Annotated in this window: 41 protein-coding genes (2 of these 41 running past the window's edge); 21 read left to right on the top strand and 20 right to left on the bottom strand. The window is 70.1% G+C overall.

Translation table 11 applies throughout. The features are described from left to right. Positions 1-792: the 5' portion of a DesA family fatty acid desaturase gene (locus N792_RS00455; protein WP_036191430.1), read on the bottom strand. Its footprint begins 393 nt before the window's first position; the window shows 792 of its 1,185 coding nt (coding positions 1-792); the start codon lies at positions 790-792; its stop codon lies beyond the left edge, outside the window. 219 nt (positions 793-1,011) lie between these two features. On the opposite strand from N792_RS00455, the gene mutM reads away from it, so the two are divergent. Beyond that, positions 1,012-1,824 carry a bifunctional DNA-formamidopyrimidine glycosylase/DNA-(apurinic or apyrimidinic site) lyase gene (mutM, locus tag N792_RS00450; protein ID WP_036191427.1) on the top strand — a complete coding sequence of 271 codons (813 nt, stop codon included), beginning with the start codon at positions 1,012-1,014 and terminating at the stop codon, positions 1,822-1,824. A gap of 45 nt (positions 1,825-1,869) precedes the next feature. Here the strand turns inward: mutM and N792_RS00445 are convergent, their stop codons facing one another. Then, positions 1,870-3,849 carry a UvrD-helicase domain-containing protein gene (locus N792_RS00445; protein ID WP_036191424.1) on the bottom strand — a complete coding sequence of 660 codons (1,980 nt, stop codon included), beginning with the start codon at positions 3,847-3,849 and terminating at the stop codon, positions 1,870-1,872. A 111-nt stretch (positions 3,850-3,960) separates the two neighbouring features. Between N792_RS00445 and N792_RS00440 the strand changes: the two genes are divergently transcribed. Continuing rightward, positions 3,961-4,731 (top strand): SEL1-like repeat protein, encoded by a 771-nt coding sequence (locus N792_RS00440; RefSeq protein WP_156969245.1) that lies wholly within the window; start codon positions 3,961-3,963, stop codon positions 4,729-4,731. A 145-nt stretch (positions 4,732-4,876) separates the two neighbouring features. Continuing rightward, positions 4,877-5,515: a thymidine kinase gene (locus tag N792_RS00435; RefSeq protein WP_036191421.1), complete on the top strand. Its 639-nt coding sequence runs from the start codon at positions 4,877-4,879 to the stop codon at positions 5,513-5,515. A 63-nt stretch (positions 5,516-5,578) separates the two neighbouring features. Here N792_RS00435 and N792_RS00430 read toward each other — a convergent pair whose 3' ends face one another. Beyond that, on the bottom strand, positions 5,579-8,434 hold the full coding sequence (locus tag N792_RS00430; protein ID WP_036191418.1) for a serine/threonine-protein kinase: 2,856 nt from the start codon (positions 8,432-8,434) through the stop codon (positions 5,579-5,581). An 85-nt stretch (positions 8,435-8,519) separates the two neighbouring features. Then, positions 8,520-9,092 carry an ECF-type sigma factor gene (locus N792_RS00425; protein WP_036191415.1) on the bottom strand — a complete coding sequence of 191 codons (573 nt, stop codon included), beginning with the start codon at positions 9,090-9,092 and terminating at the stop codon, positions 8,520-8,522. A 725-nt stretch (positions 9,093-9,817) separates the two neighbouring features. On the opposite strand from N792_RS00425, the gene N792_RS13910 reads away from it, so the two are divergent. The 6 genes from N792_RS13910 (at position 9,818) to cfa (ending at position 25,123) form a co-directional block, all read left to right on the top strand. Further along, a complete protein-coding gene (locus N792_RS13910) occupies positions 9,818-16,735 on the top strand; it encodes a YadA-like family protein (protein ID WP_156969244.1) in 6,918 nt (2,305 codons plus the stop codon). 125 nt (positions 16,736-16,860) lie between these two features. Continuing rightward, entirely contained in the window at positions 16,861-18,726 is a 1,866-nt protein-coding gene (locus N792_RS00415) for a S8 family peptidase (RefSeq protein ID WP_036191412.1), read from the top strand. Positions 18,727-18,923: 197 nt separating this feature from the next. Beyond that, positions 18,924-19,817 (top strand): 5'-nucleotidase, lipoprotein e(P4) family, encoded by an 894-nt coding sequence (locus tag N792_RS00410; RefSeq protein WP_036191409.1) that lies wholly within the window; start codon positions 18,924-18,926, stop codon positions 19,815-19,817. A 115-nt stretch (positions 19,818-19,932) separates the two neighbouring features. Next, positions 19,933-20,862, top strand: coding sequence for a hypothetical protein (locus N792_RS00405; protein ID WP_156969243.1), 930 nt, complete (start codon positions 19,933-19,935; stop codon positions 20,860-20,862). A gap of 31 nt (positions 20,863-20,893) precedes the next feature. Further along, positions 20,894-23,761, top strand: a complete 2,868-nt coding sequence (plsB, locus tag N792_RS00400) for a glycerol-3-phosphate 1-O-acyltransferase PlsB (RefSeq protein ID WP_084105229.1) — start codon at positions 20,894-20,896, stop codon at positions 23,759-23,761. Between the two features lie 231 nt (positions 23,762-23,992). Then, entirely contained in the window at positions 23,993-25,123 is a 1,131-nt protein-coding gene (gene cfa, locus N792_RS00395; RefSeq protein WP_198025564.1) for a cyclopropane fatty acyl phospholipid synthase, read from the top strand. A 118-nt stretch (positions 25,124-25,241) separates the two neighbouring features. On the opposite strand, the gene N792_RS00390 is transcribed toward cfa, so the two are convergent. Next, positions 25,242-25,460: a YdcH family protein gene (locus N792_RS00390; protein WP_036191400.1), complete on the bottom strand. Its 219-nt coding sequence runs from the start codon at positions 25,458-25,460 to the stop codon at positions 25,242-25,244. A gap of 133 nt (positions 25,461-25,593) precedes the next feature. Between N792_RS00390 and N792_RS00385 the strand changes: the two genes are divergently transcribed. Further along, positions 25,594-26,496: a recombination-associated protein RdgC gene (locus tag N792_RS00385; protein WP_036191398.1), complete on the top strand. Its 903-nt coding sequence runs from the start codon at positions 25,594-25,596 to the stop codon at positions 26,494-26,496. Between the two features lie 104 nt (positions 26,497-26,600). Beyond that, positions 26,601-27,404 carry a M48 family metallopeptidase gene (locus tag N792_RS00380; RefSeq protein WP_036191395.1) on the top strand — a complete coding sequence of 268 codons (804 nt, stop codon included), beginning with the start codon at positions 26,601-26,603 and terminating at the stop codon, positions 27,402-27,404. Between the two features lie 89 nt (positions 27,405-27,493). Here N792_RS00380 and N792_RS00375 read toward each other — a convergent pair whose 3' ends face one another. Further along, a complete protein-coding gene (locus N792_RS00375; protein WP_425478831.1) occupies positions 27,494-28,354 on the bottom strand; it encodes an alpha/beta fold hydrolase in 861 nt (286 codons plus the stop codon). A gap of 20 nt (positions 28,355-28,374) precedes the next feature. After that, entirely contained in the window at positions 28,375-29,358 is a 984-nt protein-coding gene (gene hemH, locus N792_RS00370; RefSeq protein WP_036191391.1) for a ferrochelatase, read from the bottom strand. Between the two features lie 172 nt (positions 29,359-29,530). On the opposite strand from hemH, the gene N792_RS00365 reads away from it, so the two are divergent. The 5 genes from N792_RS00365 (at position 29,531) to N792_RS13305 (ending at position 32,927) form a co-directional block, all read left to right on the top strand. Continuing rightward, the gene (locus tag N792_RS00365; protein ID WP_036191388.1) at positions 29,531-30,430 is read left to right on the top strand and encodes a lipid-binding SYLF domain-containing protein; all 900 of its coding nucleotides are present in this window, start codon (positions 29,531-29,533) and stop codon (positions 30,428-30,430) included. A 120-nt stretch (positions 30,431-30,550) separates the two neighbouring features. Further along, a complete protein-coding gene (tatA, locus tag N792_RS00360) occupies positions 30,551-30,802 on the top strand; it encodes a Sec-independent protein translocase subunit TatA (protein ID WP_036191385.1) in 252 nt (83 codons plus the stop codon). Between the two features lie 56 nt (positions 30,803-30,858). Beyond that, positions 30,859-31,416, top strand: coding sequence for a Sec-independent protein translocase protein TatB (gene tatB / locus N792_RS00355; RefSeq protein ID WP_052103211.1), 558 nt, complete (start codon positions 30,859-30,861; stop codon positions 31,414-31,416). Between the two features lie 10 nt (positions 31,417-31,426). Next, on the top strand, positions 31,427-32,203 hold the full coding sequence (tatC, locus tag N792_RS00350; RefSeq protein ID WP_036191382.1) for a twin-arginine translocase subunit TatC: 777 nt from the start codon (positions 31,427-31,429) through the stop codon (positions 32,201-32,203). Between the two features lies 1 nt (position 32,204). Continuing rightward, a complete protein-coding gene (locus N792_RS13305; protein WP_052103210.1) occupies positions 32,205-32,927 on the top strand; it encodes an RDD family protein in 723 nt (240 codons plus the stop codon). A gap of 143 nt (positions 32,928-33,070) precedes the next feature. On the opposite strand, the gene N792_RS13590 is transcribed toward N792_RS13305, so the two are convergent. The 4 genes from N792_RS13590 to N792_RS00330 form a co-directional block, all read right to left on the bottom strand. Further along, on the bottom strand, positions 33,071-33,475 hold the full coding sequence (locus N792_RS13590; protein ID WP_084105227.1) for a GFA family protein: 405 nt from the start codon (positions 33,473-33,475) through the stop codon (positions 33,071-33,073). A gap of 167 nt (positions 33,476-33,642) precedes the next feature. Continuing rightward, complete coding sequence (locus tag N792_RS00340) at positions 33,643-34,560, bottom strand: hypothetical protein (protein WP_156969242.1); 918 nt, start codon at positions 34,558-34,560, stop codon at positions 33,643-33,645. Positions 34,561-34,684: 124 nt separating this feature from the next. Further along, entirely contained in the window at positions 34,685-35,524 is an 840-nt protein-coding gene (locus N792_RS00335; RefSeq protein ID WP_036191377.1) for a BPSS1780 family membrane protein, read from the bottom strand. 163 nt (positions 35,525-35,687) lie between these two features. Next, complete coding sequence (locus N792_RS00330) at positions 35,688-36,419, bottom strand: glutamine amidotransferase (protein ID WP_036191374.1); 732 nt, start codon at positions 36,417-36,419, stop codon at positions 35,688-35,690. Positions 36,420-36,528: 109 nt separating this feature from the next. On the opposite strand from N792_RS00330, the gene glyQ reads away from it, so the two are divergent. The 4 genes from glyQ to N792_RS00310 all read left to right on the top strand — a co-directional run bounded on the left by glyQ (position 36,529) and on the right by N792_RS00310 (position 45,666). Continuing rightward, a complete protein-coding gene (glyQ, locus tag N792_RS00325; protein ID WP_036191371.1) occupies positions 36,529-37,479 on the top strand; it encodes a glycine--tRNA ligase subunit alpha in 951 nt (316 codons plus the stop codon). Continuing rightward, positions 37,479-39,584: a glycine--tRNA ligase subunit beta gene (gene glyS, locus N792_RS00320; RefSeq protein WP_425478825.1), complete on the top strand. Its 2,106-nt coding sequence runs from the start codon at positions 37,479-37,481 to the stop codon at positions 39,582-39,584. The genes glyQ and glyS overlap by 1 nt, the downstream gene beginning before the upstream one ends. A 326-nt stretch (positions 39,585-39,910) precedes the next feature. Then, positions 39,911-41,701, top strand: coding sequence for an autotransporter assembly complex protein TamA (locus N792_RS00315; protein WP_036191368.1), 1,791 nt, complete (start codon positions 39,911-39,913; stop codon positions 41,699-41,701). Positions 41,702-41,703: 2 nt separating this feature from the next. Continuing rightward, entirely contained in the window at positions 41,704-45,666 is a 3,963-nt protein-coding gene (locus tag N792_RS00310; RefSeq protein WP_224743893.1) for a translocation/assembly module TamB domain-containing protein, read from the top strand. A 29-nt stretch (positions 45,667-45,695) separates the two neighbouring features. Here the strand turns inward: N792_RS00310 and ribA are convergent, their stop codons facing one another. The 5 genes from ribA to N792_RS00285 all read right to left on the bottom strand — a co-directional run bounded on the left by ribA (position 45,696) and on the right by N792_RS00285 (position 53,031). Next, entirely contained in the window at positions 45,696-46,394 is a 699-nt protein-coding gene (gene ribA, locus N792_RS00305; RefSeq protein ID WP_084105225.1) for a GTP cyclohydrolase II, read from the bottom strand. Between the two features lie 309 nt (positions 46,395-46,703). Beyond that, on the bottom strand, positions 46,704-48,053 hold the full coding sequence (locus N792_RS13905; protein WP_052103208.1) for a sialidase family protein: 1,350 nt from the start codon (positions 48,051-48,053) through the stop codon (positions 46,704-46,706). A 63-nt stretch (positions 48,054-48,116) separates the two neighbouring features. Beyond that, complete coding sequence (gene mgtE, locus N792_RS00295) at positions 48,117-49,553, bottom strand: magnesium transporter (RefSeq protein ID WP_084105219.1); 1,437 nt, start codon at positions 49,551-49,553, stop codon at positions 48,117-48,119. Between the two features lie 409 nt (positions 49,554-49,962). Then, positions 49,963-51,855, bottom strand: coding sequence for a tRNA uridine-5-carboxymethylaminomethyl(34) synthesis enzyme MnmG (mnmG, locus tag N792_RS00290; RefSeq protein ID WP_036191365.1), 1,893 nt, complete (start codon positions 51,853-51,855; stop codon positions 49,963-49,965). Between the two features lie 609 nt (positions 51,856-52,464). Further along, positions 52,465-53,031, bottom strand: a complete 567-nt coding sequence (locus N792_RS00285; protein ID WP_052103206.1) for a hypothetical protein — start codon at positions 53,029-53,031, stop codon at positions 52,465-52,467. A 310-nt stretch (positions 53,032-53,341) separates the two neighbouring features. On the opposite strand from N792_RS00285, the gene N792_RS00280 reads away from it, so the two are divergent. Then, on the top strand, positions 53,342-54,328 hold the full coding sequence (locus tag N792_RS00280; protein WP_036192168.1) for a pyridoxal-phosphate dependent enzyme: 987 nt from the start codon (positions 53,342-53,344) through the stop codon (positions 54,326-54,328). A 207-nt stretch (positions 54,329-54,535) separates the two neighbouring features. Here the strand turns inward: N792_RS00280 and N792_RS00275 are convergent, their stop codons facing one another. The 4 genes from N792_RS00275 to bioH form a co-directional block, all read right to left on the bottom strand. After that, positions 54,536-55,177, bottom strand: coding sequence for a hypothetical protein (locus N792_RS00275; protein WP_036191362.1), 642 nt, complete (start codon positions 55,175-55,177; stop codon positions 54,536-54,538). A gap of 88 nt (positions 55,178-55,265) precedes the next feature. Further along, positions 55,266-56,273: a multidrug resistance efflux transporter family protein gene (locus N792_RS00270; protein WP_224743892.1), complete on the bottom strand. Its 1,008-nt coding sequence runs from the start codon at positions 56,271-56,273 to the stop codon at positions 55,266-55,268. Positions 56,274-56,435: 162 nt separating this feature from the next. Next, on the bottom strand, positions 56,436-57,347 hold the full coding sequence (gene bioC / locus N792_RS00265) for a malonyl-ACP O-methyltransferase BioC (RefSeq protein WP_036191359.1): 912 nt from the start codon (positions 57,345-57,347) through the stop codon (positions 56,436-56,438). Further along, on the bottom strand, positions 57,344-57,671 hold the end of the coding sequence (bioH, locus tag N792_RS00260; protein WP_036191356.1) for a pimeloyl-ACP methyl ester esterase BioH. 452 nt of this gene lie beyond the right edge of the window; 328 of the gene's 780 nt are visible here — the last part of the coding sequence; the start codon falls outside the window, past its right edge — the gene reads right to left on this strand; its stop codon occupies positions 57,344-57,346. Before bioH ends, bioC begins: the two co-directional genes overlap by 4 nt.

The raw sequence follows: 57,671 nt of genomic DNA, 5'->3' as shown, positions 1-57,671 counted from the left end.
GGCGATGTTCGGCCGCACGTCCAGGGTCGGCGCCACGCGCAGCACCTTCGCCAGACGCATCGCCTGCAGCACCCGGATCACGCTCCAGCCGATGTCGAACTCGAACCGGCGCAGGGCGAACTTGGCCGAGCTGGGGAAGGCGTGGTGGTTGTTGTGCAACTCCTCGCCGCCGATCCAGAACGCCCACGGCGTCAGGTTGGTCGCCTTGTCGGTGGTCTCGAAGTTGCGGTAGCCCCACCAGTGGCCCAGGCCGTTGACCACGCCGGCGGCCCAGAACGGGATCCACAGCATCTGGATCGCCCAGACCGCCACGCCGGCGAAACCGAACAGGCCGAAGCTGATGAACAGCAGCAGCACCGGCCCGAGGGTCGCGTGCGGGGTGTACAGGTGCCGCTCGATCCAGTCGTCCGGGCAGCCCTTGCCGTATTTCTCGATCGAGGCGCGGTCGCTGCGGGCCTCGCGGTACAGCTCCACGCCCTGCCAGAACACCTTGCCGATGCCACGGGTGACCGGGCTGTGCGGGTCGTCCTCGGTCTCACACATCGCGTGGTGCTTGCGGTGGATGGCCACCCACTCGCGGGTGATCATCGAGGTGGTCAGCCAGGTCCAGAAACGGAAGAAGTGGTTGATCACCGGATGGAAGTCGACACCGCGATGGGTCATCGAGCGGTGCAGGTACAGGGTGACGGCGAAAATGGTCAGCTGGGTGGTCACCAGCAGGTAGACGACCAACGCGCCAAAGCCGGCCTGCAGCAGGCCGCCGGCGAGAAAGTCGAACAGGGAAACGGGCATTACTTGACTCCGGGGAGTGCGGACTGCGTACACGGAGTCCACAAAACAGGGCGGGCCGAACGACCCGATCGCACCACCGATAATGCCACGCGTCTCCACCTCATGCCTGGCCGGGTGCACGGCCGTGATGCCTTCGCTCAGCGATGTGAACAAGCGTGGCTGAACCGCAGGAACCCCGGCAGAGCGTTGCGTAAACCAGCGCCCCGGTAGACTGCCGCGATGCCCGAACTGCCCGAAATCGAGACCACCCGGGCCGGCCTCGCCCCCCACCTGACCGGCCGCCGGGTGGTGTCGGCGACCCTGCGCCGGGACAGCCTGCGCTGGCCGATCGCCGGCGAGATCAGCACCGTGCTGCCGGGCCAGCGGATCGACGCGGTGCGCCGCCGGGCCAAGTACCTGCTGCTCGATACCGCCGCCGGCAGCGCGCTGCTGCACCTGGGCATGTCGGGCAGCCTGCGGGTACTGCCGGCCGACTCGCCGGTGCGGCCGCACGACCACGTCGATATCGCGATCGACGATGGCCGCGTGTTGCGCATGCACGACCCGCGCCGCTTCGGCTGCCTGCTGTGGCAGCCGCCGGGAACGGTGCACCCGCTGCTGGCCTCGCTCGGGCCGGAACCGCTGTCGGACGACTTCGATGGCGATTACCTGTTTGCGCTCAGCCGCGGCCGCCGCGCGCCGGTCAAGAACTTCCTGATGGACCAGTCGGTGGTGGTCGGGGTGGGCAACATCTATGTCGCCGAGGCCCTGTTCGCCGCCGGCATCTCGCCGCTGCGTGCGGCCGGCAATATCGGCCGCGAGCGTTACCGGCGGCTCGCCACGCAGATCAGGCAGGTGCTGGCCGCCGCGATCCTGCAAGGCGGCACCACCTTGCGCGACTTCATCAGCCCCGACGGCAACGCCGGCTACTTCGTGCAGGAACTGTCGGTCTACGGCCGTGGCGGCGAGCCCTGCCCCCGCTGCGGCCGGCCCTTGAAACAGGCCTCGATCGGCCAGCGCACCAGCGTCTGGTGCCCGGGCTGCCAGCGTTGATCGAGCACGGACCAGTCAGCCCCGGCGGTGTTCCGGCAGCCGATATCACTCATCCAGCAGCGCCCGGATGGCGGCCAATCCCGCCGCCGCACGCTCCTGCTTCCGGGCCGCGTCGGCAACCGGGTCGGCGCCGTCGCGCTGGATCTCGGCGGCGGGCAGTTCATCGAGGAAACGGCTGGGTTTGAGCCGGATCGTGTCGCCCCACTTCTGCGCTTTCTTCGAGTACGACAGCCACAGCTGTTCCTTGGCGCGGGTGATGCCGACGTACAGCAGCCGGCGCTCTTCCTCGATGCTGCCTTCGTCGATGCTGGCTTCGTGCGGCAGGGTGCCGTCCTCGACGCCGACGATGAAGACGTAGCGGAATTCCAGGCCCTTCGCGCCGTGCAGGCTCATCAGCCGGACCTGGTTGCCGGCCTCGCCCTTGTCGGCGTGCGAGAGCAGGGCCAGCTGCGCGGCGAGCTCGCCCGGGCCGGCGCCCTTGCCACCGTCGAACCAGTCGGCCAGTTCTTCCAGATTGGCCTTGCGGCGCTGGAAGCCGGCTTCGTCCTTGCATTGGGCGCGGATCGAGGCCAGCAGGCCGGACTTGTCGGCCAGCGTGCGCACCAGCTCGGCCGGGGTCAGGCGGCGGGCATCGTTGCGCAGGCCGCGCACGATGCCGACGAAGTTGTCGAGCGCGTTGCCGGCACGCGGCGGCAGCTGCTTCAGTGCGCCGACCGATTCGGCGGCGCGCGACATCGGCATGCCGGCACGCTGGGCCAGTTCGCCCAGTCTGGACAAGGTGGTTGCGCCGACCTCACGCTTGGGCGAGGTCACCGCACGCAGGAAAGCCGCATCGTCGTCGGGGTTGGCGATCAGGCGCAGCCACGACAGCGCGTCCTTGACCTCACCGCGTTCCAGGAACGCGGTGCCGCCGGTCAGGTGATACGGCACGCGCACCAGTTGCAGTGCCTTTTCCAGCGCGCGGGACTGGAAGTTGCCGCGGAACAGGATGCAGAAATCGCTCCACGGCGCCTGTCGGGCGGTGGCGATGAACTGGATTTCCGCGGCGACCTTTTCCGCCTCGTGCGCGCTGTCGCGGCATTCCCAGATGCGGATGCGCTCGCCGTCGGCCTGCTCGCTCCACAGGGTCTTGAGATGGGTATGCGGGTTGTTGGCGATCAGCGCGTTGGCGGTGCGCAGCACCCGGTTGGAGCAGCGGTAGTTCTGCTCCAGCTTGATCACGCGCAGGTCCGGGTAGTCGGTGCCCAGCGACAGCAGGTTGTCGGGGTTCGCGCCGCGCCAGGCGTAGATCGACTGGTCGTCATCGCCCACGCAGGTGAACAGTCCGCGCGGACCGGCGATGGCCTTGAGCAGCCGGTACTGGGCGTCGTTGGTGTCCTGGCACTCGTCCACCAGCAGGTAGCCGATGCGCTCGCGCCAGCCCAGCGCGCAGTCCTCGTCGGATTCCAGCAACTGCACCGGCAGCCGGATCAGATCGTCGAAATCGACCGCGTTGAAGGTGCCGAGCCGCGCCTGGTACAGCGCGTACACGGTTGCCGCCTCGATCTCGCGCGCGGTGCGCGCCTCGGCCATCGCCTGCTCGGGCGACAGTCCGGCGTTCTTCGCCCGCGAGATCAGGTTGCGCATCGCGTCTAGCGCATCGGGCTTGGTGCCGGTGCCGAGCAGGTCCTTGATCTGCGCCGCGCTGTCGTCGCTGTCGAAGATCGAGAAGCCGCGGCGCAGGCCGAGCTTGGCGTGCTCGATCTGCAGGAAACGCAGGCCCAGCGCATGGAAGGTCGAGATGGTCAGCCCTTCCGCCCCGTCGCCGCGGATGCGCTTGGCAACGCGCTCGCGCATCTCCTTGGCGGACTTGTTGGTGAAGGTGATCGCCGCGATGCGCCTGGCCGGCATGCGGCCGGAGGCGATCAGGTGCGCGATCTTCTCGACGATCACCCGGGTCTTGCCGCTGCCGGCACCGGCAAGCACCAGCAGGGGGCCGTCGGTGTGCTCGACGGCAGCGCGTTGGGGAGGGTTGAGGCCGTGCATGGGAGGACCATTGCCGCAAGACGAACGGGCCGGGCAGTCTACCCGCCGCTTCCGTGTCCAGCGGGTATTCTCGACGCCACGATCCATCGACGGTTTTGGGGAATGCGGCGCATGTTGAAGTCGGTCTTGCTGGGTGCGGCACTGGCGTCCTGCCTTTCGGTCGCGGTGGCTGCGGATACGCGCCCGCTGCAGGATCCGACGGCGGACCCGTTGATGCTGTCGGCCGGTTTCCTGGCCGCGCACCCCGACCTGCAGAACCGGATGCGGGGGCTGGAGGCATACGAGGCGGGGCACTACGAGGAGGCGCTGAAATACTATCGGCGCGCCGCGTACTACGCCGACAAGGCGTCCCAGGCGATGGTCGCCGAGATGCTGTGGAAGGGTGAGGGCGTCACCCGGGATCCGGCGCTGGCCTACGCATGGATGGATCTGGCGGCCGAGCGCGGCTACCGCGGGTTCCTGCGGTTCCGCGAGCAGTACTGGCAGGCGCTGGAGGAGGGCGACCGCGAACGCGCGCTGGACGAAGGCCGGGCGATCTATGCACGTTATGGCGACGCCGCCGCCAAGCCGCGCATCGCCGCCGTGCTGCGCCGTGCGCTCAGCCAGACCACCGGCAGCCGGCTGGGCTCCGTCGGTTCGCTCAAGATCACCGTGCCCGGACCGGGCGGCGTGCCGCTGACGATCGACGGCTCGACGTTCTACGACCCGCGCTACTGGGACCCGAAGCAGTATGCCCAGTGGCACGACCGGGTCTGGATGGACCCGCGGGTGGGACGGGTCGAGGTGGGCGAAACGGAGACCGTGCGGGGTGGGGCTGCAGCGGTTGCGCCAACGGCTCCGGAAGCCGACAAGCCTGACCCGGCGGTGGATTCCCCACAGTAGGGAAGCCTGGGTTTACCGCCGAGGCCCGCAAGGTCCATGGCAGTTGCCCGCAACAAAAGATCGGGTTGCCCAGGCTCCGCGGATCTACTCCCCCGGTCCCCTGCCGGCAGTGTCGTCGGCAGGGGGCAGCACCTAAACTGCCCGCATGGCGAAGCTCTATTTCTATTATTCGGCGATGAACGCCGGCAAGACCACCACACTGCTGCAGTCCGCGCACAACTACCGCGAGCGCGGGATGCGGGTGGCGATCCTGGCGCCGCGGCTGGACGACCGCGCCGGCAGCGGTACGGTGGCATCGCGCATCGGCCTGAGCGCGCCGGCGATCGCGTTCGATCCGCGGCAGGACCTGCAGGCGCTGGTGGCGGCCGATATCGCCGCCCACGGCGCGCTGCATTGCGTGCTGGTGGACGAGGCGCAGTTCCTGCACAAGGCGCAGGTGTGGCAGCTGACCGAGGTGGTCGATGCGTTCCACATTCCGGTGCTGTGCTACGGCCTGCGCACGGATTTCCGTGGCGAGCTGTTCGAGGGCAGCCAGTACCTGCTGGCCTGGGCCGACGAGATCAGCGAGATCAAGACGATCTGCCACAGCGGCAGCAAGGCGACCATGACGGTACGGGTCGATGGGCAGGGCCGGGCGGTGCGCGACGGACCGCAGGTCGAGATCGGCGGCAACGAGCGCTATCTGTCGGTATCGCGCGCCGAGTACAAGAAGGTCACCCGCGGCGAGGGCCGGATCGAGCCGCAACAACCCCTGCTGCCGCTGGGGCCTGCCGCCAAGGCCTGATCGAGGGGACTACCGGGCCGGAGAACGCCCGGGCGGGGCTGCCGGCCAAGGCTCCCGGGCGGCTCACCGGCGCGCCAGCGGTCGGCCGGGGAGGCCCGGCACATCGCAACCGGCACGGATGACATCCACCTCGCGGCGTACCGCACCGCCTTCGGGACGCGCCTGCCGCAGGGTGTCGTCGAGCAGTTGCAGTTGCTGCACCGCTTCGGGTCGGCCTGGGCCGTGGCAGCGTAACTGCGCCGCATAGGCGCGCGCGCGCCAGGTGGTCTCGCGCAATTCGATGCGGCTGTCCGGCAACCGTCCCAGCACGTCCAGTTGCGACAAGCCGTCCACCGCCAGCGGCTGGCCGGCGAGGTGGTTGGCGCGGTGGTACGCCAGTGCGAGCTCGGCCTGGCGGGTTTGCGGATCGTCGGCGCCGCGTTCGCGACGCAGCTGTTCCAAGGCGTGCTGCAGGTGCAGCGCACCGTCTTCGTTCCGGCCCAGGGCAATCTCGACCTCGCCCAGCAGGCGGTCCGCTTCACCGGCGCGCGCGTAGGCAGCGCCGCCTTGCGCCAGTGCGCGTACCTCCAGCAGCAACGGGCGCGCGCGGGCATCCTGCCCACTGGCATGCAGGACGGCGGCCAGATCCAGCAGCGCATCGGCGACGGCCGTCGGCTGCGCGCGATCGCGGCGGATACGGACGACATGCTGCAGCGCGGCCAGTGCGGCAGGGGTGTCGCCGAGTTCCCACTCGACCTGCCCCAGCGCGCGATAGGTGTCGGCCAGTTCGGCGTGGTCCGGGCCGAGCCGCTGGCTGAGGAGGCGCTGGCTTTCGCGCAGGTCGGTCGCCGCCTCGGCGTAAAGCCCCTGCTCGGCCTGCAGCGTGGTGAGTTGGCGCTGTACCGCCAGGGTGGTCGGGTGCTGCGGGCCGTGGACTTCGCGGGTGACGGCCAACGCGATGCCGAGCTCCTGCGTGGCCCGGTCGAGTCGGCCTTGGGCGCGATGCAAGTGGCCAAGATTGCGGTGGATGTCGATCAGCAACGGATGGCGGTCGCCGGCTTCGCGTTGCAGCCGGTCGCGCGCGGCGGAGAACTCCCGAAGCGCGGTGGGCGTGTCGTTGGCATCCGCATGCAGGCCGGCGAGGTCCATCAGGTTCTCGACCACGCCCACTGCGCTGCCACCCCCCTCGCGACGGAGTGCCAGGGACCGTTCGAACAGCTGGCGGGCCCCCTGGCGCTCGCCCTGGGCGCGTCGGCAGCGGCCGAGCTGGGAGTAGAACTCGGTGACCTGCGGCGGCAGTTGAGCCTGTTCATGGCGGGCGCGCTCCAGTGCCGGCTGCATCAGCGCGATGCAGCCGGCGGCGTCGCCAAGCAGGCGTGCGACGCGGCCGCGCTGGGTCAGCGATTCCAGCTGCAGGCTGGCGGGTGCGTCGCCGCTGAGCTGGATCAATCGCGCCTGCTGGTCGAGCAGGGTGCGGGCCTCGGGGTAGTCGCCCAGCCCCGTGCGCAACCGGGCCACGACGCCGAGAACCTCGGCCAGCGCGCGGGGTTGGCGGACGAGCTCGCGCTGGCCGCGTTCCACCGATATCGACAGCAGGTCACGCAGGTTCATCGGCTCGCCGTCGCGGGTACCGCCGGCACCCTCGAACACGCCGACCATGAACGCCTGCATGGCCTGCGCGCGCGCCGCCTCGTTCACGGCCTCGCGTGCCTGCCACGCGACGATCGTCAACGCGGCGGTCAGCACCAGCGCGGTGAGGGTGCCGGTCGCCAGCGGCCAGCGGTGCCGGCTGAGGAACTTGCGCAGCCGGTAACCCCAGCTTTGCGGGCGTGCCCGCACCGGCCGCCCGCTGGCGTAACGCAACAGGTCCTGGGTCAGTGCTTCCACCGAGGGATAGCGGTGTTCGGGACGCTTGGACAGCGTCTTCAGCACGATGTTGTCCAGGTCGCCGGCCAGCGTCCGCGCGCGCCGGCGCCGGATCGCGGTCTCGTGGTGGCTGCGGGTGGTGGTGCCGGTCTGCTGCAGCATCGCCTGGGATGGCCGGGCCGGATCGTGGTGCAGAATCGCCTCCTCCCACGCCGCGTCGCTGTCGCGTTTGAGCCGATAGGGCTTGGCGTCGGCCAGCAACTCGTACAGCACCACGCCGAGCGAATAGACGTCGGTCATCGTGGTCACCGGTTCGCCGCGGATCTGTTCGGGCGCGGCGTAATGCAGGGTGAAAGCGCGGGTTCCGGTGCGGGTGCGCTCGGGCGCGATGTCGCTGTCGAGCAGCTTGGCGATGCCGAAATCGAGCAGGCGCACGTCGCCGGCCGGGGTCACCAGGATGTTGGACGGCTTGAGGTCGCGATGGACGATCAGGTTGGCGTGGGCGTGGCTGACCGCCGCGCAGATCTGCTCGAACATCCGCAGCCGGTCCGTCAGCGACGTGTTGCGGTCGCGGCAGTAGTCGGTGATCGGCGCGCCGTCGACGTATTCCAGCGCGAGGTAGGGCAGGCCGTCGGCGCTGATGCCGGCATCCAGCAGGCGGGCGATGTGCGGGTGGGCGAGGCGCGCCAGGATCTGCCGCTCGCGGGTGAAGCGCAGGCGCAGGTTGGTGTCGGCCAGACCTGGCCGCAGCAGCTTCAGCCCGACCCGACGCTGGTACAGGCCGTCGGCGCGGCTGGCCAGCCAGACCTGGCCCATACCGCCTTCGCCGAGCAGGTGCTCCAGCCGGTACGGACCGACCTGGCTGCCCGGCAGGACGCCGTGGTGGTGTGCGACGACGGGCTCGGCGAGGAAGTCCTCCTGCGCCTCGTCGAGGGCGATCAGCGCTTCAAGCTCGTCCGCCAGCGCCGCATCATCGGCCCGCAACGCCTGCAGGCGGGCCGCCCGTGCGGCGGCATCCCGCTCGAACAGCTCGTCCAGCAATGGTGACAGTTGCTGCCAGCGTGCCGGGTCCATGTTCAGAAGGCCGTCGGGGGGCGAATCGCTGTCATGGGGAAGCTCCGTTGGCGCCCGACCGGCGACGATCCGCAGGACCGGCCGGTCAGGTTTCCGATTCGTCGCGCAGCGAGGCCAGCAGGAACATCCGCGCCTTCTGCCAGTCGCGCCGGATGCTGCGTTCGGAACGTTCCAGCAGTGCGGAAATTTCCAGTTCGGACAGGCCGCCGAAGTAGCGCAGCTCCACGACATGGGCCAGCCGTGCGTCGACCGCGGCCAGCTTGGTCAGGGCGATGTCGAGTGCGAGCATGTCGTCGTCCAGCCGCAGCCCGCCTTCCAGGTCCTCGGGCAGGTCGGTGACCCGGTGCAGGTCGCCCCCGCGCTTCTGGGCCAGCCGCTGGCGGGCGTAGTCGACCACCACCGAGCGCATCGCCGAGGCGGCATAGGCGAAAAAATGCGCGCGGTCGTCGAACTTCGCCTCGCGCTTGCCCGACAGTTTCAGGTAGGCCTCGTGCACCAGCGCGGTGGCGTCCAGGGTCTGCCCGCGCTGGCCGGCGAGCTGGCGTCGGGCCAGGGTGTGCAACTCCTGGTAGAGCGTGGCCAGCACGTTGTCGAGCGCGCCCCGGTCGCCGTTGCGCGCCTCGTCGAGAAGTTGGGTGATGTCGCCACTGTCGGCCATCGTGCTCGCCCCGGTGCGGTTCCCGACTATAGCGCGTCGGTACGGAGAGGCAACGCGGATTTCCCGCCCTTGCAGCGTCAGGAAAATCCGGTGGCGGGGGTTGGGCAAGAGCGGTCTGGAAGAGATGTCTTCCCGCCCGGGCGATGGGAATCCGGGCTTCTTTGCTGAGGTCTGCCACTGCCTGTCTGGCCAAAGTCCTCCGCCTCGGGGCACCACGCTAAGCCTCAGACCGGCCCGTTTGTCGACGAATTACGCCCCGCCGGGATCCAGCGCGATGGCGTCGCCGAAGCGGCCCGGAAGCGGGTGCGTGCGGCGGCCGGACGGCCGCAATCCGGGCGCTTCCGGCTACCTGACGCTCTGCGCCACATCGTGATGCAGCGCACAATTCCAAAGTGACGTTATTTGTCATGAAAGCTCGAAACGGCGGGCTTTCAAGCTCTTGTCGCGAACGATTGTGACTAAATACGTCACGCATATGTTCACGTCCCGGTCAGATTCTGTGTTATCGCTAACGGCAATGCGGCCGCAGTTCCATCGCGGTCGCACGCACTTCGGCGGCTCCCCCGGTTCGTGCCTGGCGCTCCATCCGGCACGGGCCATCCAGCTCCGCTGTTCCGGCTCTGCGAGTCGGAAATCCAGGGGATCGGGGACGGAGGTGTGACTCGGGGGGCATTGCCGACCTGCTCGGCAGTGCTCCGAATGGAAACGCAGAGGGGAAACCACCTATGTCCGTCTCGAAGTACGCCCGCGCTCGCCGTGGATCGGCAGTTGCAGCCCGCCAGGCGCCCCGCGCCCCGCTTTACCTCGCCCTTGCCGCCGCCCTGGCGATGGGGACGGCCGCGCCGGTGATGGCCGCCGAAACCTGTGACACCACCTCCGATACCGCCGTCGCGCTGGCGTTCGCCTTTGGCGAGCAGGCACTGGCCTGCGGCGAAGGCGCCATCGCGCTGGGCAATCACGCCATGGCCGCCGGCACCTACAGCACGGCCAGCGGAGCGGACACGACGGCACTGGGCAGCAGCGCCAGCGCGCAGCAGGCCGGAGCGACCGCGGTCGGTGCCCTGGCCCGCGCCCGCGGAGCCACCGCGCTGGCTGCCGGATACTCCGCTTCGGCGACCGGCGCGTATTCCACCGCACTGGGCGGCAACTCGCAGGCCACGGCCTTCAACAGCACCGCGGTCGGCAACTCCACCCGGGCGACGGGCAGCAACAGCACCGCGCTGGGCAGCGACGCCACCGCCTCGGGGGCCAACAGCCTGGCCAGCGGTCAGGACGCCAGGGCCAGCGGCCTCAACAGCGTCGCGGTCGGCGGGGCACTCGGTGGCTACCTGTCCACCGAGGCATCCGGCGACTATTCCACCGCGGTCGGTGGCGCCGCCTGGGCGATGGGAAACAACAGCACCGCCCTGGGCAACTACGCCGAGGCCCAGGCCACCAACAGCGTGGCGCTGGGCGCCGACTCGATCGCCAATCGCGCCGACAGCGTGTCGGTCGGCAGCAGCGGCAACGAACGCCAGATCACCAACGTCGCCGCCGGCACCGAGGGTACCGATGCGGTGAACCTGGACCAGCTCGACGCCGTCGCGGCGGTTGCCGAAACCACCGACCGGTTCTTCAAGGCCAGCGGTGACGGCGAGGCGCTGAGCGAGGGCGAAGACGCGGTCGCGGCCGGTTCCAACGCGATGGCGGACGGCGATTACACCACCGCGGTCGGTTCCAGCAGTTATGCGGGCGCGCTCGGCGCGTCGGCGTTCGGCAGCGGCGCGGTCGCGGTCGGCGAGTTCAGCTCGGCCAACGGTTACAACGCCGTGGCGACCGGTAACAACAGCGTGGCCAGCGGTGCATTCAGCCAGGCGGACGGCGCATCCAGCGTCGCCATCGGCGAGCACGCCGGTGCCAGCGCGACCGGGGCCATGGCGGTCGGCAGCAACGCACAGGCGGACGGCGCCTACAGCACGGCGGCCGGCACGGAGTCCGTGGCCGATGCAACCCAGGCCACCGCCTCCGGTTTCCGCAGCTCGGCGACCGGTGACGGCGCCACGGCCGTGGGCAGCTACACCGAAGCCGATGGCTTCCTGGCCTCGGCCATCGGTTACGGCTCGGTGGCCTCCAACGACTACGCCACCGCCCTGGGTGCCGCGGCAACCGCCAGCGGTGCCAGCAGCACCGCCCTGGGTGAGTCGGCACAGGCCAGCGGCGAGGAAAGCACCGCCGTGGGTGGCAGCACCTACTTCGGCCTCATCAACAACCGCGCCAGCGGCACCGGCACCTCTGCGTTCGGCAACGGCGCCTGGGCAACGGCGGACTACGCCACTGCGCTGGGCTGGAACAGCTGGGCGTATGGCGAAAGCAGTACCGCCGTCGGCGAAAGCGCCACGGCGGCGGATCCGGGTGCCAGCGCGATCGGCGCGCAGGCGGAAGCCTGGGGCGTGCAGTCGACGGCCGTGGGGGCGGTCGCAGTGGCTGACGCGGACGGAGCGAGCGCATTGGGCAGCGGCAGCTATGCGGCGGCCGAAGACAGCACGGCCGTCGGTTTCCTGGCCTACGCCGATGCCGACAACAGCGTCGCGCTGGGCGCGAACTCCGTCGCCGACCGTGCAGACACCGTTTCGGTGGGTTATGTCGGCAACGAGCGCCAGATCACCAACGTCGCCGCCGGCACCGAGGGCACCGATGCGGTGAACCTCGACCAGCTCGATGCGGTCGCCGCCGTCGCCGAGGAAACCAGCAAGTACTTCCAGGCCACCGGCAGCGACAACAGCGATGCCGGTGCCTACGCCGAGGGCGACGATGCGACGGCAGCCGGCGAGGCCGCCAACGCGATTGGCGACGGCGCGTCGGCGTACGGCGCAGGCAGTTTCGCGATCGCCGACGGCGCCACCGCGGTGGGCTTGAACGCCCTCGCCCTGGGCACCAACGCCGCGGCGTTTGGCGCCGACAGCCAGGCGACCGGTGAATCGGCCACCGCGATCGGCACCCAGGCCAGCGCATCCGGCGAGCAGGCCTCGGCGCTCGGCGCCCTGGCCGATGCCAGCGGCGACTACAGCACCGCCAGCGGTTCGGAGGCTTCGGCATCCGGCCTGCAGGCGACGACGGCCGGCTTCCGCAGCGAGGCGTCGGGGGACGGCTCGGCGGCGTACGGCGGGTACAGCAGCGCGTCGGAGTTCGGCACGACCGCACTGGGCTACGGCGCGGACGCCGCGATGGAGTCGGCGACGGCAGTGGGCTTCGGCTCCAGCGCGAGCAACTACGACGCCACCGCAGTGGGCTCCAACGCGATCGCCAGCGGCGACAACAGCGTCGCGGTGGGTGGCGCGTTCTGGGGCTTCATCCCGACCGAGGCGTCGGGCGACTACGCCACGGCGGTGGGCGGTGCCGCCAGTGCGAGCGGCTTCAACAGCACGGCACTGGGCAACTTCTCCTCCGCAAAGGCCGACAACAGCGTGGCATTGGGCTCGGACTCGACCGCGGACCGTGCCGACACGGTGTCGGTCGGCCGCGCCGGCAGCGAGCGCCAGATCACCAATGTGGCGGCAGGTACCGAGGGCACCGATGCGGTGAACCTGGACCAGCTCGACGCGGTCGCCGCCGCGGCCGAGGAAACCAGCAGGCACTTCAAGGCCAGCGGCGATAACGAGGCCCTGGTCGAAGGTGAAGACGCGGTCGCGGCCGGCTCCAACGCGTTGGCCGACGGCGACTACACCACCGCGATCGGCTCCGGCAGCTACGCCGGTGCCATCGGTGCGTCGGCGTTCGGCAGCGGCGCGGTCGCAGTCGGCGAGTTCAGCTCGGCCAGCGGCTACAACGCCGTGGCGACCGGCAATTACGCCACGGCGACCGGTTACGCGGCTTCGGCATCGGGCCTCAACAGCGCCGCCTACGGTGCCGGCGCCCAGGCCGAGGGCGCGGGCAGCGTGGCGGTCGGTGGTGTTGCGGTCGACGAAAACGGCGACCCGTTGCTGACCGGCCCGAACGGTCCGATCGAGACCGCGGCCACCAGTGCCGGAGTCGGCGGAACGGCCGTAGGCGCAAGCGCACAGGCCGATGGTCTGGCGGCATCGGCGTTCGGCGTCGGCGCCGAAGCCGCCGGCGACCTGTCGACGGCGCTGGGCGTGGTGTCCTACGCGGAGGGCGAGCAATCGCTGGCGGGGGGCTATCAGGCCGCTGCCGTGGGCGACGGTGCCTTGGCCCTGGGTGGAACCAGCTATGCCGAAGGCCAGGTGTCGACGGCGATCGGCTACGGCGCCAGCGCCTACAACGATGGCAACGTGGCCGTCGGCGCGGGCGCGTCGGCGGCAGGCGACAGCAGCGTGGCGATCGGCGCCGGTGCCGAGACCGGCCTCGGCAGCTGGGGTATAGAGAGCTACAACACCGTCGCAGTGGGCAGCAACAGCTGGGCCTTCGGTGACGACGGCACCGCACTGGGCGCCGACAGCATGGCCTTTGGCCAGCAGAGCACAGCGCTGGGCATGGGGGCCGATGCCGGCCACACCAATTCGGTGGCGCTGGGTGCGAACTCGGAAACCGACCGCAGCAACAGTGTCTCGGTCGGCGGCGGCGATGCCGGTGACCGCCAGATCACCAACGTCGCGGCCGGCACCGAGGGCACCGATGCGGTGAACCTGGACCAGCTCAATGCCGTCGCCGGTGTTGCCGAGGAAACCAGCAAGCACTTCAAGGCCAGCGGTGACGGCGAAGCGCTGGTCGAAGGCGAAGACGCGGTCGCGGCCGGCTCGGACGCAATGGCGGACGGCGACTACACCACCGCGATCGGTTCCAGCAGTTATGCCGGCGCCACCGGCGCGTCGGCGTTCGGCAGCGGCGCGGTCGCGGTCGGCGAGTTCAGCTCCGCCAGCGGCTACAACGCCGTGGCGACCGGGGACAACAGCCTGGCCAGCGGCAGCAACAGCGAAGCAACCGGCGACTCCAGCGTGGCCATCGGCGGCAGGATCAATGCCTTCGATGCCAACGGCAACCCGGTCGAGGTCAACACGGTGGCATCGGCGCTGGGTGCGACCGCGGTCGGCGCCGGCAGCCTGGCGTCGGGTATCGGCAGCTCGGCCGTCGGCGTCCTCAGCGAGGCCAACGGCTACGCCGCATCGGCCTTCGGCTACGGCAGCATCGCCAACGGTGAATACGCTTCCAGCTTCGGCCATGCGGCGGGCGCGAGTGGCGACTACAGCGTTGCGGTCGGCGGCCCCGCCGACCTGATTCCCGGCTGGGGCCTGCTGGTCTACACCCGCGCCAGCGGCCTCAGCTCGGCGGCGTTCGGCGCAGGCGCGATTGCCGCGGGCGACTTCAGCACCGCCAACGGCAGCCTGTCGGAAGCCTCCGGCGAGATGAGCACCGCGCTGGGTTACTTCGCCTATGCGCCGGCGATCAACGCCTCGGCGCTTGGCGCCAACGCCTGGGCCAGCGGCGACAACAGCACGGCGGTGGGCTATTACAGCACCTCGTACGGCGACGACAGCGTCGCGATCGGCTACTACAGCACCGCCGATGCCGACAACAGCGTCGCCCTGGGTGCCAACTCGGTCGCCGACCGCGCCGACAGCGTGTCCGTCGGCGATGTCGGCAACGAGCGCCAGATCACCAACGTCGCCGCCGGCACCGAGGGCACCGATGCGGTGAACCTGGACCAGCTCAATGCCGTCGCCGACGCGGCCGGTGAAACCAGTCGTCTGTTCCAGGCCAGCGGTGACGGCGAGGCCATGGTGGTCGGCGAGGAGTCGGTTGCCGCCGGTAGCCACGCCCTCGCCGACGGCGATTACAGCACCGCGCTGGGGTCCACCAGCAGCGCCATCGGCGAAGGCGCCAGCGCGCTGGGTTCGGGCGCGACGGCCATCGGCCTGCGGTCGACCGCGAGCGGCTTCGATGCGGTGGCCACGGCAGACCACGCCAGCGCCTACGGTGCCGGCAGCCAGGCCAGCGGCGAGAACGCCACGGCCACCGGTGCCAACAGCAATGCATCCAACGAGTACGCCAGCGCGACCGGCGCCGAGAGCGAGGCCAGCGGCCTGTTCGCCACCGCCACCGGTGCGGCGGCGATCGCCAGCGGAGACGGCAGCGTCGCTACCGGTTCGCTGAGCGAGGCCTCGGGACTCGAGTCCACCGCGTCGGGCTTCTTCAGTCTGGCCAGCGGCGAGGTCGCCACCGCGCTGGGCGCAGAAAGCATCGCCAGTGGCACCGCCTCCGCCGCAGTCGGCTTCCGCGCCGAGGCCGGTGGCGATTTCTCGACCGCACTGGGCGGACTGTCGGTGGCTTCGGGCTACAACAGCACCGCCGTCGGCAGCGCCAGCACGGCGGAAGGGGAGGACAGCACGGCGATCGGCGCCGACAGCCTTGCCGAAGCCGATGGCAGTGTGGCCCTGGGCGTCGGCGCGTATGCCGACCGCGTCAACAGCGTGTCGGTCGGCAGCATCGGCAACGAGCGGCAGATCACCAACGTGGCCGCCGGCACGTTCGACACCGACGCCGCCAACCTGTTCCAGCTCGGCTCGATGGCGAGCGCACTGGGCGGTGGAGCTGGCTTCAGCGGCGGCCTCTTCACTGCTCCCAGCTACATGATCCAGGGCGCCAGCTACACCAACGTCGGAGCGGCCTTCAGCGCGATCGACGTCGAGCTGGGCATCATCAATGCCGTGCTCGACAGCCTGCCGCCGGGCCTGGCCAAGCCGCGCCAACCGCGGGGAGCGGCGGTGGCAGCCGCGCAACCCGTCGCCTCACCCGATCCGGCGGTGGCAACCGGTGCCGCCGCAGACACGGCTTCGGGTATCGGCACCGGTGCCAGTAGTGGCAGTGGCAGTGGCACCGTCGCAACCAACCTGCCGGGCGGGTCGGGCACCGGCATGTCCATGGGAACCGGCAGCCATGCGGCCGATCCCGACGACATCGCCATCGGCAACAACGCCGTAGTCAATGCGGCCAACAGCACCGCCGTGGGCAACAACAGCTTCGTCGATGCGGCGGCCAGCGATGCCGTCGCGATCGGTGCCGATACCAGCGTGACGGCCACTGGAGGCACGGCCCTGGGCCAGGGCGCTTCCGCGTCCGAGCAGGGTGCGGTCGCACTCGGCCAGGGCTCGGTTGCCGACGAAGCCAATACGGTCTCGGTCGGATCGGCCGACAACCAGCGGCGGGTAACCAACGTCGCTGCCGGCACCAGCGCCACCGATGCCGCCAACGTGGGCCAGGTACAAGCCGGCAACACCGCCACCCTGGCATCCGCGCAGGGCTACACCGACACCACCGCCACCCAGACGCTGACCTCGGCCTACAACTACACCGACACCAGCACCACCAATGCGCTGAATTCGGCCAAGGCCTACACCGACCAGCGCATCAGCCTGCTCAACGACGACTTCACCGCCCTGCGCGGGGAGGTCAGCGAGCGCTTCAACCAGGTCGACCACCGCTTCGACCAGATGGGCGCGATGAGCGCGGCCATGTTGAACATGGCCACCAGTGCCGCCGGCATCCGCACCCAGAACCGGGTCGGCGTCGGCGTCGGCTTCCAGAACGGGGCCTCGGCACTGTCCGTGGGCTACCAGCGCGCCTTGTCCGACCGCGCCACGGTGACCTTCGGCGGCGCGTTCAGCGGCGATGACACCTCGGTCGGCGCCGGCGTCGGCTTCGGCTGGTAAGCCCGTTCCGCCGCCCCGTGGGCCGGCAAGGTCCGCGGGGCGGCGGGATCCCGCTCCTGGAACCCCGCTCCACACACCTCTTTTCCCCCGCGTCACCACGCCAATCACCACGAAGGAAGAGCCCGATGATCCGTAAAAACCCGTCTTTCCGTATCAGCCTGGTTGCTGCCGCCGTTGCGGTTGCCTGTGCGGCCCCCGCCGCGATGGCGGCCGGTGCGGCCCCGCTGCAGACCCGCGAAGCGCCCCGGGCCGCGCCCGCTGCCGATGCGGCAGCCCGCCTGATCGTCACCTACCGCGATGGCGGCCTCAGCAATGCGCTCAAGCTGAAGACCGTCAACGCCGCCGCGACGCGCAGCCGCGCAATGACCGCCGCCGCCGCACGCAGCGGCACCAAGGCACCTTCTGCCAGCTACATGCGAAAGCTAGCGGTGGGTGCGGACCTGGTGCGCCTTGACCGTCGCATCGGCGCCAGGGAGCTGGACGCGCTGGTAGCGGAGCTGGCGGCCGATCCCGCCGTTGCCGCGGTCGAGGTCGACCGGATGATGCGCCACACCGGCGCCGCCAGCCTGCGTGGCGGCATGGTGACGCCGCAGCTGACCCCCGACGACCAGTACTACGCGCAGTACCAGTGGCACCTGCAGAACACCGCCGGTGGCATCCACGCACCGGCGGCCTGGGATGTCAGCACCGGCGAAGGTGTCGTGGTGGCGGTGCTGGACACCGGCATCATCGACCACCCCGACATGGACGCGAACATGCTCCCGGGCTACGACTTCATCACCGATACCTTCGTTTCGCGCCGCCCCACCAATGAGCGCGTGCCGGGTGCGCACGACTTCGGTGACTGGAACGACGACCCCAACCAGTGCGACGTGACGACAAGCTCCTTCCACGGCACCCACGTCGCCGGCACGGTCGCCGAGCTGAGCAACAACACCAGCGGCATGGCGGGCGTGGCGCACAACGCCAAGGTGCTGCCGGTGCGGGTACTGGGTCGCTGCGGCGGCTATACCTCCGACATCGCCGATGCGATCGTCTGGGCCGCCGGCGGCAGCGTGCCGGGCGTGCCGGCCAATGCCAATCCGGCCGAGATCATCAACATGAGCCTGGGCGGCGGCGGCAGCTGCAAATCGGTCAGCCAGACCGCAATCAACACCGCCGTCGCACTCGGCACCACCGTCGTGGTCGCCGCCGGCAACAGCAACGGCGACGTGGCCAACTTCTCCCCGGCCAGCTGCGACGGCGTGATCTCGGTGGGCGCGGCCCGCATCACCGGCGGCCGCGCGTCGTACTCCAACTACGGTGCCAAGGTCGATCTGGCCGGCCCCGGCGGTGGTGGCGGCGTGGATGGCAACCCCAACGGCTATGTGTGGCAGGCGAGCAACAACTCCGACACTTCACCCGAGCTCGGCGCAGCGACCTATATGGGCATGGCCGGCACCTCGATGGCGGCCCCGCACGTGGCCGGCGTTGCGGCACTGGTGCAAAGCGCGGTCGTCGCCGGCGGCGGCGTTCCCAAGACCCCGGCGGAGCTGGAAGCCATCCTGGTCGACAGCGCGCGCGCCTTCCCCGCCACCCCGGACCGCGCGATCGGCAGCGGCCTGCTGGACGCACCGGCGGCGCTGGCGAAGGCGCTGGAAGTGCCCTGCGACCCGGCGGTCGAGGAGTGCGCTCCGGCCGCGATCGAGCTGACCAACAAAGTCGTGGTGGGCAACGTCAGCGGCACGGCGGGCAGCCAGACGCTGTACAGCATCGAGGTGCCGGCCGGCGCGAAGCGGCTGAACGTGATGACCTACGGCGGTACCGGCAACGTCGGCATGTACGTCAGTGCGGGAGATGCCCCGAGCGCACAGTCGTATGACTACAAGTCCGCACGCCCCGGCAACAACGAAGCTGTGCGCGTGAACAAGCCAGCGTCCGGCACGTACTACATCCTGTTGGTGGGTGAGGCTGCCTACAGCGGCGTGAGCATCGAGGCCCGCATCGACTGACAGGGCAAGCGGCATGGATGCCATAAGACCCCGGCTCCGGCCGGGGTTTTTTGTTCGCGCCCGGTCGACCCTGCCGGTTGACGCAGCGGCGGCGCCCGGTTCGCTGCCGGATGCCGCCGACCGCGCCACGGCGGGCCCCGGCGGGCCCCCGCGGAGGCTCGGCTACACTGGCCCGTCCTTTTTTTCCGTGGCCTGCCATGCACCGCAACCTGCCCGCTCTCGCCATCCTGGCCTGCGCCCTGGCGCTGCCCGCCTGCCAGCACGGTGGTGCCCGTCCCGCGCCGGTGGCCACCACGGTCGATACCCCGGCTGCGGCGGCCGATGACAATCTCAACGCGGTGGTGTGGATGCAGACCGCGGTCGAGTACCGCGCGTCGGCGCTGCAGACCTACCGCGCCGCGATCGGCCAGCTGGATGCGGCGCTCGCCGATCCGCAATGGGATGCGCTGGTGCCCGGCGAGCGCGCCAACCCGGCCACCGGCCTGAAACCGGCGGTGATCCTGGACATCGACGAGACCGTGCTCGACAACTCGCCCTACCAGGTCCGGCTGGTCCGCCATGGCCTCCAGTACGACCCGGCCAGCTGGGCGGACTGGGTGGCGGAGCAGCAGGCCAAACCTGTCCCCGGCGTGCTCGAGTTCGCCCGCGCCGCGGGTGCGCGCGGCATCACCATGATCTACCTGTCCAACCGCACCGAGGACCAGAAAGCCGCGAGCATCGCCAACCTGCGCGCGGTCGGCCTGCCGGTCGCCGACGATTCGGTGTACCTCGGCAAGGGCCTGCAGGTGGCCGGTTGCGACCAGGCCCAGAGCGGCGACAAGCACTGCCGGCGCCAGCTGGTCGGTCGCACCTACCGGGTACTGATGCAGTTCGGCGACCAGCTCGGCGACTTCGCCCAGCCCCATCCCAATTCACCTGCCGCGCGGCAGGCGTTGCTCGACCGGTACGGCGGCTGGTTCGGCGAACGCTGGTGGATGCTGTCCAACCCCAGCTACGGCGACTGGCAACCGGCGCTGTTCGGCAACGACTGGAGCCTGTCGCCGTCGGCGCAGCGCAAGGCCAAGCTGAAGGCGCTCGACGCGGCGGATTGAGCGCGGACTTGCCCGCGGACTTTGCCGTGCACTTGTCCAATCCGCGACCGGCTGGGCTTGTACCCCGTGGTCGCGACGGCGAAGATGCCGGACTGCGACTGGGGAGCCGCGCTGTATGTCATTGATTCGACGCGCCATTGCGGCGCCACTGCCGATTGCTGCCGCCATGCTGCTCGCCGCCACCATGATCACCGGCGGCTGCCGCGGCGACCACGAGCCGGCCGCCGAGCCGACCGGGGCGAGCGCTCCGGTGCAGGCGGTCAGCCAGTTGATCGAAGACCTGCAAGCCAACGACCTGGTGGCGTACGCCAACCATGCACTGCCGCCGCCCCTGCACGAACGGATGGTCGCTGCCTGGTCCGAAGGGCACACGATCTGGCCGCTGACCGAACTGCCGCTGGATGACCGGCTGCCGGGTTTCATCAACGTGCTGGCGGCACCGGACGCGGAGAAGACCCTGCTGGCTTCCTACAACCGCCAGTTCGCCGGCGCCGACCGCGAGCTGCACACCGCCGTGGCGACCCTGGGCCTGTTCGCCGCCCAGTACGTGCAAGGCAGCGCCGATTACAGCGAACCCGAACGCGACCACTACGTGCAGCTGATCGCCGCGCTCGGCGCCTGGGGCCAGCAGGCCCCGCTGGGCGAGACGGCGCGGGCGAAGGCCGCGGTGCCGCAACTGGTTGCCGCCGCCCGCCTGACCGGACTGGCCGGGCCGGACGCACTGCAAAAGGCCGGCATGGTCCGCAGCCTGGCCCGGCTGGGGCCGTTCTTCGCCCGCTTCAAGCTGGTGCTGGCCGACTACGGCCTGGATATCGACCAGGCCCTGGCCGGAGCGCAGGCCCGGCTGATCGAGCAGACCGGCGACCAGGCCCGGGTGGCGCTGGAATACACCCTCGCCGGCCACCGGATCGATGCGCAGGTCCTGGTGGAGCGGCGCGAAGGGCGCTGGTACCTGACCGATCTGCTGCGCCACGCCCAGGCGCAGGTGGAAGGCCACCGGCGCGGCACGCCGGCCGACCCGCCCAGCCAGCCCGGCGTCGAGTGATCCGGCGGCCCGGCGCAAGCGAACCGGCATAATGACGGCGATGCCCAAACAGACCCCCCTGCCCTTTCCTGGTGATACCGCGCCGCCCCGGAGCAGTGCGACGGAGCCTGCTGCGTCCGGCCCGGCCCCCGTCGTGCCCGACGACACCACCGCCATGGGCGCGCCGACGGCGGCTGCGGGCACCACGGTCGGTGTCGCTGCGGAATCCCCCACCGGCGGGGGCGCGGCAATCCCGCCCGATCCAATCCCGCCAGGCCAGAACCCGGCGGCGTTCGAGCCCGGCTCGACCCTGGGAAACAGCAACCCTCCCGGAAGCCACCCGGACGACGGCGTCGGAACCGGGCCGGCCGGCCGGCCACCGGGTAGCGGCAATCCACGCCGGCCCTGGTGGGCACGGCTGCTGGGCCGGATGCTGGCGCCCTGGATTTCGCTGACGGTCGAGCCGGCCAATCCCGCCGGTTACGCACCGCAACTCGTCGGCCAGCCGGTGTGCTACGTCATCGAGCACTACGGCCTGTCCAACGCGCTGATCCTCGAACGGGCCTGCCTCGACAGCGGCCTGCCGTCCCCGTTGCAGCCGTTGCCGGGTGACCCGCTGGGCCGCAAGCGCGCCTACGTGGCGCTGTCGCGGCGCAACGCCAGCGCGCTGGGGCCGCTGCAGCACTCACTGGGCACCCCGCTGCCCTCGTCCAAAAGCCATTCCAGCTCGCTGGCGCGCCTGCTGGACGCGCACCGCGCGGACGCCTCCCTGGACGTGCAACTGGTGCCGGTATCGATCTTCGTCGGCCGCGCGCCGGACAAGACCAGTGGCTGGTTCTCGGTCCTGTTCTCGGAAAACTGGACCTTGGTCGGACGCTTCCGCCGGCTGCTGGCGATCCTGCTCAACGGTCGCGCCACCACAGTCCGCTTCGCGCCGCCGATCAGTTTGCGCGGCATCGTGGCCGAGGACCTGCCGCCCGAACGCACGGTGCGCAAGCTCTCGCGCGTGCTGCGGACCCACTTCCGCCGTATCCGCGCCGCGGTGATCGGTCCCGACCTGTCGACCCGGCGCCTGCTGGTCGACAAGGTACTGGCCGCCGAGCCGGTCAAGGAAGCCATCGCCGACCAGGCCCGGCGCGACAACTCCAGCGTCGCGGACGCCTGGAAGAAGGCGCACGGCTACGCCTACGAGATCGCCGCCGACTACTCGCACCCGGTGGTGCGCTCGGCCAGCTTCCTGCTGACCTTCGTCTGGAACCGGATCTACCGCGGCGTGCTGGTCCATCACCTGGACAAGGTCAAACAGGCCGCGCCGGGCCATGAAGTCATCTACGTGCCCTGCCACCGCAGCCACATGGACTACCTGCTGCTGAGCTACCTGCTGTACACCCGCGGCATCGTGCCGCCGCACATCGTCGCCGGCATCAACCTCAACCTGCCGGTCATCGGCACCGTGCTGCGCAAGGGCGGCGCGTTCTTCATCCGCCGCAGCATCCGCGGCAGCGCGCTGTATTCGACCGTGCTCAGCGAATACGTCGCCAAGCTGGTCGCCGGCGGCTATTCGATCGAGTACTTCGTCGAGGGCGGCCGCTCGCGTACCGGCCGACTGCTGCCGCCCAAGGGCGGCATGGTGTCGATGACGGTGCGCGCGTTCCTGCGCCAGCCGACCCGGCCGGTGCTGTTCCAGCCGGTGTACATCGGTTACGAGAAGCTGATGGAAGGCAACAGCTACCTGGACGAGCTGTCAGGCAAACAGAAGGAGAGCGAGTCGATCTGGCAATTGCTGACCGGCATTCCGAAGGTGCTGCGCTCCAACTACGGCCAGGTGGTGGTCAATTTCGGCGAGCCGATCAAACTTGACGACGTGCTGGCCGAACATGCGCCGGACTGGGAAGGCAAGGCGCTCGGCGACGACGAGAAGCCGGCCTGGCTGTCGGGCACGGTCGATTCGCTGGCCCAGCGCATCCAGGTCAACGTCAACCGCGCCGCCGACGTGAACCCCATCAACCTGCTCGCGCTGGCGCTGCTGTCGACCCCGAAGCACGCGATGGGCGAGGGCGACCTGCTGGCCCAGATCTGGCTGAGCAAGACCCTGCTGGCCGAGTTGCCGTATTCCGACCGGGTCACGGTGACCCCGCACACACCGGCGCAGATCATCGCCCACGGCGAGGACATCGGCGTGCTGACCCGCACCGCGCACCCGCTGGGCGACGTGCTGCAGGTCGGCGGCGACCAGTCGGTGCTGCTGAGCTACTTCCGCAACAACGTGCTGCACCTGTTCACCGCGGCGTCGTGGATCGCCTGCTGCTTCCAGAACAACCGCCGGATGGCGCAGGAAAGCGTGTTGCGGCTGGGCCGCAGCGTGTACCCGTTCCTGCAGACCGAACTGTTCCTGCCGTGGAGCGAGGACGAGTTCGTGCAGCGCCTCACCGCCACCATCGACATCTTCGTGCGCGAAGGTCTGCTGGAGCGCGTCAATGCCGAGGAAGGCGGCATCCTAGCCCGCAATGCCGGCCAGAGCGACGAGGTGTTCCGCCTGCGCGCGATCGGCCATTCGCTGCAGCAGGCCTTCGAGCGCTACTACATCACCATCTCGGTGCTGGTGAAGAACGGCAGCGGCACCCTGTCCACCGGCCAGCTGGAAAGTCTGTGCCAGCTTGCCGCCCAGCGCCTGAGCCTGCTGTACGCGCCGGCCGCGCCGGAGTTCTTCGACAAGACCCTGTTCCGCGGTTTCATCCAGAAACTGCGCGAGCTGAGCCTGGTGCGGCTCGACGAAAACGCCAAACTGGTGTTCGAGCAGCCGCTGGAAGCCTGGGCCCGCGACGCCAAGTTCATCCTCGGCCGCGAACTGCGCCACAGCATCGAGAAGGTCAGTCCCGAAGCGGCGCGACCCGAGCCCGACGCGCTGCCGGTCGACTGAGGCGACCGCTGCGGGCGCACAGCCGGCGGGGTAGCATGGACGGCGCTGCCGCCGGAACTGTCGCGGACCGGCCGCAAGCGCCGCCCTGCATGCGTTCGCCCGGCATGCGTCCACCCGGCATGATCGACCCCGCGACCACCGTCCGAGGATCGCGCCATGGCCCAACCATCGCCCGCCGCCGCTGTCGGCACCATCGAGCCCGCCACTCCACCGGTCGACCAGCCGCCGCCGCTGTCGACCGCGCCCCAGCAACTGGTCGCCGGCCTGCTCGGCAAGGCCGACATCCGCATCAACGGCGACCGTCCCTGGGACATGCAGCTGCACGACCCGGCGGCGCTGGAACGCGCGCTGGCGGAGGGCAACCTCGGCCTCGGCGAGGCCTACATGGCCGGCGCGTGGGACTGCGACCAGCTCGACGGGTTTTTCGACCGCCTGCTGCGCGCCCACCTCGACCGCGAGGTGCACCCGGCCCGGATCGCCTGGCACGCCCTGCAGGTACGCATGTTCAACCGCCAGAGCCGCACCCGCGCCTGGCAGGTCGGCAAGGCGCATTACGACCTGGGCAATGCGTTCTACGAGGCGATGCTCGACCCGCTCATGGCCTATTCCTGCGGCTACTGGCGCAATGCCGGCACGCTGGCGGCGGCCCAGGTCGCCAAGCTGGAACTGATCTGCCGCAAGCTCGGCCTGCAACCGGGCATGCGGGTGCTCGACATCGGTTGCGGCTGGGGCAGCTTCATGGGCTACGCCGCCGAGCACCACGGCGTGCAGTGCATCGGGGTGACGGTGTCGAAGGAGCAGGCCCGCTACGCGCAGGAGCGCTACGCCGGGCTGCCGCTGGAGTTCCGCCTGCAGGACTACCGCGAGCTCGACGAGCACGCCCTGGGCGGCCGGGTCGACCGCATCGTCAGCGTCGGCATGTTCGAGCACGTCGGGCACAAGAACCACCGCCAGTACATGGAGGTCGCCGAGCGCTGCCTGGGCGATGACGGCCTGTTCCTGCTGCACACCATCGGCAAGAACGAGCGCGATTCCACCCCGGACCGCTGGATCGACAAGCACATCTTTCCCAATGGCGAGACGCCCTCGATCGGCCAGATCGGCGATGCGATCGACGGCCTGTTCATCGCCGAGGACGTGCACAACTTCGGTGCCGACTACGACCGCACGCTGATGGCGTGGCACGCCAATTTCGAGGCCGCCTGGCCCCGGTTTGCCCACGATCTGGGCGAGACGTTCCATCGCAAATGGCGCTATTACCTGCTGTCCTGCGCCGGCGCCTTCCGCGCCCGCGAGTTGCAGCTGTGGCAATGGGTGCTGTCGCGCAATGGCGTCAGCGGTGGCTACCGGCGACCGGAGTGAAGGCAGCACCGCCTGCAGAGCGCTGCACTTCATCAAGCCGGAGGATTCAGCGCCAACGTGTCATCAGGTTCCTGGCTGCCGGAGCAGGCAAGGTGATGCAGGCCCGGCCGGCCCGGCCTTACGCCGGCTCGTCCGGGATCAGCGCGCTTTGCAGGCGGGCGATGCAGTCCTTCAGCCACAGCCGGTGTTTCTTCAGCCGTTTCAGGGTGAGTTCGTCCGCGTTGTGCGGCAGCTCCGGCCACGACAGGCGCTCGATCTGGCTGTCGAGCTCACGATGCTCCTGGCGCAACTCGGCCAGGCGGCGGGCGATGTCGGCGGGATCGTCGCTTTCGGTCATGCCGCCAGAATAGCGCGGCGGCGTGGCGCCCGTACCGGACGGTCCGCGGGCCCCGGCAGGCTGGACCCGGCAGGCTGCACCGCGGCCGGTAGAATGGCCGGCCCGCTGTCGCGCGCCCGTCCCGGATTTTCGAATGTTCTTCCGCAACCTGACCTTCTTCCGCTTCCCCACCAGCACCGCCCTGGACACGCTCGACGCCGGCCTGCAGGAATGCCAGCTCAAACCCGTCGGCGTGCTGGAGCTGTCCTCGCGCGGTTTCGTGTCGCCGTTCGGCCGCGATGCCGAAGAGCTGTCGCACCGGCTCGGCGATGCGCTGTGGCTGACCGTCGGCGGCGAGGACCGGCTGCTGCCGGGCGCGGTGGTCAACGACATGCTGGCGCGCAAACTCGAGGAGATCGAACAGAAGGAAGGCCGCAAGCCCGGCGGGCGCACCCGCAAGCGACTCAAGGACGAGCTGATCACCGAGCTGCTGCCGCGCGCGTTCGTCAAACCCAGCCGCACCGACGCCCTGCTCGACCTGGAGCACGGCATCGTGGTGATCGACAGCTCCAGCCGCAAGAGCGCGGAAAACTTCTGCAGCGAGATCCGCCGCGCGCTGGGCAGCTTCCCGGCGCTGCCGCTGAATGCCGAGATTGCGCCGCGCTCGATCCTCACCGGCTGGGTCGCCGGCGAGCCGCTGCCCGAGGGACTGACCATCGGCGACGAATGCGAACTGCGCGATCCGGTCGACCAGGGCGCGGTGGTCAAGGTGCAGCGCATGGAGCTGGACAACGACGAGATCGCCAAGCACCTGGAGACCGGCAAGCAGGTCACGCGCCTGGCGCTGAACCTCGACGACCACGTGTCGTTCGTGCTCGGCGAGGACCTGGTGGTGCGCAAGTTCAAGCTGCTCGACGGCGCGGTCGACCAGCTCGAATCCACCGACAGCGACGACGTGCGCGCCGAACTCGACGCCCGCTTCGCGCTGATGAGCGGCGAGGTGAAGCGGCTGTTCTCGGTGCTGGAATCGGCGTTCAAGCTCAGCAAGGCCGAGTAGCCGATCGCCGGGATCACGCTGAACCGCACCCACCCGGACCGGCGTGGCAAGGCGGGCACGTGGACGACAATGCACAACCACTCCTTCCCTGCGTGCGTCGATCCATGCGCAATCCGTTCCGCCTGCTGAGCGCCAAGCCGCCATCGACCGAACGCGATGCGTTCGAGCTGGTGCTGGACGACGGCCGGGTCGTGCGGGTGCAACGCGTGCGCAACGCCCGCGCACGGCGGATCAAGCTGTCGGTGGACGAGCGTGGTGCGCGCTTGACCTTGCCGCTGCGCACCAGCGCGGCGAGCGGCGAGCGGTTCGCCCACGAGCACCGGGACTGGCTGCAGGCGCAGATCGACCGCCACGCGCTGGATGCGCAGCCCGCGCTTCGCGGCTTCGAATCCGCCACGCTGCCCTTGCGCGGCGCGACCGTGCCCTTGCGCTGGCAATCCGGTCGTCATGCCCGGCTGCAGGCGGAGGAAGCTGGCGATACCGCCGGCCTGGTGTTCCAGCTACCGGCCCGGGCCGGCCCTACCGCCATCGCACGGGCGCTGCATGACTTCTACGAAGGCCAGGCGCGGGCCGACATCGGCCGGTGGCTGCCGCGCTACCTGCCGGCGCTGCCGCGCGCGCCGCGCCTGTTCCGGTTCCGGCAGATGTCCTCGCAATGGGGTTCGCTGTCCCCCGACGGCACGGTGGCGCTGGACCTGTCGCTGATCCTGGCCCGGCCGTCGGCGTTCGAGTACGTGCTGGTCCACGAGTTGTGCCACCTGATCCAGCCCAACCATTCGGCCGCGTTCTGGGCCGAGGTGGAGGCGCGTTGCCCGCACTGGCGCGGGGAACGCGCGTACTTCCACACGCACGGCCGGCAGTTGAAGGCGTCGTTGCGGGCCTTGCTGGATCCGCAGATCAACGGGTAAAGCCATCGGAGCGACAGGCCCTGCGCCGGCCTGCGGGCGAGCAGGCGCAGCTCAGCCTGCCATTGGCGACCCGGCCGCCGTAACCGGATTCAGCGTCCGTCGAAGAAGCCGGCCAGCGCCGCGGCAACCTCCGCCGGCGCTTCCATGTGCAGGTGATGGCCGCCGGGCAGCACGACCAGTTGGCCGTCGCGCAGGCAATCGAAACGCGCGCGCCGCTGCGCCTCGGGAAAATAGACCTGCGCCGGCTCGGCGTAGATCACCCGGACCGGGCATTCGATCGCGGCCAGCAGCTCGCGCACCTGCTCCTCGCTCATGCGGATCGCGGTGGGCCGGGTCAGGCGCGGGTCGCTGCGCCAGCTGAAGCCGCGTGGGCCGTCCTCGCCACGGGCCGGCGCCAGGCCCCGCTCGACCAGCAGCCGGGCCGCGGCCTCGCCGATGCCGCCGGCGCGGACCCGCGCGCGCACGGCGGCGGCCGGATCGGGGAACACGCGCAGAGGCCGTTGCGGCTCCGCCTCGAGCCCCGCGAACGCCTCGCGCAGGCTGGTCACGTTGTGGCCCTGTTCGCGGGACAGCGCGCCCAGCGATTCGATCACGCCCAGGCGCTCGATCCGCTCCGGCGCCGCGGCCGCCATCACGCTGGCGACCGCGCCGCCGAGGGAGTGGCCGAGCAGGGAAAAACGCTGCCAGCCCAGTGCATCGGCGGCGGCGAAGATCGTCCGGGCGGTGTTGACCACGGTGTATTCGGCGGTCTCCGGCAGGTGCGCGCTGGCACCGTGGCCGGGCATGTCCAGCGCGACCAGTTCGATCCCGCCCAGATAAGGCTGCAGCGGCAGAAAGCTGGCGGCATTGTCCAGCCAGCCGTGCAGGGCCAGCACCCGCGGCGCGTCCGGCGCGTCAACGCGCAGCCCGGCCATCGCGCCCATGCGGGTGTCGATGTTGAACTCGCGCATGCCTTTCATGGGCTTGCCCTTCAAACCCAGCCCGCCAATTCGCGTCGCGCGATCGCCGCCAGCGCCAGGGCGTGGGCGGGGCTGTCGTTGAGGCAGGGGATATAACGCAGGCGCGAACCGAGCGCGGCGACATCCTCGGCCAGCATCATCGCGATCTCCTCCAGCGTTTCCAGGCAGTCGGCGGCGAAGCCCGGCGCGATGATGTCGATGTCCTGCACGCCGCGTCCGGCCAGCGCGGTCAGGGTGGTGGCGGTGGCGGGCTCGAGCCAGCGCTCGCGACCGAAGCGCGACTGGTAGCTGACCGTCCAGTCGCCGTCGTCCAGTCCCAGCGCGGTCGCGATCGCCTGCGCGCCGGCCTGGCACTGGCGCTGGTAGGGATCGCCGGCATCGACCACGCGCTGCGGCAGGCCGTGGAACGAGAACACCAGGTGCCCGCCGGCCCCGTGCACGCTGCGGTGGCTGCGGATCGAACCGGCGATCGCATCCACCCAGCCGGGATCGACGTGGTAGTCCTCGACCATGCGCACCTGGCAGCCGGTCGCGCGTGCCAGCACATCGCCGACCGCGGCCGTGGTGGTGGTGGAGTACTGCGGATACAGCGGCAAGGCGAGCACCCGGGCCACGCCATCGGCGCGCAGCTGCTCCAGCGCGTCCGCCAGCGACGGCGCGCCGTAGCGCATCGCGTCGACCACCCGCACGCCGGGCAACTCGCCTTGCACCGCCTCGGCCAGACGACGGGTGTAGACCGCCAGCGGCGAGCCATCGGGCATCCAGATGCTGGCGTACTTGGGCGCGACCTTGGGCGCACGCAGCGGCAGGATCACCCCGTGCAGCAGCGGCAGCCAAAACCAGCGCGGCAACGACACCACCCGGCGATCGCCGAGGAATTCACCCAGGTAACGGCGCACCGCCGGCGCGGTGGGCGCATCCGGCGTGCCCAGGTTGACCAGTACCACCGCGGTGTCGGAATGGCGGTCGGAGGAAGGAAGCGGACTAGGAATCATCCGGCTAGGATGCCAGTTGGCCGCAGTTCCCACACGATTCATCGCTGCCTGACTAGCTTGGACGCTTGCATCGGCGTGAGCTTCACCGTGAACTTCACCCATGCCCCGCGGTCGATTCCCGTGCACCGGGCCATCGCCCGCCTCCATCTGCATCCACTTTCCGGAGTCCCCCATGCCGATCCTGCCCCGCATCGCCGTTGTCCTGCTCGCCCTCGGGCTGGCCGCCCCCGCCGTGGCCGGGGTCACCGAGGACGAGCGCGCGCGCAACGCGCTGCGCGTACTGACCGACATCCAGGCGATCCCCGAATCGAGCATCCCCGACATCCTGTTCGATGAAGCCAAGGCGATCGTGGTCGTACCCGACACGCTCAAGATCGGCCTGGTCCTGGGTGGACGCCGCGGCCACGGGCTGGTCTCGGTGAAGACACCCGAAGGCACCTGGTCGAACCCCTCGTTCGTCAAGCTGACCGGCGCGAGCATCGGCTTCCAGGCCGGTGTGCAGTCCTCCGACGTGGTGCTGGTGTTCACCAGCCAGCGCGGGCTGGATTCGATCGTCAACGGCAAGATCACCCTCGGCGCGGACGCCAGCGTCGCTGCCGGTCCGGTCGGCCGCACCACCGGGCTGGCCACCGACGGCCAGTTGAAGGCGGAGATCTGGTCGTGGTCGCGCGCGCGCGGACTGTTCGCCGGCGTCGCCCTGGACGGCGCGGTACTGAGCATCGACGACGCCGCCAACCAGGCCGTGTACGGCCCGGGCACCACGCCGCGGATGATCTTCGAGGGCCGTGCCGGCCAGCGCGCATCCGATGCGGTGGTGAGCTTCCGCGACCAGCTGGAGGAAGCCACCGCCACCGCGCGCGCCGCCCGCGGCCACAGCAGTTCGCGCCCGGCAGCGCCGCAAACCGCGACCCCAGCGGCGCCGGCACAGTATCCGCAGGGTCAGGCGGACACCCAGCCGCTCAACCAGCCGCTCAACGCTCCAGTCAACGCTCCAGCCAACCAGCCACAGCCGTTTGAAACCGTCGACATCCCGACCGTCCCGGAGATCCGGACCGAGCCGCTGCCGCTGTGATCCGCCAAGCCGCAGCCCACCGGTCCCGCGGAACCGGCTGAAGGCCGGGCCGGCCGCCAGCACCAACGGCGATGCGCGCTTGGGGTATTCTCGGCATCCTGGATTTCGGTGGGCATTTCGATGGGCGGTTTCAGTATTTGGCACTGGCTGGTCGTGCTGGTGATCGTGGTTCTGGTGTTCGGCACCAAGCGCCTGAAAAACGTCGGCAAGGACCTGGGCGAAGCGGTCAAGGGCTTCAAGCAGGGCATCCACGACGAGGACAAGCCGGACGACGGCAAGCCCGCGGCGCGGCTGCCGGATGAGACGACCCGCAACGACAGCACCTCGCGCAACCACAGTGACGTGCGCGACGACGAGCACACGCCGCGCTGATCGCGCGGCCGTTGCGCTCCTGATCCTCGCTCCCTGACCCGGTTCCGGCTGCCGGCATGTTCGACATCGGTTTCTCCGAGCTGTTGGTGATCGCGATCGTGGCCCTGCTGGTGCTCGGCCCCGAACGCCTGCCCCGCGCCGCGCGCTTCGCCGGGCTGTGGGTGCGGCGCGCGCGCGCGCAGTGGTATTCAGTGAAGTCCGAGCTGGAAAGCGAACTGGCCGACGACGAGCTCAAGCGCAGCCTGCAACGCACCCGCGACGAGTTGCGCGACGTGCAGGAGCAGATGCAGGCGCAGGGCCACGACCTGCAGCAGCAATTCGAGCGCGGGCGCCGGCAGATCGAGCATGACGTGATGCAGGCACGCACCGCCCCGGAACACGCCGCGCCGGAACCCGCCGCCCCGGATTCGCCCGAACCGGTCCCGTCAAAGCCGACGGTGGACGACGACACCGGCTCCAGCGGCGCAATCGACCTCGACCCCGAGCATTCCGATCCGCGCTCCGGCGAACCCACCGACCGCACACCGGCGGCTGGGACACCGGACCCTTCGCAGTCCGATGCAGGCCCGGCGGAACCCGTCAAACGCCCGCCCCCGTCCTGGTCGCGTCCATGAGCGCGTTCGCATGAGCACGCCACATTCCGACCCTGCCGACGATGCGGCCACGCCGCGCCTGCTCGACCACCTGATCGAGCTGCGGTCGCGCCTGCTGCGCGGCGTGGCCGGGCTGATCGCGGTGCTGCTGGTGATACTGCCGTTCGGCAACAAACTGTATGCCGCACTGGCCGCTCCGCTGCTGGCCAAGCTCCCGCCCGGCGGGCAGCTGATCGCGGTCGAGGTCGCCAGCCCGTTCTTCGCGCCGGTCAAACTCGCCTTCTTCGCTGCCCTGATGATCTCGATGCCGTGGTTGCTGTATCAGGCTTGGGCGTTCGTGGCACCGGGCCTGTACCAGCGCGAGAAACGGCTGGCGATGCCGTTGCTGGTCTCGGCGGTGACGCTGTTCTATGCCGGCTGCGCGTTCGCGTTCTTCCTCGTGCTGCCGGCCGTGTTCGGCTTCCTGACCAAAATCGCGCCCGAGGGCGTGGCGATGATGACCGACATCACCGCCTACCTCGATTTCGTGCTGGTGATCTTTTTCGCCTTCGGCGCCAGCTTCGAGCTGCCGGTGGCGCTGGTGATCGCCGCGCTGCTGGGCTGGGTCACCCCGGACCAGCTCAAGGAGTCGCGCGGCTATGCGGTGGTCGGCATCTTCATCGTCGCGGCCGTGATCACGCCGCCGGATGTCGTCTCCCAGCTGATGCTGGCGATCCCGATGTGCGCGCTGTACGAGGTCGGCATCCTCGCCGCGCGCTGGCTGGTGCCGCAGACGGCCGACGAGTCCTCGACCAAGCCGCGGGCATGACATGGCAGCGGCCGTTCCGCTCCACCCCGCCGGCTTCTGGCAACGCAGCGTCGCCTGGTCGCTGGATGCCGCAATGATCGCGCCGCTGGCTGCTGCCGTGGCTTGGCCGTTCATGTCAGCGCCCGCGCAGGCACTTCCGTCGCAGACGACGGCGCTGCTGCAGACCGCCGGCCAGGCCATCGCCGACGCGATCGTCGACGTCGTTCCGGTACCGCAACTGGCCGCTGCCCTGCTGCACAATCCCGCGCTGCACGAGGCGAGCGTGGACCTGCAATCGACCCTGTGGTCGGCGACATGGCCGCTGCTGCTGGCGTTTGCCCTGCTCAGCGGCGCTTACCACGTCGCCTGCGAAAGCTCGCGCCGGCAGGCAACGCCGGGCCAGCGACTGCTGGGCCTGCGGGTGGTCGACCCGACCGGCCACGCGTTGACGCCGGGCCGCGCCCTCGCCCGCCACCTTGCGGGCAGCCTGTCCTGGGCCACGCTGAATATCGGTCACCTCATGGCGACGATCGAGCCGCAACGCCTGGCCCTGCACGACCGCCTCAGCGCGACACGGGTGGTGAAATCCGGGCCGATGGCAACCGGCGACACCGACGCAGGCCTGCCGATCTGGGCCCGGACCTGGCTGGGGGCACTCGGCATCGGCGCACTCACGCTGACCGTCTGGGGCGTCACGTCCGCGATGACCGTGATGCGCATCGCGCTGGAGCAGGCGCTGTTCTGAGGGTGCCGTAGTGCACGCCGCCACGGAACATGCAAAGTGCCTTCCACTTTCCAAGCTGTTGCAGCCCCACGATCGATTCCCCGACTGCTGCTTGATGCTTGAGTGAGTCCACACCGCGAAGCGGCGTCGGCTTGAGTCAACCGTCAGACCCCAAGTCGATCTGCCGGATGGTTGATGCCGTCATTGGTTGGAACATCGGGTATAGCAAATGGATTGACGCCCTCCAGGCAGCCAACGTTGTAGCCGTACTGGTCTGGATGGGAGCGGCGCTGATGATGCGTGTAGATGCCGCAGTTGGCACAAAAATAGTGCTTTGCGGAGTGCGTATTGAACTGGTAAAGCCTCAGACACTCCCCGCCTTTGACAACGCGGATGCCGCTCAAGGGCACTGAAGCGACAACCGCGCCTTTGCGCCGGCAGAGGGAACAGTCACAGCGGCGCGGGTCGACGATGCCGTCCGGTAATTCGAGCTTCAATTCCACTGAACCGCAGTGACAAGACGCCCGATGTCTGGGCTGAATGCAGACGCCACCAACTTCCTTGAGCATCGGGAATTCCTCCTGTGAGGCCTGACGCCTGAGTTGAGCAGGCTAGAGCAGTGGAACCGCAGCGACGGCAGGGAGCCAGCTCCGGGCCGGAAATTGCCCGATCTCCGGCGGCCGCTTCCACACCGGGGCCGGAACCAGCGGCCCCGGCCCCGGACAGCCACATCCGATCAGGCGGTGAGCGCCTCGGCCATGACAGCTTCATCGCGGCTGCCGCCGTCGCAGACGTCGCGCCACAGGTGGTACATGGCGCCGAACATCACCGCGTACATCGCCAGCATCGCGGCGAAATACAGCGGCACCGCCAGCACGATGGCCAGCCACACGCCGACGAACTTGCCGATCAGGCCGATCAGCATCGCGAGCAGGAACACCGCGATCGCCAGCACCACCATCGCCACCAGGCAGGCCAGCACGAACACCAGCAGCGGCAGCAGGTTCTTCACCGCGCCGGCAAAGCCGTCCGCCATCGCGCCGAACACGCCGCGCCCGCGCAGCGCGATCTGGCACAACCCCACCGCCTGCACGCCGTAGAACACCAGCCCGATCACCAGCATCAACACGCTGGCGATGCCCAGGCCGTTGGGCAGGGAGGTCAGCTCCGGCGGCGCGCCACCGGCCATCGACGCCTGCATCGCCTGGACGTACCAGCCGATCACGTCGCTGGCCAGCACGCTCAGCAGGCCGAGCAGCAGCAGGTTCTGCACGATCGCCAGCAACACGAAGAAACCGATCGTGCGCAGCGAGGCCGCCAGATCACCGAAGCCGGCGAACACCCCCAGTGCGCGCGCCGGCCGGCCGCTTTCCACCGCGTCGATCAGGCGCAGGAAGCCGACCAGCAGCATCGCCATCAGCACCACAACCACCACCATCATCACGGCCATGCCGGCAACCATCGCGCTGATGCTGTTGCCCAGCACCATGACGATGCCGGCCTGCAGCATCGCGCCGGCAACAGCCGCGACCAGCATCGTGAGCGTCAGCAATGCCACGCCGCCAAAAATCGCCTTCGGGTTGTTGCGCCCCAGATTGAGCGCCCGTGTCAGCCAGCCGATGCCGGCCATGGGTCCCATCGCACGTGTCGTCATTCCCTGTCTCCCCTGTTGGTTGTTGTGTGGTTTGTTCCGTTTCCACCGCGCCGGCACCCCGCCGACGCGCTCCCCCGCATGACGGCCGTCCTCCCCCGAGAACCGCCGCCACGATCCGCGCCGGTCAGGCCTCGAAACCGCCTGCCGACACCACCGGCGCCGCCGGCGCGTCGCCGGTCATCTGCCGCCATCCCAGATACGCCGCGCCGCTCATGACCGGCAGCAGCACCGCCATCAGCAACACCTGGACCGCGAACATCGACGCCTGCGCGCCGACCAGGAACGTCAGCAGCATCCCGACCAGCTGCAACGCCAGGCTGAAGGCGATCATCGCGATCACCATCAGCACCAGCAGCACGATCAGCGCGCCCAGGTTGCGCAGGCAGGCCCGCAGGCTCATGCCCATCGCCGCGAACGCGCCGCGGTCGGTGAACATGACCTCGGGAATCGCGATGAAGGTGAAGAATCCGGCGACCACGCCGATCACCAGCGCCGCGACCATCCAGCCGAACAGCCGCCCGACCGGCAACGATTCCACCAGCGTCGGATCGGGGTTGGTCTGCAGCTCCACCATGACCGCGGCGATCCGCTCCAGTTGCTGCGGACCGACCATCACCACCAGCAGCACCACCAGCACCACCAGGGCGACGATCTGGGGCAACAGCATCGCCAGCAGGCGCGTCGCCTTGCCGTCGTGCAGGCCCTGCAGCAGCTGGGCCGGCGAGGCATGGCGGCCCTGGTCGACTTCGCGCGCGGCGTAGATGATGCCGCCGAACAGGATCGGCCCCGCGAACCCGAGCAGCAGGCTCAGCCAGGCCTGGCCGGTCAACGAAGCCAGCGTCGACAGCCCGCCCCAGATCAGGCCGAGCAGGCCGAGGGTCAGCGGCGCCTTGCGCAGCAATGCCACGCCGCCCAGCAGCCACTCCGCGCCGGCACCCGGTGGAACCTTGCGAATATCCTTCATGTCGTTCCTTTCCTGCCTCGGGTCACTGCCGACCGTAACGGCAGTGCTTGTTGCATCGATGATGGCCGACTGCAGGCGACAGCGCAGCCGGGCAATTCAATCACATGGCTCGATCAAAGCAACGCGATCACACGGCTCAACCGGGCGCGGCTCGACCGGGCAGTCAACCGCGCGTCCGCGACTGCCGGGTGGCGTAATGGACGAACCGGCGCAGCACGCGCCGGCCGTCCGGAGTGGCGGCAACCGCGGCCAGCATCGCCTGCGGATCCTGCCCTTCGCGCTGCAACGCAATCTTGCGCGCCTGGATGTAGCCGCGCATGTGGGTGGTACTGAACTCGGGGTGGAACTGCACGCCCCAGACATGCTCGCCCCAGCGGAACGCCTGGCACGCATCGGCCGCCGAGCGCGCCAGCACGGTCGCGCCTTCCGGCACCCGCAACACGCTCTGCCGATGGGTCAGCTGCACCGGCATGGTGGCCGGCAGCGGTCCGAACAGGGCGTCCTGTCTCGCGGCCGGCAGCAGCTCGATCCCGATCGTGCCCATCTCGCGCCCGGCCGGGTTGTAGCCGACCTCGCCACCCAGCGCCTGGGCCAGCAGCTGATGGCCGTAGCAGATGCCGAACAGCGGGAAGCCGGCCGCGGCCGCTTCCGCCAGCCAGGCCGCGGTGGCCTCGCTCCAGTCCAGCCGGTCGGTCACCATCGCACCCGAACCGCTCACGATCGCGCCGGCAAACCCTTCCCGCGATGGCAGCGCGTCGCCGGCCTCGACATTGATCACCACCGCACCGTCGCGCGGCAGGCCGCTGGCAACGCGGATCCAGTGGGGAAATCCGCCATGGCGGCGCATCGAAGCGACCGGTTGGCCGGTTTCGATGATCAGGAAAGGGGCAGTCACAGAATCAGGCGTCCAGATTAGAGTCGAAAGGAGCGGCGAACGAGGGCGGAAAACAGCCCCGGCGAAGCCGGCCGTATACTAGCGTGCTTTGCCCCACGGCCCTTCAAGCATGCCGCAGCCTGACGCCAGCGCCCTGTCGCCTCCGACCTTCCAGCAACTCATCCAGCGCCTGAATACGTTCTGGGCGCAGCAGGGTTGCGTGCTGATCCAGCCGCTCGATCTGGAAGTCGGTGCCGGCACCTTCCACCCGGCCACCTTCCTGCGCGCGCTCGGGCCGGAGCCGTGGAACGCCGCCTACGTGCAGCCCTGCCGCCGCCCCGCCGACGGCCGCTACGGCGACAACCCCAACCGGCTGCAGCGCTACTACCAGTACCAGGTCGCGATGAAGCCCTCGCCCGACAACATCGTCGAGCTGTACTTCGATTCGCTCAAGGCGCTCGGCGTCGACCCGCTGGTGCATGACCTGCGGCTGGTCGAGGACAACTGGGAGTCGCCGACGCTGGGCGCCTGGGGACTGGGCTGGGAAGTCTGGCTCAACGGCATGGAGGTGACCCAGTTCACCTGGTTCCAGCAGGCCGGCGGGATGGAGTGCCGGCCGGTGCTGGGCGAGATCACCTACGGTCTGGAGCGCCTGTGCATGTACCTGCAGGGCGTGGACAACGTGTTCGATCTGGTCTGGACGCACGGCCCGGACGGCCACCCGGTGACCTACCGCGACGTCTACCACCAGAACGAGGTCGAGCAGAGCACCTACAACTTCGAGCACGCCGACGTGGAGGTGTTGTTCCGGCGCTTCGACGAGTGCGAGGCGGAGGCGCTGGCGCTGGTCGGGTTCGACCTGCCGCTGCCGGCCTACGAGCAGGTGATGAAGGCCAGCCACAGCTTCAACATGCTCGACGCGCGCCGCGCGATCAGCGTCACCGAACGCCAGCGCTACATCCTGCGCGTGCGCAAAATCTCCCAGGCCGTGGCCGAGGCGTATTTCGCCCAGCGCGAGAAGCTGGGGTTTCCGGGGTTGAGGAACGCAACCGTCCAGCCGGCCGACAAGGAGACCGTGTGATGTCCAACAACACGATGCCGGACAAGGCGGACCTGCCAATGCAACCGCTGTTGATCGAACTGGGAACCGAGGAACTGCCGGTCAAGGCGCTGGCCGGGCTCGCGCGGGCGTTCTTCGACGGTGTGATCGACGGCCTGGTCAAGCGCGGGATCGCCTTCGAGCGCGACGAGGCGAAGCCGCTGTACACCCCGCGCCGGCTGGCGGTGCTGCTGCCGGGCGTGGCCACCGAACAACCCGAACAGGCGTCCGAGGTGCTGGGCCCGTACCTCAACATCGCGCTGGACGCCGACGGCCAGCCGACCCGCGCGCTGCAGGGTTTCGCCGCCAAGGCCGGGGTCGACTGGACCGCGCTGGAAAAAACCACCGACAACAAGGGCGAGCGCTTCGTGCACCGCTCGGTCAAGGCGGGCGCGAAAACCGCCGACCTGCTGGGCGACATCCTGGCCGAAGCACTGGCGGCGATGCCGATCCCCAAGCCGATGCGCTGGGGCAGCCACGACTACAGCTTCGCCCGGCCGGTGCACTGGCTGGTGGTGCTGCTGGGCAGCGACGTGGTCGATGTCGGGCTGCTGGGCGTGCGCAGCGACCGCATGAGCCGCGGCCACCGCTTCATGCACGACAAGCCGGTCTGGTTCAGCACCCCCGCCGATTACGTGGAGTCGCTGCGCGGCGCGAAGGTGCTGGTCGATGCCGACGAGCGCCGTGAAAGCATCGTGCGCCAGGTCGAGGCGGCCGCGACCGCCTGCGGCGGGGTGGCGCGGATCGATGCGGGCATCCTGGAAGAGGTCAACGGCCTGACCGAGTGGCCCAGCGCGGTCACCTGCGGGTTCGAATCCGGGTTCCTCGCGATCCCGGCCGAGGCGCTGATCGCGACGATGGAGACCAACCAGAAATTCTTCCCGGTGCTGGATAACGAGGGCCGGCTCAGCGAGCACTTCATCGGCATCGCCAACATCGAGAGCAAGGACGAAGCCGAAGTCCGCAAGGGCTATGAGCGGGTGATCCGGCCGCGCTTCAGCGACGCCAGGTTCTTCTTCGTGGAGGACATGAAGCAGGGGCTGGCGTCGATGAATGACGGCCTGCGCAACGTGACCTACCAGGCCAAACTCGGCACCCTCGCCGACAAGGTGCAGCGCGTGATGGCGCTGGCCGGATCGATCGCCGGCGAAGTCGGAGTCGGCCCCGCCCTCGCCCGGCGCGCCGCCGAGCTGTCCAAGGCCGATCTGCAGTCGCGTCTGGTCGGCGAGTTCCCGGAATTGCAGGGCATCGCCGGCCGCTACTACGCGGCGGTCGAGAACGAACCGGTCGAGGTCGCCCACGCGATCGACGAGGCCTACATGCCGCGCTTCTCCGGCGATGCGATCGCACCCTCCAAACTCGGCCAGGTGCTGGCGATCGCCGAGCGGCTGGACACGCTGGCGGGCGGTTTCGCGGCGGGTCTCAAGCCGACCGGCAACAAGGACCCGTTCGCGCTGCGCCGGCATGCGCTCGGGCTGGCGCGCACATTGCTCGAAGGCGACCACGACCTGCTGCTGCATGCACTGGTGGAACGCGCACACGCCGCGCAGCCGGTCCAGCATCCCGACATCGGCAGCTTCGACATCACCGCCTTCGTCTACGACCGCCTGCGCGGCTATTACGCCGACCGCGGCATCTCGGCGCCGCAGTTCGAGGCGGTGATGCACGTCGCCCACGACTCGTTGCCCGACTTCGACCAGCGCCTCAAGGCGATCGGCGAGTTCGCGAAACTGCCCGAGGCCGAAGCGCTGGCGGCGGCGAACAAGCGCAGCCGCAACATCCTGCGGAAAGTCGATGGCGCGGTGCCGGAGCGCATCGACGCGGCGCTGTTCGCCGAGCCGGCCGAGCGCGAACTGGCCGAGGCCGTGGACGCCGCGATCGCCGACACCGACCCGTTGCTGGCGCAGCGCGACTATGTCGCGGTGCTGGGCCGGCTGGCGCGGCTGCGGCCACAGGTCGATGCGTTCTTCGAACAGGTGATGGTCAACGCCGACGACGCGCAGGTGCGCAACAACCGGCTCGCGCTGCTCAAGCGGCTCAGCGACCGCCTCGGCAGCGCCGCCGCGATCGAGCACCTGTCGGCCTGATCGACCCCATCCACTGATCGACCGCATCCGCGTTCCGGAATGGCCGGAGCGCGGTACCGGGCACATCCCCGGAAGCCGCGAGTGCTTTGGTAGGAGCGACGTCAGTCGCGAATGCGCCGGGCTTCCATCAACGAGGGCATGGCGTAGCGGTGAGGGGCGCAGGCACCGGGACATGTCGGGGGCTGGTGGCGATGTACAGGTCGCGACCGACGTCGCTCCTACCCAGGAACGCCGGGCAAGCCATGGCACTACTGCCTCCAAGCCTGCCTGCGCGCCATCCAATCGCGTTAATCGGTCCTTGACGCCCAGCCGGTATCCTTGCGCGCATGCGCCTGCCCTCCCTCGCCCTGCCCGCCGCCGCGTTGTGCCTGTTTGCCAGCGGCGCGGTGCACGCGGCGAAGGTGGAGAGGGTCGACATCCTCGGCCTGGACGAGGCGATGACCGACAACGTGCGCAGCGCGGTGACGCTGGTCGACGTGCTCGGCAAGGACCTGTCGGGGCGGCGGCTGGCCTACCTGGTGCGCGAGGCGGAACAGGAAACCCGTGAGGCGCTGGGACCGTTCGGCTACTACTCGCCGACGATCAGCGTGGAGCGTGACCGCGACAGCAATGCCGACTCCACGGTCACCATCACGGTCGATCCCGGCGAGCCGGTGCGGGTCCGGCGCGAACACGTCGCGATCGAAGGCGTCGGCGGGCGCGACCGCTACCTGCGCGAGGATCTCGCCGGTTTCAGGCCGCGATCCGGCGAGGTCTTCGAGCATCCGCTGTACGAGGCCAGCAAGACCCGGATCAGCCGGCGACTGGCCCAGCGGGGTTATTTCGATGCCGACTTCGCCAGCCGCCGGGTCGAGGTCACCCGCGCCGAGCACGCCGCCGACATCGACCTGGTCTGGACCAGCGGCCCGCGTTACGACATGGGCCCGACCACGTTCGAACAGACGCCCAACGCGATCCTGCGCGGGTCGGTGCTGGACAAGCTGGTGTACTGGGACACCGGCAGCTACTACCACCAGGGCAAGCTGGACCGGTTGCGCGAGTCGCTGGCGCGGCTGGATTACTTCTCCTCGGTGGTCATCAACCCGCAACCCGACCAGGCCATCGACGGCCAGGTGCCGGTCAACGTGCTGCTGGTGCCGGCCAAGCGCAGCATCTACAGCGCCGGCCTGAGCTATGGCACCGACAGCGGCCCCGGCGTACGGCTGGGGCTGGAGCGCCGCTACGTCAACGACCGCGGCCACAAGGCGCTGGCGCAGCTGGACTACGCTCAGCGGCGCAAGACCCTGACCACGCAGTACCGCATCCCGGCGTTTGCCTGGGCCGACGGCTGGTACACGATCAGCGCCCAGGTCGCCGACGAGCAGACCGACTACATGGACAACCGCCGGATCGAGTTCGTGGGCAGCCGCAACGGCCACATCAACCGGCACCTCAACGTGATCGCCTCGCTGCACGCGCTGCGCGAGCGCTGGTCGTACCTGGCCGATGACGACGGTGACGCCACCACCGGGCCGGCCTACCGCTACGCGACGTTTTCCTACCCCTCGCTGCGGGCCGAATACACCGATGCCGACGACCTGATCTTCCCGCGCAACGGCCGCGCCGGCACCCTGATGCTGCGCGGCGGTCTGGAAGGCGTGGGCAGCGACGCCAGCTTCGCCCAGGCCCGGGCGACCGCCAGCTGGTACCGCGGACTGGGCGCGAACAGCCGCCTGATCGCGCGCGGCGAGCTCGGTCACACCTTCACCGACGAGCTGGTCGCGATGCCGCCGAGCCTGCGCTTCTTCGCCGGCGGCGACCGCAGCATCCGCGGCTACGGCTGGCGCGAGGTCGGTCCGCGCGTGCAGGGCAGCGACGGCAAGCTGTATGCGCTGGGCGCCAAGAACGTCGCCACCGGCAGCATCGAGTACGAGCACTACTTCACCCCGAGCTGGGGCGCGGCGGCGTTTGTCGACACCGGCAGCGCGTTCGACACCACACCCGACTGGCACACCGGCGTCGGCGCCGGCGTGCGCTGGCGCTCACCGGTCGGGCCGCTGCGGCTGGACATCGGCCACGGCCTCAACGACGCCGACTCGTCGTTCCAGATCTACCTCAGCGTCGGCGCGGACCTGTGACGGTGGCGGGGATCCTGCGCCGTCGACAGATCGATCCCGATCTCACGCCCGAACAGCGCGAGGCGCGGATCGCCGAACTGCGCCGCCTGCGCAAGGCACGGCTGCGGGTTCTGGCGATCCGCAGCGGGCTGCTGAGCGGCGCGCTCGCGGTGGCGCTGGTCGTGCTCGCCTGGTGGCTGGTGGCGAGCATCGGCGGCCGCGACTTCCTGCTCGCGCAGATCGTGGCGCGCCTGCCCGCCAACGCGACCCTGAGCTGGCGGCAGGCCGAGGGTCCGGTGTCCGGGCCGTTGACGATGCACGACGTGCGCTTCCGCTACGACGCCATCGTGTTCACCGCGCAGCGCGTCACCCTCGACCCGGCGCTGCGGCCGCTGCTGGGCAGACGCCTGCGGCTGGACGCGTTGCAGATCGAAAACGCCACGTTGGAGCTGCCCAGCAGCGACGAGCCGTTCGAGCTGCCGCGCTGGCCCGACTCGCTGCCGCAGATCGCGCCGCCGCTGGCGCTGCAGGCCGACGACGTGCAGGTCGACGGTTTCCGGGTCAGCAGCGACGGCGTGCCGACCATCGACATCCGCCGCCTGCGGGGCGGGCTGGACGCCGGCCCGGGCCGCCTGCACGTGGAGCACATGGTGGTCGACAGCGACCGCGGCCGCTTCACCGTGCATGGCGACTACCGGCCGCGCGACAACTACCGCAGCGACCTGGTCGCCACCGCGGTGCTGCCGGCCGCCCCCGGGCGCACGCCGGCACGGCTGGGTTTCGTCGCCATCGGCGACCTGGAAGCGATGGATGTCGCGGTGGCCGGCCGCGCACCCGGGCCGTTGCGGGCGACGCTGGTGCTGCGCGGCAAGGATGCGGTCATCGTGGCGGCCAGCCCGGCTTCCGGGCCGGTGATGGTCGGCATCAACCGGCCGCAATGGCGGTTGCGCGCCAACGCCGAAGCGCTGGACGTCGGCCTGCTGACCGATCCCGCGGCGGCCCCGACCGACACCCCGCTGGCCCTGCAACTGCACGTCGACGGCATCGGCGGGGACGCCCGGCTGCGCGGCGAAATGCGCCAGGGCGATTTCAGCGCAGAAATCCTCAACTCGCGTCTGCAGATCGCCGACCAGGTGCTGCAGCTCGACCCGCTCCGGCTGCAGCTGCTCGACGGCACCGTGACCGCGCGCGGCCAGGCCGACTTCACCGACCCGGCGAATGCGACGTTCCGCTTTGCCACCAACGCGCGCGGCCTGCAATGGGGCGGCGGTGACGTATCCGCCCCGGCTTCCGCGGCAACCGCCACCGTCCGCGCCGATGCCGACCTCGGCCTGGCCGGCACGCTGCAGGCCTGGGCGCTGATCGGCAACGCCACCCTCGCGCGTGGCGACGAGCAGGCGCAGCTGCAGATCGACGGCCGCGGCGACGCCGAGCGCATGCAACTCAAGTCACTGGACGTGCGGATGCCGACCGGCACCCTCGCCACCACCGGCGCCGTGGCCTGGGCCCCGGCACTGGGCTGGGAACTGGACGCGACATTGGCCGGGTTCGATCCGGGGTATTTCGCCGCCGACTGGGCGGGCGCGGTCAACGGCCGTGTCACCAGCACCGGCTCGACCCGCGACGATGGCGGGCTGGAGATCAGCGCCCGGCTCGCCGATTTCGGCGGCCGCCTGCGTGGCCGTCCGCTGCAGGGCGACGGCCACTTCGCGATGCACGGCGCCCCGGCCACCGGTGGCAGCAGCCGCTACGAAGGCGAGCTCGTGCTGGGCCTGGGCGACAGCCGCATCGACGCCCGCGGCAGCTATGGCGAGCGCATCGAGCTCGATGCCCGCCTGACCCCGTTGGCATTGGCGGACCTGCTGCCCGATGCCGCCGGCAGCCTGCGCGGCCGCCTGCAGGTGAGCGGGCCGGCCAGCGCCCCCGACCTGCGCGCCGATCTGGACGGCACCGGCCTGCGCTACGGCGACCTCGCCGCCGCCAGCCTGCACATCAACGGCAACTTGCCGTGGCATCGCGGCGACGGCCACCTCGCAATCCGCGCCACCGACCTGGTGGCCGGCATGGCGCTGGACAGCCTCGCCATCGACGCCCGTGGCGCCGTGGAGAGGCTGACGCTGGCGGCCCGTGCGGGCAGTCCGATCGGCCAACTCGACCTGGACGCCAGCCTCGGCCGACAAGGTTCACGCTGGCAGGGCACGCTGGCCGGCCTGCAGCTGGACCTGCAACGCGGCGCGGACTGGCGGCTGCAGCAGGCGGCCCGGTTCAGCTGGACGCCTGCACCAACCCGTGGCAACGGCACCCTCGAGCGCGCCTGCCTGGCGTCCAGCGCAGGCGGCACGCTGTGTGTCGATGCCGACTGGCCACGCCGCGGCCTGAGCATCACCGGCCAGGGCCTGCCGCTGACCCTGGCCGAGCCCTACCTGCCCGAACGCGAACACCGCCAGCCCTGGCTGCTGCGCGGAGAGATCGCGGTCGAGGCGCGGCTGCGTCCGCTCGGCAACGGCTGGGACGGCGAGGCGCGGATCAGCTCGACCGGCGGCGGCATCAGGAACAGCCCGCGTTCGCGCACCGAACTGTTGCGCTACGACCACCTGTTGCTGACCGCGAACTTCCGGCCGCAGGGCATCGAGGCGGTGTTCGGCACCGGCTTCAACGACGACGGCCGGATCGACGCCCGCATCACCACCGGCTGGGACGCCTGGTCGCCGCTGGCCGGCGAGATCGCGCTGGACACCGACGAGCTGACCTGGATGGAGCTGTTCTCGCCCGACATCGTCGAGCCGACCGGTCGCCTGTCCGGCCGCGTCACCCTGGCCGGCACCCGCAACCAGCCGCAACTGGGCGGGCAGGCGCGGCTGACCGACTTCAGCACCGAGCTGCCGGCGCTGGCGATCACCCTGCGCGACGGCAACGTGCAATTGGATGCGCTCGCCGACGGCACCGCGAAGATCCACGGCAGCGTGCGTTCGGCCTCCAGCGCAGGCAACCCCGGCAACGGCGTACTCACCATCGACGGCAGCCTGGGCTGGCAGGGCGATGACACCCCCCTGGTGCTCGACGTGCGCGGCACCGACGTGCTGGTGTCGGACAGCCTGGACCTGCGCGCGGTCGCCAGCCCGGAGCTGCAGATGCGCTACCAGGCCGGCCAACCGCTGCGCCTGACCGGCCGCGTGCGCGTGCCGGAGGCGCGGATCAACCTGGAGCGGCTCGACCAGGGCGTGTCGGCGTCTGACGACGTGGTGGTGCTGGACCCGGTCGATCCCGACGAAGGCCCCGGCACGCCGCTGGACATGGACCTGGTCATCGAGCTGGGCGAACAGGTGCACATGAACGGCTTCGGCCTGGACGGCAAGCTTGGTGGTGGCCTGCGCCTGGTCGCCCGCCCCGGCCGCGAGATGACCGCGACCGGCACCATCAACGTCGCCGGCCAGTACAAGGCCTACGGCCAGGACCTGCGCATCACCCGCGGCCAGCTGGACTGGTCCAACGACCCGATCGCCAACCCGGTCATCCGGCTGCGCGCCGAGCGGGTGATCGGCGATGTCACCGCCGGCGTGGATGTCAGCGGTCGCGCCAGCGCGCCGCAGGCCGAGGTCTGGTCGAACCCGGCCAGCTCGCAGCCCGAAGCACTGGCCTACCTCACCCTCGGCCGCCCGCTGTCGACCCTGAGCGGCAGCGAGCGCGGCCAGCTCAACGCCGCCAGCGCCGCGCTCACCGCCGGCGGCAGCCTGCTGGCCTCGCAGCTGGGGGCGAAGATCGGCCTGGACGATGCCGGCGTGATGCAGAGCCGCGCGCTGGGCGGCAGCGTGCTCGGCGTCGGCAAGCAGCTCTCGCCGCGGCTGTACGTCGGCTACGGCGTGTCGCTGCTGGGCACCGGCCAGGTGCTGACGCTGAAGTACCTGCTCGACCACGGCTTCGACATCGAAATCGAATCGAGCACGATTGAAAACCGCGGCTCGATCAACTGGCGCAAGGAAAAGTAGCAGCGCGACGTCATCGCCGCGCTCGCCGGCTATTTCCCGGCCGTGTCGATGAAGTGGCCCAGCTTGTCCTGCTTGGTCAACAGGTAACGCCGGTTGCAGGCGTTGTGGCCGACCAGGATCGACTGCCGCTCGCTGACGGCGATGCCCAGCTTCTGCAGCGCCACGACCTTGGCCGGGTTGTTGGTCATCAGGCGCAGCGCAGTCACCCCGAAGTGCGCCAGCATCGACTGGCACAGGCCGTAGCCGCGCAGGTCGGCGGCAAAGCCGAGCGCCTCGTTGGCCTCGACCGTGTCGGCGCCGGTGTCCTGCAGGTGGTAGGCGCGGATCTTGTTGATCAGGCCGATGCCGCGGCCTTCCTGGCGCAGGTACAGGACCATGCCGCGGCCTTCGGCGGCGATGCGCCTGAGCGCGTCCTCCAGCTGCGCGCCGCAGTCGCAGCGCTGGCTGAACAACGCATCCCCGGTCAGGCATTCCGAGTGCACCCGGGCCAGCACCGGTCCGCCATTGGCCAGGTCGCCCAGGGTCAGCACGACATGCTCCTTGCCGGTCGCACGGTCGATGAAGCCGTGCAGGCGGAACGTCCCCCACGGTGTCGGCAGGTCGCAGCTGTCGATGTACTCCGCATGCGGCGCCGCGACCACGGGCCCGCCGCCGGGTGCCGTTGCATGCACGTTGTCGCCGCCCTCGGGCGAGGGCTCGGCGTCGATGGCGGGGTTGGCGTCGGTCATGGGGGTTCCTGCAAAATCTCCGGGACGGCTCAGGCTCAGATATCGGGATGGATCGGGGCGGGATCAAACACCGGATCGATCCCGGCAGGCCCACTCCCGGCGGGGGATGTCATCTTCCCCCAAACGACCGGTTCCCGCGAAGGCGGCAACGTTGGAAAACCCGCCAAAGCGGACGAAAGGCACCGGATCAAGCCGGAACCGACCCGCCCGGGTGAACCGCTTGCGGGCGGTGTCCGGGCACGAACCCAAAGGTTTGGGCGTGGCGCGCCGTTGGCGAGGCGGATCGCTGCAACGGATCGTTCTGTATGTCTATTTGTCCGCCGCCCGCACCGCGTTGTGAAGCACCGCACCCCGCAGCCGCGGCCGGCCATCGACCACGTCGGTCCACACCACGTGGGCGTCGCCATGAATGACGGCAAGCTTCGGGAATCCGGTGCCGCGGCCGCGGCCGGTGAGCGCCGCCAGGTCGACGCGTTGCAGTTCGCGCTCCAGGCCGGGGGCATACCGGGCCAGCTGCAGCGACTGGCCCTGCGCATCCTCGCGCAGCCAGGCCACCCACGCGGCGTCCCCGTCCAGCGCGACGGCGGTCCGGCCCTGCACCGCGTCGCCCTGATCCACGGTGAGCGGGGCGGTGAAGCTGTCGCCCGCATCACCGCTGTATGCCAGACGCAGCGCGGGCAGGTCGTCGGCGGCGGTGTACCAGCCGACCACGACGTGATCGCCGCGCGCGGCCACCGCCGGCCCGTTGACCGGACAGGCCGGCATCGTCCACTGGTCGGCATGCACCAGCCGCGGCGGCGTCCAGCGACCGTTTTCGAAACGGGTCACGGCGATGTCCCGGATCTCGTCGGCGCTGCGGTCGCGGTAGACCAGCAGCGGGCCGCGCGTGGTGATCGCGATGGCGGTCTGGCAGCAGTCGCAGGTCATCGCGTCGATGCGGACGTCGTCGGACTTGTCGAGTGCGGCATCGAAGCGTGCGGCGCGCAGGCTCATCGCTCCCGCGTGGCCCGCATGGTCGACGTGTCCGGCTGCGGCGGTGGCGCGGCCGTCCAGCCAGGCGATCCCGATGCCGGCGGCGCCATCCGGCCAGAGGGAAACGAAACCGTGTTCGGTCTCGGTGCCATCGTCATTGACCAGCACCGGCGCGGACCAGGTGGCCCCGCCATCGCCCGAGCGCACCAGGGCGACATCGTAGGCATAGCCGGCGGCCGCCGATTTCTGCAGCCAGTGCGCCCACAGCGCACCGTCATGGGCCATCGCGACATGCGGCGTGTCGGCCCAGTTGACGAACCAGTCGCGCCCGCTGGCGATGGTCGCCGGTGCGCTCCAGCCGGCGGCCTGGTTCGTGCCGACGCCGGCGCCGGTTGCGGCCGACGCAGGTGTGAACGTGGCCAGCTGCAAGCGGTGCCCGCCGGCCTCGACCGGCTCGATCCACGACAGCAACAGGCGGCCATCGGGCGTGGCCAGCAGGTCGGGCTGCGCCGCGCCCACCGGCGCCGGCAACGGCCAGTCATGCGACTGGAAAGGGCTGGCGGGAGCGGTCGGGGCGGTCGCCGCAATCGCGGCAGCGTCCGCCACCGACGTGTCGGTCGCGGGTTGGCAGGCGCTGGCGAGCACCGCGAGGGCCAGCACGAGGGGGGCGAGGTGGGCGGTATTCATCGCGCCAGCCTACTCCCGAACCCCATGCGGGCACGACCTGCCGATCGCGGCTTCGCCCGGCACTCAGGCGACCGCATGCCCCAGCCACGACAGCATCACCGTGGCGATCGCGAAATAGATCAGGATGCCCACGCCGTCCGCCAGCGAGGTGATCAGCGGCGAGCTGGCCGAGGCCGGATCGGCCTTGAACCGGTTCAGCAGGAACGGCAACGACATGCCCATGATGCTGCCCACCAGCACGATCAGCAGCATCGTCGTGGCCACCACCAGCGCAATCGCCGGACCACCGCGGAACAGGCCGATCGCGCTCACTGCGAAGGCCATCGTCAGACCCAGCAGGGTCGACACCACCAGTTCGCGCCCGAGCATGCTGGCCCAGTCGCGCATCTCCACGTCGCCGGTCGCCAGTGCGCGCACCATCAGCGTGGCCGACTGCGCACCCGCGTTGCCGCCGCTGGCGATCAGCAGCGGCAGGAAGAACACCAGCGCCATGTTGGCCGCGATCAGGTCCTCGAAGTGGGCGATGCCGGCGCCGGAAAACAGGTTCGCGAACACCAGCAGCACCAGCCAGTACACGCGTTGGCGGTACAGCAGGCCGACGGTCGCCTCCTTCATGCTCACCGTCAGGCTGCCCAGGGTACCGCCGGCCTTGTGGAAGTCCTCGGTGGCCTCGGCTTCGGCGACGTCCATCGCGTCATCGGAGGTGACGATGCCGACGATGCGGTTCTCGCGGTCGATCACCGGCAGCGCGATGAAGTCGTAGCGGGCGATCTTGTTGGCCGCATCGCGCTGGTCGGCATCGACGAACACGGTCACCGGGTTGGGCGCCATCAACTCCGAGACCGGCGTGTGCGGCTCGGCCAGGATCAGCCGCCGCAAGGTCACCACACCGAGCAGGTGGCGCGCGTGGTCGATCACGTAGGACGTATAGATCGTCTCCTTGTCGGGCGCGACGCGGCGCAGCTCGGCGATCGCCTGGCCGGCGGTCAGCTCCGGCGTCAGGGTCGCGTACTCGGAGGTCATCAACGCGCCGACACTGTCGCGCGGGTAACTGGCGAGGCGGCGGATGTCGTCGCGCTCGGCCTGCGCCAGAGCCGGCAGCAGGCGCTCGCGCCGGTCCGGCGGCAGGGTGTTGAACAGGTCCACGCGCTCGTCGGCGGACATCAGGTTGAGCAGTTCCAGCACCGCCGGCCGCGGCATGCCCGCCACCAGGGTGGTCTGCAGTTCCAGCGGCAGGTAGCCGAACACCAGCGCGCGCTCGTCGGCGGAGATCAGCGGCAGCACCGCCGCCTGCTGCACGGGTTCCAGGCGGGTGAGCACGTCCGCCAGGTCGGCGGCGAGCACCTGGGTCAGCGCCACCTTCAGCGCGGCGGGATCGCCCAGCTCGAGCTGGGCGGCAATCGCCTCGGCGACCAGGTCGGCATCGAAATTGCCGCGGGCGTCGGCGCGGTACAACGGGCGGGCGGCGGAACTCGCCGCGGAATGGGGGTTGTGGCTCATCGTTTGCCTCCGGCCGGTCGCTGTCGGGCGATCGCGGAGGCGGGCAACACCGGATTACCGGGTCGTCGCAGGCCCCGCGCACCGCCGCGCGCGCGCGCTGGCCATGGTGTCGGAAAATGTTCTAGATCGACTCGGTGTGTCCACGGTGTGGTCATGGCCGGGGGAATGGGGCCCCGGCAAACCGGCGCAGTTTAGGCAGCCGGTCGCAGACGGGTCAACCGGGGACGAGCGCCGGGCTTCGCCACATGACCGGCGCCGCAGGCATGGGCGGCGTCCGCCGCGCGGTGGCGAAAGACGCCGACACCGCGCTGTCGGCGATCCCCCCGCGGATCCGGCCAGCCGGATGCCGAATTCTCGATACCGCCAACGGATGACGCGATGGACGCGACAACCAGCGCGAGCGGTCTGCTCAGGCCACCTGGTGACGCCGCGCACCGACCAGATGCACCAGCAGCAGCGAGATCGCCGCCGGGGTCATGCCGGGAATGCGCTGGGCCTGGCCGATGGTCTGCGGCTGCACGCGCTCGAGCTTGCCGCTGATCTCCACCGACAGGCCGCGCACCCGGGTGTAATCGAAGCCGGCCGGAATGGCGGTGCTTTCGTGGCGTTGCTGGCGCGCGATTTCCTCGTTCTGCCGGTCCAGGTAGCCGGCGTACTTCACCCCGATCTCGACCTGCTCGGCGACCGCGGGATCTTCCACCGCCGGGCCGAGCGACGGCACCGCGACCAGCCGCGCATAGGTCACTTCCGGCCGTTTGAGCAGGTCGCGCGCGCTGGTCTCGCGGCTCAGCTCGATCCCCAGACCGGCGTCGATCTCCCGGCCCAGCGGATTGTTGGGTGAAGCCCAGATCGCGCCCAGGCGCGCGTTCTCCGTCTCGATCGCCTCGCGCTTGGCGGCAAACGCGGCCCAGCGCGCGTCGCCGACCAGACCGAGCGTGCGGCCGGTTTCGGTCAGCCGCAGATCGGCATTGTCCTCGCGCAACTGCAGGCGGTACTCGGCGCGGCTGGTGAACATGCGGTACGGCTCGACGGTGCCGTGGGTGATCAAGTCGTCGACCAGCACGCCGATGTAGGCCTCGTCGCGGCGCGGGCACCAGCCGGCCTCCCCACGTACCTGACGCGCGGCATTGACCCCGGCCAGCAGCCCCTGCGCGGCGGCCTCCTCGTACCCGGTGGTGCCGTTGATCTGGCCGGCGAAGAACAGGCCCTGGACCGCCTTCGTCTCCAGCGTTGTCTTGAGTCCACGCGGATCGAAGAAGTCGTACTCGATCGCGTAACCGGCGCGGGTGATGTGGGCGTTCTCGAACCCGCGGATCGAGCGCACCAGCTCCAGCTGCACATCGAACGGCAGCGAGGTGGAGATACCGTTCGGGTAGATCTCGGCCACGCCCAGGCCCTCGGGCTCGACGAAGATCTGGTGGCTGGACCGCTCGGCGAAGCGCACCACCTTGTCCTCGATCGACGGGCAGTAGCGCGGGCCGATGCCCTCGATCTGGCCGGTGTACAGCGGCGAGCGGTCAAGCGCGCCGCGGATGATCTCGTGGGTGCGCTCACAGGTTTCGGCGATCCAGCACGACAGCTGGCGCGGGTGGTCGTCGCGCGAGCCCATGAACGACATCACCGGGCGCGGGTCGTCGCCGGGCTGCTCGACCATCACCGAGTAGTCCAGGCTGCGGCCGTCGATGCGCGGCGGGGTGCCGGTCTTGAGCCGGTCCACCACGAACGGGCCTTCGCGCAACCGCTGCGCCAGCGTGACCGACGGCGGATCGCCGGCGCGGCCGGCCGCGTAGGTGGTCAGGCCGACGTGCACCTTGCCGGCCAGGAAGGTGCCGGCGGTCAGGATCACCGCCGGTGCATGGAAGCGCAGGCCGGTCTGGGTGGTGACGCCCCTGACCTTGGCGTTGTCGAAATCGATGTCGTCGACCCCGGCCTGGAACAGGGTCAGGTTGGGCTGGTTCTCCACCGCACGGCGGATGAAGGCGCGGTAGAGGCTGCGATCGGCCTGACAGCGCGTCGCCCGCACCGCCGGCCCCTTGCTCGCGTTGAGCCGGCGCCACTGGATGCCGGCCGCATCGGCCGCGTGCGCCATGACCCCGCCGAGCGCGTCGATCTCCCGCACCAGATGGCCCTTGCCGATCCCGCCGATGGCTGGATTGCAGCTCATCGCGCCGATCGTCTCGACGTTGTGGGTCAACAGCAGCGTGCGCGCACCGGCGCGCGCCGACGCCAGCGCGGCCTCGGTGCCGGCATGGCCGCCACCGACCACGATCACGTCGTACCGGTAGAAGTTGTGAGGATTCATCGGCTGGGGATGGACAGGTTCTGGAGGGCAGTGCACGACCGGAGCGCGGGCCGTTGCGGGGTGCAAATTCTACGCCGATCAAGCACTTGGCGGGCCCGGCAGGGCTTGCCGGCAGCTGCCCCGTTCATTTCCAGTCGCGGTTCCAACCCCTTGGTCGCCGGGTGTTGGCACGCTTCCTGCGATGATGCCTATTGCACTCAGCGGGGCAGGCGCCAGGCGCCGGTCGGGGATTGGAACAGGGCCGACCACGTGCCTGTTGAGGAAGCGCCAGGGGTCGAATGTCGGGGGACATTCGACCCCTTTTTTCGTGCCTGGATTTGATGTGCGTCCCAGTTTGCGCGGGCCTGGGCCCGGCCGACCGCGCTCGCCAACGGCATCCGGCGCCATCGCCGACCCGGCCAGAGGGCTGCGCCAGACGTGCGAAAGCCCCGCGGAGCGGGGCTTTCAGTGTAGGTGCCGATGTCGGACGAGGGCGGAACAGGGGGGATCCGAGATTCCTCGCCAGACATCGGCATTGAAGCGGCAACTGATTACGTCGCAATACGACGTGGTTTGTCAATAGCAGCCTCGCACCCGGACGCCATTTCCGGGACGCGCGCCCACACCCGGTCACTCCTTCTCGCGCGACGACTGGGCACGTTGCATTGCCTTTTCCATCCTCGAACCGCGGTCATTGCCGCGCGGTGCCAACGGTGCCGACGGGCGACTGGTTGGAGCCGCCGGCCGCACCTGCGCCGGAACCGGCGCGCGCAACGTCGAATTGCCGGCAGGCGGCGGGGTGGAACGCTGGATGCGCTCGCGCTGCAGGCGTTCGTAATCGCGCCACGGCGCGCGGTCGTTGCCGCGGTCGCCATCCGGACGCGGTGGGCGATGGTTGTGATTGTCGCCGTGGCCGTGCCCCGGCCGCACCACGATCACCGGCGGGCGGTAGTAACCGTATGGAAAGCCGCCATAGCCGTAGCCGCCGTACCGGCTACCGTAATAACCGGGGTAATAGCCCGGATAGCGGTACCGCGGGTCGTAGTAACCGCCGCCGTACTGGTCGTAATAACGGTAGTCGACGCCCGGCTGGCCGTAGTAATAGTCGCCGCGATCGTGTCGGTAGCTGTAGCCACCGGTCATGCAACCGCCCAGCAGGACGATGGCGAACACTGGCAGTAGGAGCTTGCGCAACATGTCGGAATCCCCCGTGATGATGGGTCATCGTCGGCCTGTGGCGTTGAACTTGCGCTTAACTTCACTTTTCCGTTAACGCGCGACTGACCGGACGAGCCCCGCGCGGCTTGGCTCGCCAAGCCCGAACCCCGCGGCCCAGGTCGCGATCCATCACCACCGCACCGACTGACGCCGACGCGGCAGGCGAGCGACACCGATGCCGACCCGGCCTCCCTCCGCACAGTAACCCCATTCGCCACCGCACCCGACCACGGCGACGGTGATTTCCATCGGCTACGCTGGCCGCATCACAACCACCGGACTCCACACCATGCAACCCCACGCTACCCACGCACCGGATTTCGACGCGGTCCTGACCGCGGCCGCGCGCATTGCGCCGCATGTGCATGCCACTCCGGTGCTGCACGCGCGCACCCTCAACGCGATCGCCGGCTGCGAGCTGCATTTCAAGTGCGAGAACCTGCAGCGCTCGGGCTCGTTCAAGTTCCGCGGGGCCTGCAACGCGGTCTTCTCGCTGACCAATGCCGAGGCCGCGCGCGGCGTGGTGACCCAGAGTTCGGGCAACCACGGTGGCGCGATCGCGCTGGCCTGCCGGATCCGTGGCATCCCCGCCACCGTGGTGGTGCCGCGCAATGCGTCGCGGGCCAAGCTCGCCGCAATGGAGGCCTATGGCGCGCGGATCGTGTTTTCGGAAGCCTCCCAGGCCTCCCGCGACGAGACCACCGCGACGGTGCTGGACGAGACCGGCGGCGTGCTGGTGCATCCGTTCAACGATGCCCGGGTGATCGCCGGGCAGGGCACCGCGGCACTGGAGCTGGTGCGTCATTCGCCCGGGATCGATGCGCTGATCGCGCCGGTCAGCGGCGGTGGCCTGCTGTCGGGGTCCGCACTGGCCGCCCACGGCAATGATCCGGCGATCGAGGTGTTCGGCGCGGAACCCGAAGGTGCGCGCGACGCACACGACTCGCTCCGGCTTGGCGAGCGCGTCACCGGACGGACCGCCGACACCGTCTGCGATGGCCTGCGCGCCGAGCTGGGCACGCTCACGTTCCCGATCGTCAGCGAGCACGTGCGCGACATCCTGCTGGTCGATGACGCCCAGGTGATCGCCGCGATGCGGCTGCTGTGGGAGCGCATGAAGCTGGTGGTCGAGCCGTCCGCAGCCGTGCCCCTGGCGGTCGTGCTGGCCAATCCGGCGCGCTTCGCCGGCCGCCGCGTCGGCATCATCCTGTCGGGCGGCAATGTCGACCTGGATGCGTTGCCGGCGCTGTTCGCGATGGCGCCGCGCCCGTCATAAGGCACGCTCCGTCATGCAGCGCGCCGGTCGCCAAGCCGGCGCGCTCGTGACGGGTTTCACGGCGCACCGGTGATCACTGGAATGAGGGCGTTCCCGTTCCCATTCCCGGGCGGAGAACCACCGCCTGATCCCCCCAGCAGGTCGGATCGTCAGCGGGATAACGCCGTGCCGGTCGCGCCTGCCGGCCCGGCTGGTGCTTTCGTCCGGTTACAGGCGCGGCGCCTGCGCTGCGGCCGCGTCCGCCGGACCGATCGCCAGTTGCTCCAGGCCTTCACCCAGCAGCAGGCGGGCGACCGCGGCGCGCTGCGGCAACGGCTGGGCGCGCAGGTCGTCCATCAGCCAGCCCAGCGAACGGCAGCGGGCGTCGTGGTCGTCGCCGTTGAGGCCGGCCACAAAGCCGTCGTTGACCAGCGCGGCACGCACGCCGGACGCTTTCAGTGCCTGCCGGGCGGCGGCCTCGTCGTAGGGTTGCGGCGTGGACTGCATCGCGGCGACAAACAGGTTCGCGACCGCGCCGGCGAAGCGTTCGCGGTTCGCCGGACTGAGCCGGTTGGCGACCGCATTGAGGCCGGCGAGGCTGCGGTCGGCGGCCGGATCGAACAGCGCGCAAAGCGCGGCCGCTTCCTGCGGACTGCTGGTCGCCGCATGGGCGGCCTGGAACAGGCTGTCGATGGCCGTGTCCGGCGCGCGCAGCAGCAACTCGCGGCCGTCGGCGACCAGCATGCCGGGATCGAATCCCCACTGCCGGATCGTGCTGGAAGCTGTCTGCTGGGCCTGCAGCGGCAGCAGGCTGCTGCCCAGCAGGGTCGCGGCGGAGATCACCAGGGCGATGGTCGTCGGACTGAACATGAGCGGCTCGCGGCGGCGTGACAGGGGGTCGAATCTAACCGTTGCGGGCTGAACGCCGCGTGCGGTTTTCAGCCGCCCGCCACCGGACTCACCCGCCGCGCTCGCTGCGCAGGTCCCGGGTCGCACGCGGGTTGCCGGCCGCCTTGCGCGCGGCGATCCCGCTGAACACGACGATGCCGGCCATCACCACCCCCGCGCCCCCCAGCGCGCGCCCCTGCGGCCAGGTCTCACCCAGCAGCAGCACGCCCAGCAGGGTCGCGAACAGGATCTCGGCGGCCTGCATCGCCTCCGTCGCGGCCAGCGCGGTGGGATCGTTGCGCACCATGCCGGTGGCCTGGAAGAACAGCACGGTGGCGATCACGCCCGCGCCCAGCGCGACACCGCCGGCGAGCCAGACCTGCTGCAGCGGCGGCGGCCCGGCCTGGAAACCGGCGTACACCGTGACCAGCCACCAGGCCGGCTGGCTGGCCAGGGTCAGCCCGAACACCCGCTGGGTGGCGTTGAGCTCGACCGCGCCGGGCTCGTCGGCCACACGCTCCAGGTGCAGCAACAGGCCGCGGTTGCCCAGTGGGTAGGCGACCGCGGAAAAGGCGACGCAGGCCAGCGCGATCCAGCCGGCACGGTCGAGCGCGCCGCCGCCGACGCCGAACTGCATCAGCAGCACGCCGGCGATCACCACCAGCCCGGCCGCCAGCGCCGGCAGCGGAATCCGCGCACGCTCGTCGCGGTACAGGAACGGCGCGCACAACATCCCCGCGATCACGGTCAGCTGGAACGTGCCGGCCACCAGCCACGACGGCCCGCTCGCCGCGGCGTAGCTCAGGGTCAGGTAGAACAGCACGAAACCGACCGTGCTCCAGCCCAGCCACGGCCACGGATGGGCCCGGATCGCACGCCATACCGGCCCGATGCCGCCCTGCCAGCGCATCAGCGGCAGCAGCAGCGGCAGGGTGATCAGGTAGCGCAGCGCGGCCGTCCACGCCCAGTGCCCGCCGCCGGTCGCCGCGGCGCGGTTGAGCACGTAGGTGCAGGTGAAGAACAGCGCCGACAGCAAGGCGATCGCCACCGCGAGCAGGGTCAATCGTCGCTGGTTCAAAGCTCGTCCTCGATCTGGCGCAACGGAGGTCGCGCCCGATCCGGAAGTGGCGTGTGCGACCCGTCGCAGGATACCGGCGGAACGGTCCGCGGGCATTCGCGGCGGCAACCGCCCTGCCGCCGCGGCTTCAGTCAGCGGCGACCGCCAAAACCGCCGAAGCCCTCAGCGCCGGCGGACGCGGATGCTGGACAGCGGCACCTGGACCTCGTCGACCCCGCCGACCCGGATCGGTGCGCCCGGCGGCGGGCCCCAGGCGTGGGCGTAGATGACTTCCCAGGTCACCGGCAATTGGCCGTCGGCGCTGCGCATCGCCTCGTAGGCCTCGCTGGCACGGGCGAACCGGGCGCGGCCGGTGAGGCTGCGGCGGCGGCCCGCCAGCGCGTTGGTCGCTCCGATGCCGCGCAGCTCGCGCATCAGGCTGGCGAGGTCGGGGTGACCGAGGTGGAACTCGTCGCGATCGAGCACCGGGTCCTTGAAGCCAGCCGCGATCAGCGCATCGCCGAACGGGCCGATCGCGGTGAACGGACTCACGTGCGGGGCCTCGTCCGCGGCGGCGAAGGCCTGCCGCAACTCGATCAGGGTGTCCATGCCGAACGTGGACACCAGCATCAGCCCGCCGGGCTTGAGCACCCGGCGCATGCCGGCGAACACGGCCGGCAGGTCCTCGACCCATTGCAGGCACAGGCTGGAGAACAGCACGTCGACGCTGCGGTCGGCCAGCGGCAGCGCGCGGGCATCGGCGCTGACCGGGATCGGGCGGCGGGTGAACGGGTTGAACCGCGACCCGCCCGCATTGCCGCGCACCTGCGCCAGCATTCCCGGCGCGATATCGAGCGCGAGCACCTGCGCCTTCGGCCAGCGCTTCTGCAACGCCGCCGACATGTGGCCCGGCCCGCTGCCCAGGTCGACCACGACCTGCGGCGGCGCCAGGCCGAGCGCGGGGTCGTCGAGATAATCCAGCGACTCGGCCAGGCGCGAGGCGACCTCACGCTGCAGCGTCGCGGCGGCGTCATAACCCTCGGCGGCACGCGAGAACGCGCGGCGCACCTGGCGATCGTCGAACAGGCCGCTCATGCCGGTTGCCCCGCGCTGACGGTGCGCATGAAGGTGTCGATCTCGGCCGCCACCTCGTCGGCCGCGCCGAGGAACGGGGCGTGGCCGGCATTGGCGATCACCACGCTGCGTGATTGCGGCGCCAGTGCGGCGGCGGCCGGCATCGCGCCCGCCGGCACCAGCCGGTCGCGGCGGCCGGACAGCCACAGGCTGGGCAGCTGCAGGCCCGGCAATTCGGCGCGCAGGTCCAGCGTGTCGAGCAGGCGCAGGCCTTCCAGCAGTGCGCGCGGGGAGGGCTCGCCGCGCTCGAACGCCTGCGCGCGCAGCTTGCGCAACTCGTCCTGC

The sequence above is a fragment of the Lysobacter concretionis Ko07 = DSM 16239 genome, assembly GCF_000768345.1.
Lineage (GTDB): Bacteria > Pseudomonadota > Gammaproteobacteria > Xanthomonadales > Xanthomonadaceae > Novilysobacter > Novilysobacter concretionis.
Note: the sequence above shows the minus strand (reverse complement) of the source record. Positions and strands in the feature narration are given on the sequence as shown.

Excerpts from the sequence above, each read along its gene's own strand:
- tatB (WP_052103211.1), top strand. The coding sequence starts at position 30,859 with ATGTTCGACATCGGTTTCTCCGAGCTGTTGGTGATCGCGATCGTGGCC.
- N792_RS13305 (WP_052103210.1), top strand. The coding sequence starts at position 32,205 with ATGGCAGCGGCCGTTCCGCTCCACCCCGCCGGCTTCTGGCAACGCAGC.
- N792_RS00430 (WP_036191418.1), bottom strand. The coding sequence starts at position 8,434 with ATGGACCCGGCACGCTGGCAGCAACTGTCACCATTGCTGGACGAGCTG.
- N792_RS13905 (WP_052103208.1), bottom strand. The coding sequence starts at position 48,053 with ATGAATACCGCCCACCTCGCCCCCCTCGTGCTGGCCCTCGCGGTGCTC.
- glyS (WP_425478825.1), top strand. The coding sequence starts at position 37,479 with ATGTCCAACAACACGATGCCGGACAAGGCGGACCTGCCAATGCAACCG.
- N792_RS00365 (WP_036191388.1), top strand. The coding sequence starts at position 29,531 with ATGCCGATCCTGCCCCGCATCGCCGTTGTCCTGCTCGCCCTCGGGCTG.
- N792_RS00435 (WP_036191421.1), top strand. The coding sequence starts at position 4,877 with ATGGCGAAGCTCTATTTCTATTATTCGGCGATGAACGCCGGCAAGACC.
- ribA (WP_084105225.1), bottom strand. The coding sequence starts at position 46,394 with ATGACCGACGCCAACCCCGCCATCGACGCCGAGCCCTCGCCCGAGGGC.
- N792_RS13590 (WP_084105227.1), bottom strand. The coding sequence starts at position 33,475 with ATGCTCAAGGAAGTTGGTGGCGTCTGCATTCAGCCCAGACATCGGGCG.
- N792_RS00315 (WP_036191368.1), top strand. The coding sequence starts at position 39,911 with ATGCGCCTGCCCTCCCTCGCCCTGCCCGCCGCCGCGTTGTGCCTGTTT.
- plsB (WP_084105229.1), top strand. The coding sequence starts at position 20,894 with ATGACGGCGATGCCCAAACAGACCCCCCTGCCCTTTCCTGGTGATACC.
- tatA (WP_036191385.1), top strand. The coding sequence starts at position 30,551 with ATGGGCGGTTTCAGTATTTGGCACTGGCTGGTCGTGCTGGTGATCGTG.
- bioC (WP_036191359.1), bottom strand. The coding sequence starts at position 57,347 with ATGAGCGGCCTGTTCGACGATCGCCAGGTGCGCCGCGCGTTCTCGCGT.
- hemH (WP_036191391.1), bottom strand. The coding sequence starts at position 29,358 with ATGATTCCTAGTCCGCTTCCTTCCTCCGACCGCCATTCCGACACCGCG.
- N792_RS00380 (WP_036191395.1), top strand. The coding sequence starts at position 26,601 with ATGCGCAATCCGTTCCGCCTGCTGAGCGCCAAGCCGCCATCGACCGAA.
- N792_RS00280 (WP_036192168.1), top strand. The coding sequence starts at position 53,342 with ATGCAACCCCACGCTACCCACGCACCGGATTTCGACGCGGTCCTGACC.
- N792_RS00405 (WP_156969243.1), top strand. The coding sequence starts at position 19,933 with ATGTCATTGATTCGACGCGCCATTGCGGCGCCACTGCCGATTGCTGCC.
- mgtE (WP_084105219.1), bottom strand. The coding sequence starts at position 49,553 with ATGAGCCACAACCCCCATTCCGCGGCGAGTTCCGCCGCCCGCCCGTTG.
- N792_RS00375 (WP_425478831.1), bottom strand. The coding sequence starts at position 28,354 with ATGCGCGAGTTCAACATCGACACCCGCATGGGCGCGATGGCCGGGCTG.
- N792_RS00340 (WP_156969242.1), bottom strand. The coding sequence starts at position 34,560 with ATGACGACACGTGCGATGGGACCCATGGCCGGCATCGGCTGGCTGACA.
- N792_RS00410 (WP_036191409.1), top strand. The coding sequence starts at position 18,924 with ATGCACCGCAACCTGCCCGCTCTCGCCATCCTGGCCTGCGCCCTGGCG.
- N792_RS13910 (WP_156969244.1), top strand. The coding sequence starts at position 9,818 with ATGTCCGTCTCGAAGTACGCCCGCGCTCGCCGTGGATCGGCAGTTGCA.
- mnmG (WP_036191365.1), bottom strand. The coding sequence starts at position 51,855 with ATGAATCCTCACAACTTCTACCGGTACGACGTGATCGTGGTCGGTGGC.
- mutM (WP_036191427.1), top strand. The coding sequence starts at position 1,012 with ATGCCCGAACTGCCCGAAATCGAGACCACCCGGGCCGGCCTCGCCCCC.
- N792_RS00275 (WP_036191362.1), bottom strand. The coding sequence starts at position 55,177 with ATGTTCAGTCCGACGACCATCGCCCTGGTGATCTCCGCCGCGACCCTG.
- N792_RS00415 (WP_036191412.1), top strand. The coding sequence starts at position 16,861 with ATGATCCGTAAAAACCCGTCTTTCCGTATCAGCCTGGTTGCTGCCGCC.
- N792_RS00385 (WP_036191398.1), top strand. The coding sequence starts at position 25,594 with ATGTTCTTCCGCAACCTGACCTTCTTCCGCTTCCCCACCAGCACCGCC.
- N792_RS00335 (WP_036191377.1), bottom strand. The coding sequence starts at position 35,524 with ATGAAGGATATTCGCAAGGTTCCACCGGGTGCCGGCGCGGAGTGGCTG.
- N792_RS00440 (WP_156969245.1), top strand. The coding sequence starts at position 3,961 with ATGTTGAAGTCGGTCTTGCTGGGTGCGGCACTGGCGTCCTGCCTTTCG.
- N792_RS00285 (WP_052103206.1), bottom strand. The coding sequence starts at position 53,031 with ATGTTGCGCAAGCTCCTACTGCCAGTGTTCGCCATCGTCCTGCTGGGC.
- glyQ (WP_036191371.1), top strand. The coding sequence starts at position 36,529 with ATGCCGCAGCCTGACGCCAGCGCCCTGTCGCCTCCGACCTTCCAGCAA.
- N792_RS00390 (WP_036191400.1), bottom strand. The coding sequence starts at position 25,460 with ATGACCGAAAGCGACGATCCCGCCGACATCGCCCGCCGCCTGGCCGAG.
- N792_RS00445 (WP_036191424.1), bottom strand. The coding sequence starts at position 3,849 with ATGCACGGCCTCAACCCTCCCCAACGCGCTGCCGTCGAGCACACCGAC.
- tatC (WP_036191382.1), top strand. The coding sequence starts at position 31,427 with ATGAGCACGCCACATTCCGACCCTGCCGACGATGCGGCCACGCCGCGC.
- N792_RS00425 (WP_036191415.1), bottom strand. The coding sequence starts at position 9,092 with ATGGCCGACAGTGGCGACATCACCCAACTTCTCGACGAGGCGCGCAAC.